The sequence below is a fragment of the Methanosarcina sp. 2.H.A.1B.4 genome, assembly GCF_000979385.1.
Classification (GTDB): domain Archaea; phylum Halobacteriota; class Methanosarcinia; order Methanosarcinales; family Methanosarcinaceae; genus Methanosarcina.
This window is the reverse complement of sequence record NZ_JJOV01000014.1, coordinates 46,376-100,970: the sequence shown is the minus strand read 5'-3', so window position 1 is coordinate 100,970 and position 54,595 is coordinate 46,376. Positions and strand designations below refer to the sequence as shown.

Annotated in this window: 41 protein-coding genes and 1 pseudogene; 14 read left to right on the top strand and 28 right to left on the bottom strand. The window is 44.1% G+C overall.

Annotated features, from left to right (window positions below; genetic code table 11):
* Positions 1–110 precede the first annotated feature (110 nt).
* Together EO92_RS02940 and EO92_RS02935 are read left to right on the top strand one after the other, a co-directional pair.
* Complete coding sequence (locus EO92_RS02940; RefSeq protein WP_048169152.1) at positions 111–2,849, top strand: DEAD/DEAH box helicase; 2,739 nt, start codon at positions 111–113, stop codon at positions 2,847–2,849.
* 1,085 nt (positions 2,850–3,934) lie between these two features.
* Complete coding sequence (locus EO92_RS02935; RefSeq protein WP_048169149.1) at positions 3,935–5,368, top strand: NAD(P)/FAD-dependent oxidoreductase; 1,434 nt, start codon at positions 3,935–3,937, stop codon at positions 5,366–5,368.
* 2,109 nt (positions 5,369–7,477) lie between these two features.
* On the opposite strand, the gene EO92_RS02930 is transcribed toward EO92_RS02935, so the two are convergent.
* The 8 genes from EO92_RS02930 to EO92_RS02895 all read right to left on the bottom strand — a co-directional run bounded on the left by EO92_RS02930 (position 7,478) and on the right by EO92_RS02895 (position 15,581).
* Complete coding sequence (locus EO92_RS02930) at positions 7,478–8,152, bottom strand: phosphoribosyltransferase (protein ID WP_048169147.1); 675 nt, start codon at positions 8,150–8,152, stop codon at positions 7,478–7,480.
* A gap of 57 nt (positions 8,153–8,209) precedes the next feature.
* Positions 8,210–8,923, bottom strand: coding sequence for an SDR family NAD(P)-dependent oxidoreductase (locus tag EO92_RS02925; protein ID WP_048169145.1), 714 nt, complete (start codon positions 8,921–8,923; stop codon positions 8,210–8,212).
* 357 nt (positions 8,924–9,280) lie between these two features.
* Positions 9,281–9,991, bottom strand: a complete 711-nt coding sequence (locus EO92_RS02920) for an SDR family NAD(P)-dependent oxidoreductase (protein WP_048131376.1) — start codon at positions 9,989–9,991, stop codon at positions 9,281–9,283.
* A gap of 331 nt (positions 9,992–10,322) precedes the next feature.
* Positions 10,323–10,583, bottom strand: coding sequence for a UBP-type zinc finger domain-containing protein (locus EO92_RS02915; RefSeq protein WP_048131370.1), 261 nt, complete (start codon positions 10,581–10,583; stop codon positions 10,323–10,325).
* A 34-nt stretch (positions 10,584–10,617) separates the two neighbouring features.
* Positions 10,618–11,454, bottom strand: a complete 837-nt coding sequence (locus tag EO92_RS02910; RefSeq protein ID WP_048131371.1) for an ABC transporter permease — start codon at positions 11,452–11,454, stop codon at positions 10,618–10,620.
* A gap of 2 nt (positions 11,455–11,456) precedes the next feature.
* Positions 11,457–12,428 carry an ATP-binding cassette domain-containing protein gene (locus tag EO92_RS02905; protein ID WP_082107581.1) on the bottom strand — a complete coding sequence of 324 codons (972 nt, stop codon included), beginning with the start codon at positions 12,426–12,428 and terminating at the stop codon, positions 11,457–11,459.
* A gap of 389 nt (positions 12,429–12,817) precedes the next feature.
* Positions 12,818–13,987, bottom strand: coding sequence for an ATP-grasp domain-containing protein (locus tag EO92_RS02900; RefSeq protein ID WP_048169142.1), 1,170 nt, complete (start codon positions 13,985–13,987; stop codon positions 12,818–12,820).
* Between the two features lie 163 nt (positions 13,988–14,150).
* Positions 14,151–15,581, bottom strand: coding sequence for a flippase (locus EO92_RS02895; RefSeq protein WP_048169141.1), 1,431 nt, complete (start codon positions 15,579–15,581; stop codon positions 14,151–14,153).
* A 194-nt stretch (positions 15,582–15,775) separates the two neighbouring features.
* On the opposite strand from EO92_RS02895, the gene EO92_RS02890 reads away from it, so the two are divergent.
* Complete coding sequence (locus EO92_RS02890; RefSeq protein WP_048161547.1) at positions 15,776–16,666, top strand: glycosyltransferase family 2 protein; 891 nt, start codon at positions 15,776–15,778, stop codon at positions 16,664–16,666.
* A 329-nt stretch (positions 16,667–16,995) separates the two neighbouring features.
* Positions 16,996–17,358, top strand: coding sequence for a VOC family protein (locus tag EO92_RS02885; RefSeq protein WP_048169139.1), 363 nt, complete (start codon positions 16,996–16,998; stop codon positions 17,356–17,358).
* A 745-nt stretch (positions 17,359–18,103) separates the two neighbouring features.
* Here the strand turns inward: EO92_RS02885 and hcp are convergent.
* From hcp to EO92_RS02860, 5 genes and pseudogenes are all read right to left on the bottom strand, one after another.
* Positions 18,104–19,720, bottom strand: a pseudogene (hcp, locus tag EO92_RS02880) (hydroxylamine reductase); the annotation flags it as partial.
* A gap of 354 nt (positions 19,721–20,074) precedes the next feature.
* The gene (locus EO92_RS02875; protein WP_048169137.1) at positions 20,075–21,727 is read right to left on the bottom strand and encodes an AMP-binding protein; all 1,653 of its coding nucleotides are present in this window, start codon (positions 21,725–21,727) and stop codon (positions 20,075–20,077) included.
* Positions 21,728–21,822: 95 nt separating this feature from the next.
* Positions 21,823–22,272 (bottom strand): thioesterase family protein, encoded by a 450-nt coding sequence (locus tag EO92_RS02870; protein ID WP_048169135.1) that lies wholly within the window; start codon positions 22,270–22,272, stop codon positions 21,823–21,825.
* A gap of 107 nt (positions 22,273–22,379) precedes the next feature.
* Positions 22,380–22,958, bottom strand: a complete 579-nt coding sequence (locus tag EO92_RS02865) for a helix-turn-helix domain-containing protein (protein WP_048132585.1) — start codon at positions 22,956–22,958, stop codon at positions 22,380–22,382.
* Between the two features lie 291 nt (positions 22,959–23,249).
* Entirely contained in the window at positions 23,250–24,347 is a 1,098-nt protein-coding gene (locus EO92_RS02860; RefSeq protein ID WP_048169132.1) for an NADH:flavin oxidoreductase, read from the bottom strand.
* Between the two features lie 45 nt (positions 24,348–24,392).
* Here EO92_RS02860 and EO92_RS17430 point away from each other — a divergent pair, with 45 nt between their 5' ends.
* Complete coding sequence (locus tag EO92_RS17430; protein ID WP_156165709.1) at positions 24,393–24,545, top strand: hypothetical protein; 153 nt, start codon at positions 24,393–24,395, stop codon at positions 24,543–24,545.
* A gap of 259 nt (positions 24,546–24,804) precedes the next feature.
* On the opposite strand, the gene EO92_RS02855 is transcribed toward EO92_RS17430, so the two are convergent.
* The 10 genes from EO92_RS02855 to EO92_RS02810 all read right to left on the bottom strand — a co-directional run bounded on the left by EO92_RS02855 (position 24,805) and on the right by EO92_RS02810 (position 33,572).
* On the bottom strand, positions 24,805–25,548 hold the full coding sequence (locus EO92_RS02855) for a cytochrome c biogenesis protein (RefSeq protein ID WP_082107921.1): 744 nt from the start codon (positions 25,546–25,548) through the stop codon (positions 24,805–24,807).
* A 167-nt stretch (positions 25,549–25,715) separates the two neighbouring features.
* Complete coding sequence (locus tag EO92_RS02850; protein WP_048169130.1) at positions 25,716–26,396, bottom strand: heme exporter protein CcmB; 681 nt, start codon at positions 26,394–26,396, stop codon at positions 25,716–25,718.
* Between the two features lie 136 nt (positions 26,397–26,532).
* The gene (locus EO92_RS02845) at positions 26,533–27,246 is read right to left on the bottom strand and encodes an ABC transporter ATP-binding protein (RefSeq protein ID WP_048169128.1); all 714 of its coding nucleotides are present in this window, start codon (positions 27,244–27,246) and stop codon (positions 26,533–26,535) included.
* A gap of 390 nt (positions 27,247–27,636) precedes the next feature.
* The gene (gene msrA, locus EO92_RS02840) at positions 27,637–28,197 is read right to left on the bottom strand and encodes a peptide-methionine (S)-S-oxide reductase MsrA (protein ID WP_200896728.1); all 561 of its coding nucleotides are present in this window, start codon (positions 28,195–28,197) and stop codon (positions 27,637–27,639) included.
* 120 nt (positions 28,198–28,317) lie between these two features.
* Positions 28,318–28,911, bottom strand: a complete 594-nt coding sequence (locus EO92_RS02835) for a YbhB/YbcL family Raf kinase inhibitor-like protein (protein WP_235283143.1) — start codon at positions 28,909–28,911, stop codon at positions 28,318–28,320.
* A gap of 346 nt (positions 28,912–29,257) precedes the next feature.
* On the bottom strand, positions 29,258–29,464 hold the full coding sequence (locus tag EO92_RS02830) for a hypothetical protein (protein ID WP_048161484.1): 207 nt from the start codon (positions 29,462–29,464) through the stop codon (positions 29,258–29,260).
* Between the two features lie 254 nt (positions 29,465–29,718).
* Positions 29,719–30,597 carry a DUF362 domain-containing protein gene (locus tag EO92_RS02825; protein ID WP_048169124.1) on the bottom strand — a complete coding sequence of 293 codons (879 nt, stop codon included), beginning with the start codon at positions 30,595–30,597 and terminating at the stop codon, positions 29,719–29,721.
* A gap of 423 nt (positions 30,598–31,020) precedes the next feature.
* The gene (locus tag EO92_RS02820) at positions 31,021–32,220 is read right to left on the bottom strand and encodes a potassium channel family protein (protein ID WP_048169122.1); all 1,200 of its coding nucleotides are present in this window, start codon (positions 32,218–32,220) and stop codon (positions 31,021–31,023) included.
* Between the two features lie 150 nt (positions 32,221–32,370).
* Entirely contained in the window at positions 32,371–32,949 is a 579-nt protein-coding gene (locus tag EO92_RS02815) for a magnesium transporter (RefSeq protein WP_200896727.1), read from the bottom strand.
* The gene (locus EO92_RS02810; RefSeq protein ID WP_048132576.1) at positions 32,946–33,572 is read right to left on the bottom strand and encodes a magnesium transporter; all 627 of its coding nucleotides are present in this window, start codon (positions 33,570–33,572) and stop codon (positions 32,946–32,948) included. The genes EO92_RS02815 and EO92_RS02810 overlap by 4 nt, the downstream gene beginning before the upstream one ends.
* Positions 33,573–34,279: 707 nt before the next feature.
* Here EO92_RS02810 and EO92_RS02805 point away from each other — a divergent pair.
* From EO92_RS02805 to gyrA, 8 genes are all read left to right on the top strand, one after another.
* Entirely contained in the window at positions 34,280–35,386 is a 1,107-nt protein-coding gene (locus tag EO92_RS02805; protein ID WP_048169120.1) for a hypothetical protein, read from the top strand.
* A 141-nt stretch (positions 35,387–35,527) separates the two neighbouring features.
* On the top strand, positions 35,528–36,247 hold the full coding sequence (locus tag EO92_RS02800; protein WP_235283142.1) for a hypothetical protein: 720 nt from the start codon (positions 35,528–35,530) through the stop codon (positions 36,245–36,247).
* A 1,004-nt stretch (positions 36,248–37,251) separates the two neighbouring features.
* Complete coding sequence (locus EO92_RS02795) at positions 37,252–38,190, top strand: DUF2971 domain-containing protein (RefSeq protein WP_156165708.1); 939 nt, start codon at positions 37,252–37,254, stop codon at positions 38,188–38,190.
* A gap of 552 nt (positions 38,191–38,742) precedes the next feature.
* Entirely contained in the window at positions 38,743–38,955 is a 213-nt protein-coding gene (locus EO92_RS02790) for an Lrp/AsnC ligand binding domain-containing protein (RefSeq protein WP_082105926.1), read from the top strand.
* 361 nt (positions 38,956–39,316) lie between these two features.
* Entirely contained in the window at positions 39,317–41,182 is a 1,866-nt protein-coding gene (locus EO92_RS02785; protein ID WP_048169117.1) for a DNA topoisomerase VI subunit B, read from the top strand.
* A 1-nt stretch (position 41,183) separates the two neighbouring features.
* Positions 41,184–42,293, top strand: coding sequence for a DNA topoisomerase IV subunit A (locus tag EO92_RS02780; protein ID WP_048169114.1), 1,110 nt, complete (start codon positions 41,184–41,186; stop codon positions 42,291–42,293).
* 1,009 nt (positions 42,294–43,302) lie between these two features.
* Positions 43,303–45,207: a DNA topoisomerase (ATP-hydrolyzing) subunit B gene (gene gyrB, locus EO92_RS02775; RefSeq protein WP_048169112.1), complete on the top strand. Its 1,905-nt coding sequence runs from the start codon at positions 43,303–43,305 to the stop codon at positions 45,205–45,207.
* Positions 45,208–45,218: 11 nt separating this feature from the next.
* On the top strand, positions 45,219–48,050 hold the full coding sequence (gyrA, locus tag EO92_RS02770; RefSeq protein WP_048169110.1) for a DNA gyrase subunit A: 2,832 nt from the start codon (positions 45,219–45,221) through the stop codon (positions 48,048–48,050).
* Positions 48,051–48,735: 685 nt separating this feature from the next.
* Here the strand turns inward: gyrA and EO92_RS18920 are convergent.
* From EO92_RS18920 to EO92_RS02755, 3 genes are read right to left on the bottom strand one after another with little or no spacing between them, the layout of a single operon-like run.
* Positions 48,736–49,194 carry a YIP1 family protein gene (locus tag EO92_RS18920; RefSeq protein WP_048169109.1) on the bottom strand — a complete coding sequence of 153 codons (459 nt, stop codon included), beginning with the start codon at positions 49,192–49,194 and terminating at the stop codon, positions 48,736–48,738.
* Positions 49,184–49,528 carry a hypothetical protein gene (locus EO92_RS02760; protein WP_048169108.1) on the bottom strand — a complete coding sequence of 115 codons (345 nt, stop codon included), beginning with the start codon at positions 49,526–49,528 and terminating at the stop codon, positions 49,184–49,186. Before EO92_RS02760 ends, EO92_RS18920 begins: the two co-directional genes overlap by 11 nt.
* Positions 49,521–50,573 carry a metal-dependent hydrolase gene (locus EO92_RS02755; protein WP_048169106.1) on the bottom strand — a complete coding sequence of 351 codons (1,053 nt, stop codon included), beginning with the start codon at positions 50,571–50,573 and terminating at the stop codon, positions 49,521–49,523. Before EO92_RS02755 ends, EO92_RS02760 begins: the two co-directional genes overlap by 8 nt.
* A gap of 473 nt (positions 50,574–51,046) precedes the next feature.
* Between EO92_RS02755 and EO92_RS02750 the strand changes: the two genes are divergently transcribed.
* Positions 51,047–51,658: a superoxide dismutase gene (locus EO92_RS02750; RefSeq protein ID WP_048169104.1), complete on the top strand. Its 612-nt coding sequence runs from the start codon at positions 51,047–51,049 to the stop codon at positions 51,656–51,658.
* Between the two features lie 277 nt (positions 51,659–51,935).
* Here EO92_RS02750 and EO92_RS02745 read toward each other — a convergent pair whose 3' ends face one another.
* A complete protein-coding gene (locus tag EO92_RS02745; protein WP_048169103.1) occupies positions 51,936–53,111 on the bottom strand; it encodes a metal-dependent hydrolase in 1,176 nt (391 codons plus the stop codon).
* Between the two features lie 362 nt (positions 53,112–53,473).
* Positions 53,474–54,343 (bottom strand): dienelactone hydrolase family protein, encoded by an 870-nt coding sequence (locus EO92_RS02740; RefSeq protein WP_048169101.1) that lies wholly within the window; start codon positions 54,341–54,343, stop codon positions 53,474–53,476.
* Between the last annotated feature and the right edge of the window lie 252 nt (positions 54,344–54,595).

Here is a 54,595-nt window from a genome sequence, read left to right as displayed (position 1 = left end):
CAATAACGGTTAACAGTTTAGGTTGACGCTTATATCCCCTGAGCTAAAGACTCAGGGGTTTTACGCTTCGTAATATAAAAATTGGAAAAAATAAAAAGTGGAGCCGAAAAATGGAGATTTCCCGCCTGCTGAATGAAATAAAAGCTTCCAGCCGATATGAAAACCAGATAGTTCATATAGAAGAAAAACCTGCAAGGGAAGCCCTTTATTCGCATCTTGAGCTAAAGGAGCAGGTAAAAACTGCCCTTTCAGGAATTGGAATCGAATCTTTATACTCCCATCAGGCTGAAGCGATCGAAAAGATCCGGGAAGGAAAAGACACAGTGCTCTGCACAAGCACGGCAAGCGGAAAGTCCCTTACTTACATGATCCCTATTTTTGAAACTGTCATGAAAGACCCTGAGGCTACTGCCCTTTATATATCTCCTCTCAATGCCCTTGTAAACGACCAGTTAAAAGCCTTCCTTGAATTTGAAGGGGCACTGAATTCCGGAGCAGGCATAGCCCGTTATACTGGCGCCCTGACTGCAGCCCAGAAGAGAGAAATCAGGGAAGGACAGACTAATATTGTTTTCACAAACCCTGAAATGGTACATATGAGCTTCCTTGCCTGGCACCATCTCTGGAGACGCTTTTTTTCAAACCTCAAATTCATTGTTGTTGACGAGAGCCATTACTACAGGGGAGTTATAGGGAGTAATATGGCAAACGTGCTCAGACGGCTTCTCCGGGCTGCTGAACACTATGGGGCTTCCCCGCAGTTTATCTGCTGTTCGGCAACCATAGGCAACCCGAAAGAGCATACTGAAACCCTGCTGGGAAGGGAAGCAGAAGTAGTTGAGAATAACGGCTCTTCACACGGCCCTCAGAAATTTGTGTTCTGGAACCCCCCTCTTTACCTGAACGGGAGGGGGAGTACAGTAAGGAGAACCAGCTTTTCCGAAACCTCAGCCCTTTTTACGCGGGCAGTCCAGGCGGGGCTTCAGACCCTTGCTTTTACGCGGTCCAGGCAGGGAGTGGAGCGCATGTATAAGAGCTGCAGGGAACTTTTGAGGGAACGCGGCCTCGCTTCTGCGGTCTGTTCTTACAGGAGCGGCTATTTTGACAGGGAGAGGGAAGAGATCGAAAAGAAAATGAATTCAGGAGAACTCAGGGGAGTCATTTCCACAAATGCCCTTGAACTCGGGATAGATATAGGAGGGCTTGATGCCTGCATTCTTGACGGCTATCCAGGCACGGTTATGAGCGCAAGGCAGCAGGCAGGAAGGGCAGGTAGGAGCGGGAACGAAAGCCTTGTCCTTATGGTAGCCGGCACAAATGCCCTTGACCAGTATTATATGAGAAACCCGGACGACTTTTTTGCAAGAAGCAGCGAAAATGCAGTGCTTAACCCTAAAAACCCCTATATCCTTGCAGGGCACCTGCTCTGTGCAGCAAAAGAAATCCCTCTCAGGGTATCCGATGAAAAGTACTTTGGGAAAGGGTATTCAAGAGTAGTTGAGCTTCTGGAAGCCGAAGGGCTGCTTGCAGGCAGCGACCTGAAGTATTCCACTGACTCTTTCCCTTACAAACAAGTCTCCCTGAGAGGGATAGATAATAATACATACTCTCTTCTTGCTTTTGAAGGGGAAAAAAGCTTTCCTATAGAAAAGGACATAGAGGAGACCCTGGCTTTTCGGGAATGCCATCCGGGTGCGGTCTACATACACAGGGGAGAATCTTTCTACATAAACAGGGTCGACCATGAGAAAAAGGAGATCCATGCAATAAGGGCTCACGACAGCTACTACACAAAACCCATGATAGATTCGTCAGTCCTGGTGCGGGAGACCTATGCGGTAAAGCCTCTCCGGCACGCTCCCGAAGTGGAGGTCGGGCTTGGGGACGTGGAGGTAACGGACACGATTATAGGGTACAGGAAAATCCGGACCCACAGCGACGAGACCATGAGTGCCCATGACCTTGAGATGCCTCCGATAACCCTTCAGACAGTTGCCCTCTGGCTTAAGCTCCCAAATAGGCTGCAGGAGCTGATCGAAGAGCATAAGCTGGACTTTGCGGGTGGGATCCATGCTGTTGAACACGCGATGATTTCCATGTACCCTCTGCACCTGCTTGTGGACAGGAGTGATGTAGGCGGGGTTTCAACTCCCTCCCATCCCGACCTCGGGGGCAAAAGCGGGATTTTCATCTATGACGGGCACAGGGGAGGAGTGGGATATGCTGAAAAAGGCTATGACCTGATTGAAGAGGTCCTCGACGGCACCTTAAAAGCCATTGAAAGCTGCCCCTGCGAAAGCGGCTGTCCTGGCTGTATCCAGTCCCCCAAGTGCGGGAACAACAACGAACCCCTTGACAAGCACGCTGCAGTCATGCTTCTGCACGAACTCCTGGGAAAAGCCCCCTACATCCCCCCTGAGAAAAAAGAAAGGCACCTCTCTGAAGCCAGAGCCCTGAGGCAGGTCCCGCAAAAACAGGATTCCGGGGATGCCCTTGACAGGGTCAGAAGGCAGCTCAGACGGGAGACCATAAAACAGGAACCGCAGGCAGGGCAGGAGAAAAAGGAAAAGACCTTCATTGCCACGGACGAAAATGGGGAAATGATTGGAGTCATCTCTGCCCCTTCCCCGGAAAAGGCTGCAGCAAAAACCTTTCACCACAAACTCGCAGGGCAAAAGGAAGCTACGAGAGAAAAGCCCATTGACATCCGGATCAGGGACCTTGGGGCAGGCAGCGACTACCACTTCAAGGTCTGGACCGAGCTTTTCAAAAGCACAGAAAAGGGCGCATCTGATACGGAAGAACAGAAAAAGGCTGTGAGGAAACTGGTTATTAGAAGAATGAACTGAGGAAAGGAATAATTTTCAGACTCTTTGACCTTCCTCATTTCAGGCCAAATTTCAAATAAGATTTCATCAACCCTGCCTCTTATCAATATTAATGACCTGAACTAACAGCCCGGACTGTTAGCTGAGAACTTAAAATCCCCATCCGGATTATTTTTAATTGCCTGTTTTATACAGTTCCGGTAGCCCCTGATTAACCGTATATATAATTCAGAATATCCCAAATAGAATATCTGATTTTCTCCCTCGCGGCGCACAGGGCTGTAACCGACTTACCAGCCAATAAATACGTCCTCTGACCCCGAAAACCGGTTTTCAAGTCCCACCAATATTTGTAATTTGGCCCTCTTGAGCAGAGCTCACTACTAAAACCCAAAATAGTCCTCTTGAACGCAGCGAAAAGGACCGCGTACTGTTGCGATTACATCGCAACTCCCAGGAAATCTCTGGTTTCCTGTGATCCCGGGGCGCAATTCGGGCGATAGAATATATTTCAAAGAGACTTCTGGATAATTATTTACTTTTCATACATATATTCCAGTGAGTAGATGAAAGTTTTTTATACTGTGCGGTACATATAGTTAGGTAGTGGGAAAGAATATTAAAATAGTGGGAACAGGAGGAGGATTATTTGCAAAAGTTGTTTTTTCTGATGGTGTTTGCCTGCCTATTTATGGCCTTTATGCTTGCACTTTCGTTCGTCAATTTCCAGTGATTGATCAGTACAACTGGTAACTGAAATATGAACATAAAGCCTGTCAATGGAAGGGTCTCAGCGTAGATACTGTCCTGAATCCTGGGGAATGCTTGAAGAAAGTAACCTGTGGAAACTCACGGGCACGACTTCTGGCACGACTTCTACACCCCGGGTACTGACTGAAGCGGCTTTTTGCCGAAGAAGTTCGAGATCCTATTCATCGGAGGCAGGTGTAGCATGGAGGTGGTGTAAATATAAACAGAAAATATAATAATGTGCTAAAAACGGTGGGGAATTAACAGAACTTCATAACGAAATTTATATTGATAATCTTAAAGAAATTCACAGGTTATTCCGGTGCTTAACGTTCAAAATTCCAGGGGAATTACCCATGGGTGACGAAAACCAGGCTGTTGAGAAGGAAAAGATAGGCTCTGCATATGATGTAGTAATTATAGGGGCAGGGCCGGCGGGGATGTTTGCAGCTTACGAGCTTGCGGCCGGGAAACTGAAAATTCTTGTTATTGATATGGGCAGGGACATTGACAAACGCCTGTGCCCCATGAAAACCCAGAGCTACTGCATGCACTGCACTCCGTGTGAGATCATGTGCGGGGTTGGGGGCTGCGGGACGTTTTCTGACGGGACCCTGAACCTGCGGCCTGATATAGGAGGAGACCTTGCAGCCCTGACCGGAGACCAGACAGAAGCCTGGGAACTGGTGGACAGGGTTGATAAAGTATTCCTTAAATTCGGAGCTCCTCAGGGTGCTCTCCTTACCGAAGGCCCGGAAATAGAGGAGTTAAAACGCAGGGCTGCCTCGGTCGGAGCCCGGTTTATAGAGATCAAGCAGCGGCATATAGGTTCGGACAATGCTCCTGCAGTCATAGGGCGCTTCAAACAGGACCTTGTTGATAAAGGTGTGGAGTTCCTGATTGAAACCGAAGTCCAGGACCTGCTTGTTGAGGGCGGAACGTGCAAAGGAGTTATACTCTCGGGCGGAAGAGTTGTCCGTGCGCGTTACGTGCTCCTGTCGCCGGGAAGAAGGGGCTGTAACTGGGTCTCGGAAATGATTGAAAAACATGATCTTGAAGCCCGTTACGGAGGGATTGACATAGGAGTCAGGGTGGAAGTCCCTGCAATTATTATGGACCCTGTAACGAAAATCAACCGGGACCCCAAGTTCCATATCCAGAGCCACCGCTATGATGACTTTGTCAGGACTTTCTGCACAAACCAGCGCGGCTTTGTCGTAAAGGAAGAATATGAAGACTTTATTGCGACCAACGGCCATTCGATGGCAAACACGGAATCCGAAAACACCAATTTCGCATTCCTCGTCCATATCGAACTGACCGAGCCCATGGAAAACACAACCAAATACGCCCGTTCAATCGCAAAACTCGCAACAACGATCGGTGGCGGAAAGCCTGTCCTCCAGCGCATGGGCGACCTCAGGCGTGGGCGCCGTTCTACAAAAGAGCGCCTTGCCAAAAACCTGGTTATAAACACCTTAAAAGATGTCACACCCGGCGATATCTCAATGGCTCTCCCGCACAGGATAGTCATGGACATAATCGAAGGCCTTGAGACCTTAAACGAGATCATTCCCGGCGTTGCCTCGGACTCAACTCTGCTTTACGCCCCTGAAGTCAAGTTCTACGCCATGCATCTGAAAGTTGACCGCCGGATGGAAACCAGCATCAAAAACCTCTTTGCAGCAGGAGACGGAGCCGGGCTCTCAAGGGACATAGTAAATGCCGCTGCAACCGGAATCATGGCTGCAGAAGGGATTATGAAAAAGGTTAAAGAAGATATTAAATAAAGGTCAAAGAAGCCGAAAAAGTAAATTGCAAAGATTCTAAGGTTGAAAAATGACTAGAAAAATATTTTAGTTTTTTTGTTATTTTATTAATTTTGTTTTAAAAGAGGTTGCGTTCCCATCTCAAAAACCTGGAAATTCCGAAAGGAGTTAAAAGATTTAACTTTGTAACTTTTTGTTTGGGAAGAGGTTTGAGGTATTTGACTTGTGGGGTGAGAGTTTTTCGTTTTTTAATTTTAGTGTGGGGTAAATCTTTTTGGAGTAGGTGTTTGTTTGCTAGTGGGGGTGTTCAATTGATGAGAACGCAATTCATACTATGTACTCGAGGTATATATTATTTTTAACGCATAATCGCAACGCAGGCATATAATCATTAGCGGATCATATAACCTTTGATTTAGTAATTTAATATTATATTAGTTGTATAAATTGATCTAAAATAATAAAATCTAAAAATTAAAAAAAGGCTAAAAAATGCTGAAAGTGGTCATACCTGCAAGAATATCAAAAATACCAGAAATTAATAGTTAAAGTAGTGAACTACACTGAAAATTACTTCCCATCAATGGGATAGGATTTAAAAAGGACTAAAAATAATTTTATTTTATTTTATTTTATTTTATTTTATTTTATTTTTTTTAATAATATATAAAAAGAGGTTGCGTCCCCATCTCAAAAACCTGGAAATTCCGAAAAGAGTTTAAAAGATTTAACTTTCTTATTTTTAGTGTGGGAAGAGGTTTGAGGTATTTGACTTGTGGGTTGTGGGTTGAGAATTTTTCGTTTTTTAATCCTTTTAGTGTGGGGTAGATCTTTTTGGAGTAGGTGTTTGTTTGCTAGTGGGTGTTCAATTGATGAGAACGCAAGTTATACTATGCATCTGGAGTATATATTATTTTTAACGCATAATTACAACGCAGGAATATAATCGTTAGAGAACCCGAATAACTTTTCGTTTGATAGTTTAACTTACTCTCGACAGGTCGACATAAGATTAGGAGGATTATTACTGATGGTGTTTCTCACATATTAGATAAATAGATAATGGACCAAAATAAAAGAACTCTTAACTTCCTCTTCCACCCCTCAATGAACAAAAACGCATCGTTGAAAAAGTCGAGCAGCTCATGGGTTTGTGTGATGAACTAGAATTAAAACTGAGAAAAGAGAGGGAAGATAGCGGGAAACTTATGGAAACGGTTGTCAGGAGTTTGTTAGAAGGAGCCGCCGCCGAAATATAAAAATCAAGTTGTGAATCTTCACCAAAAGTTAGTCCCCCTGAGCGCAGCGAAAAGGATCGCGTAATGTTGCGATTACATCACAATTCCCAGAAAATCTTCGATTTACTGTGATCCCCAAGCGCAATTCGGGTGGCGAAACGCAGGAAGCAAAAAGCAGGAAAAAGAGAATTGAAAAGACATCTGTAATATGGGGATTGGGCATCTGGATATTGGGGAGTTGGGGGGTATGGGGGGTTATTAAAAAGAGTTAAAAACAAGTCTTTAATGACCTTTCCAGATGCCCAATATTCTAGTGGATTTAATGATATATATAGTTAAAGATTAGTCGTTTATTAGTGAAGTACCATCAAGGCAACTGTGTCTGATTTGCAGGCAAACGACTTAAACTAAAAATAGAACCAGAGTTGTTCTAAGTCCTCTTGAACAAAGCTCACTGCGAGAAACTATAAATTAGCCCCCATGAGCAAAGCGAAAAGGGCAGCGTACTGTTGCGATTACATCACAACTCCCAGAAAATCTCCGATTTCCTGAGATCCCGAGGCGCAATTAAGGTGAGGCGCAATTAGAGAAATACAGCCTGTAATTTTGTAGCTTAGTCCTCTTGAGCGCAGCGAAAAGGACCTCGTGCTGTTGCACTTACAGTGCAACTCCCAGAAAATCTCCGATTTCCTGTGATCCCGAAGCGAAACTCGGGTGCCGAAGCGAAACTCGGGAAGGACAACAGGAACATTGAGTGCAAAGGAATTTAATTTTGAAGCTTCATTTTCCGGAACTTGGCTAATAGAGATATTTGATCATGGATTTATTTGATCATGGATTTATTTGATCATGGATTTATTTGATCATGGATTTATTTGATCATGGATTTATTTCAGGTTACCAGTTCAGATTGGTCAAACTCATGATCTTTTATCCCTTTTTCACTTATCCTTTGCCTGAGCAGATCAAGCACTTCTTCATCCGAGACATCATACCAGTTTTCATAAACCTGAGCAACAGCCCTGAAATAGACAGGTATATCGAGTACTACGAGTTCATCGGCTTCTTTTGCTATCGCTTCTGCTGCCTCTCTTCCTGCCACAGGCACAGCAACTACAATTTTTCCTGCCTTCCGGGCTCTGCAGAGTTTAATTGCTGCCCGCATGGTAGAACCCATAGCAATCCCGTCATCGACAAGTATTATTGTTCTTCTTGATAGTTTAGGCAGGGGATTTCCCCCTCTGAAAGCATTTACGCGCCTTTCGACCTCAGCAATCTGTTCCTGTTTGATCTTTTCAATAGTTTCCCTGGTGAGCCAGTAGCCGGCATTTTTTATAATGAAAGTGCTTCCATTCTCGGCTATTGCCCCGAATCCGGCTTCAGGATTGTCAGGAAAAGGCAGTTTCCTTACAATAATAAGGGAGAAATCAGCTCCCAGCTTCCTTGAAACCTGCAGTCCCACTTCCACCCCCCCGCGCGGAATAGCAAGGATCAGAGGGTTTTCAGGCCTGTACATTTCAAGAGCTTGAGCCAGTTTCTCTCCTGCATCTTTACGGTTTTTGAACATACTTCCTCCTCAGCTTCCCCCTTAACTTCCTGAGTTTGTCCCTCTTTCAATACCCCATTAAAAAACAACCCTTACAGGTGGGCTGTAGACCTCAACTGAAGAGCCTGAGGGGAGGGTCGTTTCCGGCAGGCAGAGGGCCAGTACCTGCTTTGCAACATCTTCCGGTTTGAGAGTCGGCACATCGGAGTATATGGAGTGGTACATCCGGGTGTCCACACCTGCAGGGCAGACTGCATATACCTGCAGGCCTCCCCCCACCTCGTAAGCAAGAGCTTCGGTTAGGCCTATTATCGCAAATTTCGAGGCGCAGTAAACCGAAAGCTTAGGGACCCCACGTTTTCCTTCCTCTGAAGCGATGTTGATGATCCGGCCGTTCCCCCGCTTCAGCAGCTGGGGCAGGGCATACTTTGTGCAGTAAAAAATCCCTTTCACGTTTGTGTCCATTATTTCATCATATTCCTCTGTCGAGGTTTCCACAAGGTACTTATTGTATGCTACTCCGGCATTATTCACCAGAATGTCAATCCTCTCAAAGGCATTTACTGCCTTTGAAATAAGATCCTTAACATCTCTTTCTACCCTGAGATCGGTCTTTACTGCAAGAGCCCTTCCTCCTTTTCTCTCAACCATCCGGGCAGTTTCCCTAATCTCTTTCCCGGTTCTTGCAGCAATTACAACGTCGGCTCCTTCTCCTGCCAGCGCCAGGCAGATGACCCTTCCAATTCCCCTTCCCCCACCGGTTACAATAGCTGTCTGACCTTTCAGTTTCATAGAAGTCCCTTTATTAATTCTTTAGCAGGATGAAGGATATATCTTTGGAAGCATAGTTTCTGAGAAAGAGTTCTGAAAAGGAAATCATCAAGCTTAGCCCTGTTCAGGCTAAAAATCCTGAAGGAAAACTGAACCAGATGTAAAACTGGATCAGAAGTAAAACTGAACCAGATATAAAACTGGATCAGAAGTAAAACTGAACCAGATGTAAAACTGGATCAGAAGTAAAGCTTAACCTGAGCAAATATCCGCCAACAAAGTCATAAAGAGGGAGGATAAAGACAATTCAGGCATATTCTCCCTTGCATGCCTTTTCGGTTATCCGTAAAACCAATGTTTCCCATCCTTTATAGCCTATCAGAGCAGCGGGACCGGCGGGGCATAGACCTCGATGACCGAGCCTGAAATTATGTTTGACTCCGGGAGAGCCAGTTCCAGGACCTTTTCAGCAACGTGATCCGGTTTGAGCACAGGCCTGTCCTTGAACATGGAATGGTACATCTCCGAGTCCACTGCCCCCGGGCAGACGGAATAGACCATCACCCTTCCGCTCAACTCGGAAGCCAGGGCTTCTGTCATTCCGTTTACCGCAAACTTCGAGGCACAGTAGACGGAAAGGTCTGAAAGCCCGTGCTTGCCTGCGCCTGAGGAGATATTAATTATCTTGCCGTTTTCGCTCTTTTCAAGATAAGGCACAGCGTATTTCGTGCAGAGGAAAGTCCCCTTAACATTTGTATCCATCATCTCGTCGTATTCTTCAATTGAGGTCTCTTCTATGTGGTTCATGTGTACGACCCCTGCATTGTTGACGAGGATATCAATCCTCCCACACTTCTCGATGGCCTTCAGGATCATACCCTCAACATCCGCTTCAGATCTCACATCTGCCTGGATCTCAAGGGATCTGCTCCCTATGTTTTTGACCATTCTTGCGGTTTCTTCGATTTCTTCCCTGTGCCTTGCCACAATGACAATATTTGCCCCCTCTTTTGCCAGCGACAGGCAGACCGCCCTCCCGATCCCCCTGCCCCCTCCAGTTACGATTGCTGTTTGGCCTTTTAAGCTCATCATCGGTATCACCTGTACTTGAACAGTTTTATCCAGTAATTTTTTATTTAATCTCAAATTTAATAATCGGATCGGAGGACGCATATACTTTTGGAAACATAGTTCCATAATAGGGTTCAGGAATAAATATCTCTTTCAAACTTAATTTCTTGCGACATGTTCTTTCATACCTGGTTTCAGGTTATTTTTCTATTGATTAACTTGCCTTCCTTGAAAAAAAGCACTGATTTCTCCGGAGCCCTGGCTGAGTTCCTGATGGCAGGAAGATGAAAGTTAGAGCTGCCGGTTTATTCCAGATATTATTCAGGTTCACTCAAGATATTATTCAGGTTCACTCAAGATATTCGCCGTCCAGATAGCAATACTTCCAGTCTTCTCCGGGCTGGAAAGACTGAATTATGGGGTGTCCGGTCTCCTGAAAGTGTTTTGTTGCATGCTTGTTTTTTGACATGTCACAGCATCCCACGTGCCCGCAGATAAGACATATCCTCAAATGCACCCACCTGTCTCCGCTTTTCAGGCATTCCCCACAACCCTTTGAGCCCGGTTCTACATCTTCTATTTGTATCAAATCTTTGTGCTCACAAACCATGGTTTTCCTTCTGTTCAATTTCTTAAAACGTGAATCATGTGACAGTCACCTTGCTAAACCTCCACCTTGCAATAAGGAACATTATTCCTGCAAAAGCCAGCAGGGCAAGGAAGGAGACAAGGATATCGCTCTGGGTGTAAGTATAACGGATTCCTATTGCAGAAAAGTCGCTCCCTATTGCAAAATACCTGATCCCGCTGACCAGGTGGGTAAGGGGATTGATTGTGGACAGGGCCCGAAGCAGTGGAGGAAAAGAACTTACAGGATAGAGAGCATTGCTCGTGAAAAAGAAGGGCATGGTAAGCAGGGTTATCACTGCCTGCATTCCTTCCGGGCTTTCCATGCTTATGGCGATTGCAGCCGAGAGAAAGAGGAAGCCCAGGGAAAATATCCCGACAAAGAGCATGATCCCGAGCAGGGAAACTAGAAGCTGCATCGGGCTGTAGCCTTCAAAAAACTGGACCCCGAGCAAAAGCCCGAACCCCATGATAACGGAGGCCTGGATAAAGGACTTGGTCATGCCTGAAAGCCCTATCCCTATAATGATGTGGATTCTCGGAAGCGGGCTTGAAAGAGTTTCCCGCATAAGCCCCCAGTTTTTGTCAAAGAGCAGCACGGTCCCCCCGAAGAGGCTTGTAAAAAGCGTGGTCATGGCAATGACGCCTGCCCCTATGAAGGTAAGGTAGTTAACAGACCTGACCCCGGGAAAGACCGGGAGAGTTGCAGTCACCCGATCAAAGTTGTTGGACATCGCAATTCCGAAAAAGGCAAGCCAGAGAGCCGGCTGGACAAGAGACGCAAACAGGAGGGTCCTGAACCTGACAAACCTGAGCATATCCCGCCAGTAGATGGTAAGAAACCCCGTGTGCATCTTTAACGCCTCCCTGCCCGCACGATTGCCACCGACCCCTTCTCTGCTCCCTCGTCCCTGAACTCCCTGCCGGTGTAGTGGACAAAAACATCATCCATTGAAGGTTTTTTGAGGTTTACGGCCTTAACCCTGATCCCCCCGTTTCGAAGTAGATCCATGATCTCAGGCAGCAGATAGGTGCCGTCCACATTGACCATGACAACTATTCCCTTTGATTTTTCCCTGATCCCTTTTACACTGGAAAGCCCTTTGAGCAAACCTGAAGCAGCAGCATTGTCACTGCTTTCCAGATAGATAAGGTCCTGTCCAAGGGCGTTTTTTAACTCCCAGGGCTTGCCCGTGACAATGATTTCTCCGTGGTCTATGATACTGATCCTGTCGCTGAGCTGGTCGGCTTCGTCCATATAATGGGTTGTCAGGAAAATGGTTGTGCCTTGCTGGTTGATATCCTTTACATATTCCCAGATCCTTATTCGGGTCTGAGGGTCAAGTCCGAGTGTAGGCTCGTCCATGAAAAGCACTTTTGGCCGGGTCATAAGCCCCCTTGCGATCTCAAGCCTGCGTTTCATCCCACCGCTGAGGTGCCTTGTCAGAGTATCCCGCTTTCCTTCAAGTTCGACCAGTTTAATAAGCTCTTCAATCCGTTCCTGCCTTGCAGTTTTCGGCATGGAATAGAGCCTTCCGTGGTACTCCAGGATCTCCCGCACAGTCATGTCCCGATCAAGGGTCAGCTCCTGAAAAACAATCCCTATGGATTCCCTTACCTTTTCAGGCTCTTTTTCCACGTCATAGCCGGCAACCTTTGCTGTCCCCTTCTGGATCATCAGCAGGGTGGTGAGGATATTGATTACAGTACTCTTCCCAGCCCCGTTTGGCCCGAGAAAAGAGAAAATCTCGCCTTCCTGAACAGTAAAACTGATGTTATCGACGGCTTTTACGTCGCCGAAGGAATATTCAAGGTCATTTACCTCGATGATGCTGCGTTCCAGTGTCAGGACCCCTATTCCCTTTTCCTAAGGAGATTCGACCTTAAGCGATAAATAGATACTTTACTTCCGGGCTGGCATTTTCCAGAAGTCCAGTTAAAGTGATCTAAAAAAGTTTTAAAATATATTGAAAGAAAACCTGTTTTGAGCCGAAAGGCCCTGATTATGAACCATAAGTAGCTTGATTCCAATAAAGAGTCAGGGTCTACTTATCTCATACCCAGGGCACTCACCGCCAGCTTTGTGGGCGGCCTTTTGAGAAAAGCAGATTTCTGATAAATGATTGTAAAAAAGTTCCAGGCCGCAAAGCAGCCAGGCTTTTTTTCTGCGAAGGACGTCTCTATTCTTAAGGCCTTCATTTTCCAGAGATAAATAACTTAATTCCCTATAATATACTCCTTCAAATCCGATTTCAGAATCCTTTCGATTTCTTCCCAATTGCTGTCCCTGGTTTCGGTAAACATGTACCCGAAGAAGCCGTACTTCTCATGGTCGGCTTTCCTGAGTTCCAGGGGCTTTTCAATGTCCGAAAGCAATTTTTCATAATCAAAAGCCTTTATTTCATTCAAATTCAAATCTACCGGCTTGTTCAGCATCACAAGGCAGAAGCTCTTTCCCTCCCTGCCTTCGAGAATCCTTTTCCAGTCCGGTTCAAGCTGCCCAAGGAAGTACCTGTAAGTGTTAATCCCATATGCAAAATAGGCGAGATCTGTTGTACACCAGCCGGCAAAACGCATGGGGTTCACCTCAATGGGCTGGATTCTCCTGTCGTTACCTATCCGCAGCTCGATATGGAGGGGAAAATTCTTAAGCCCTGCCAGTTTCCCTATTTCCTTCAAAAGGTCTTCCACAGCTTCCCGATAGGTTTCTATAACCGATTTTGAAGTAAAGTATACCCTGTCGCTAACATCGTTTTCCGAAGAGAAAATGTGCTTGAAGATGTTCAGGACTACCGGCTTTCCTGCGCTGTTGAAGTAAGCATCAACCGCAAACTCTTCTCCTTCGATATTTTCTTCGATAATGAATTTTCCGGTATCAAGCACCTGAATCGGATAGCGTCCCTTAATTTCCTCGACTTCGGCTTTTATGCGCTGAAGGACTGAAAACCATTCCCCATCGGTTGAAACCTTATATACCCCAAGGCTGAAAAAGCCTACAGAGGGCTTTATGATGAAGGGCTTTTTGATCTCCTCAACCCGGATCTCATCCAGCTTTTCAAACTCAACGCCCTGGAAATAGAAGTCAGGGTATATCCTTTCCAGCAGTTCTCTGAATTTGATTTTGTTCTTGAAAAGTTCAATTTTTGCAGGCAGCCCTGTAAAATCCAAATTTTCAGAAATCCAGCCAAGGGAGTTTTCGGAGTTGGAATAAAGGGAACATTCACCCTTTTCTTTTATTAATTCTATAAACTCAGCTTCTTCAAGGAGCCTCAGCTCTTTTTTGGCATTTATTTCGGCTGCCATTTCATTTTTTAAAACCGGAATCTGCATCTCTACAGCAGTATCTTTTAAAAAGTCGGAGACGTAGGGGTGGTCGAGTATTAACATTTTTATAACCTTTTTTATGGTCTTTCGGCCTGGAAACCTGAAGTCAGATAATAAGATAGGTTAGTAATATTTATTGTGGAGCTATTAGAAATCTCTTCGTCTCTTTTTATCAGAACGTCTCTTTGTATCAGAACGTCTCTTTGTATCAGAACGTCTCTTTGTATCAGGATGTTGTGCGGGAAATAAGTTTTAAAAGAATATTTTTGTCATCGGAATCTATCCAGCCGGTGAAATAAAGGACTGCAGCAAAAACCGGGATGGAAGCAGCACTGAGGACGAGAATATCCATATATGGCCTGAACAGGATAATGAGTAGAGATATCACGCCTGCTCCTATAAGGGGAGAAACGGCTCCTTTGAGCGGGTTTTCGTGTAAAAGGTTTTTATGGATCCAGAATATACCAAACATCATTGACCCGAATACTGAAAATACAGTCGCGATAGCTGCACCTACGTAGCCATTTGAAGGGATCAGTATCAGGTTTAAAATTACGTTTAGAAATGCGGCTAATATGGCTGTTTTTGAGATTATTTGCTGGTTCCCGCTCGAAACGCATGTGGAACTGATAAGAACACTTATGAACGTGATAGCTGTTGCCCAGATAAGGATTTGCAGCGCAATTATTGATTTCTGATATTCCGGTCCGTAAAAGGTCAGAATGATTTTCTCCGAAGCAAAGGTTACCAGGACTGCAATCAGCAGACCTGCTGCGAAAAGATACTTAAAAGTCCTGGCATATGCAAAACTGAATGAATCAAAAGAATCCTTAAAATATTTTGACATCAAAGGAAATGTGGAAGTTGTAAACGCTGTTGGAAGGAAAACAAGCGCATCCGTAAGGCGATATGCAGCAGAATAAAACCCGACTTCAGCATCTCCCCGTAAAAAGGAGAGCATAAGGACATCAATCCTGAAATATACAACAGTAAAGACCGAGGCGACTGCAATCGGAATAGCTTCTTTTAATAGCTGTTTTATTAAAGAGAGATCAACATCGAAGGATACTTTAACTAATTTTTTTGAGAAAAGGATCATCAATAAATTATGTATAAGGGTGGCTGAAACCGAGGCAAAGATAAAAACATTAAGTGTCGAATGATTTGCAACAGCCAGAAAAATAAATGTAAGAAGAAAGACCCTGCTGATCAGGTTGAAAAATAAAGAGTATTCCATTCTCAATTTTGCTTCATATATAGTTCCGTAGGCTCCGGTTCCGCTGATAAGCAATCCGAGAGACATTATATACAATGCATTTTTTGTGGAGGGGGGGAAATTTATGATATTTATAAAAATAAAAGCTAAGATTAATGCAACGAACGCAAGGAAGAATTTTATTATCGTCCCGTTGCCGATCAGTTTCCCTGCCTTTTCGGGATATTTTGCAGCCTCCCTTACAAGTATTTGATGGACTCCCATATCAGGGATGAAACTGAAAAAATAGATAAAAGCAAAAGCAAAACAATATATTCCGTAGTCCTCGGGGCCCAGGTAACGGGCAATGTATAACATGGCGAAGAAACTGAGAATATTTGTTGTTATGCCGTTAAGAAACAAAAACCCGCTATTTCTCGCAAGGTATTTAATAGTCTGCATAAAAATATCTCTAAGGACAATGTGACAAAGGAATATAACTTTATTGTTGAACTTATTCTGAAGCCATTATTAAAGTGTGCACAAAATAATACATCTTCCGGAATAAAATTCGTTGGAAACTGGTAAAACTCCTTAATACGGCAACTATTTATCCTCGTAAATTTCTTTGTATAAAGGGGGAGAGTGAATTATTTGTGTATGTTTTGATAACGCCTGTTAAGGATGAAGAAAAGAATCTTCATGAGGTAATCGAGTCCGTAATTTCCCAGACTGTAAAACCTGTTCTCTGGTTGATTATTGATGATGGAAGTACTGACAATTCTCCAAAAATAATACACAGCTTTGTGTCCAAACATGCCTGGATAAAAACTATACGTTTGCCGCCTCATCCGAGAGACATAATTTTTCACGTATCTTATGTATATAAGTCCGGATTTGATTTTATTGTAAAATATTGCGGCAGACATAAAATCCAATATAGTTTTATTGCTTCAATGGATGCGGATACAGTACTGGAAAAAGAATACTTTGAAAAGATATTGCATAAATTTGAATCCAGCAATAAGTTAGGTATTGCAAGTGGAGGACTATACCATGAAATTGATGGAAAATTAAAGCTGTCCGGACAGGCTGAAAACTTCCCATCAGGCACCGGAAGAGTCTGGTCAAAAGAATGCTTTTTTGATACTGACGGCTTTTCATTAGAACCTTCTGCGGATTCAATCTCAAATATAAAAGCCATAATGCGGGGCTGGCAGATTCAAAGATTTAACGAAATACAGATGGTAGAAAAAAGATTAACAGGCAGTGCAGAAGGTTTGTGGAAGGGGTACAAATACAATGGATACATGGCTTACTATCTAAATAAAAATCCAATCTTAATATTACTGAATGTGTTTAATTATACCCTGAAAAAACCACACTATACCGGAATAGCCTTTTTACTGGGGTATATAAGGCCCTTTATTAAACGCGAAGAAAGAATAAAAGACAGGGAAATCCGGGAATATTACTGGACTTCGAGGTTAGTCGAATACAAGAATTTAGTAATTGGCAGACTAAAATCCCTGGTTTCCACAACTTAAATAATATTTTTTTCGGAAGAATTTCCGTTAAAAACGATATTTAAAAATATTTTCTTCAAGCTCCAGCCAGTGAAGTTTTCAGAATTTATAAACTTGTTTTCCTCAAAAAGTCTCAGAGATCTTTTTCTGTATGTATTCCGGCTACTGTTTCGGTTCTCAAAATCGGAATTTGCAGTTCTGCATCAGTGTCTTTTAAAAATTCAGAGACGTAGGTAGAGGATTAACATTTTTCGAACCTTTCCTATGGTTGTCCATATAATAATGAGAATTGTTCAACCAATCAAGAATAAATTTAACTCGATATTAGCTCCATAGTATGGAGTGAAAATATGAAAATCCTCAAAACCCTCTCCCGCCTCTACATTCCCGACCTGAACTCTGCCCTCGAATTCTACGAAGAACTACTCGGCACACCCTCAGCCATGCGTTTTGAAATCCCACAAATCGGCCTGGAACTGGCTCAGGTAAGAAACATTTTACTCATAGCCGGCTCGGACGAAGCCCTGAAACCTTTCAGAAGCACGCAGGCTACATTTCTTGTTGATTCTCTCGATGAGTTCAGGGCTTTTCTGGAAGAAAAAGGAGCAGAAATTATCCGGGGACCGGATAAGGTTCCGACAGGCAGGAATATGACAGTAAGACATCCGGACGGGGCGGTAATAGAGTATGTGGAACACTCAAAATCCCCGTGAAAGAAGTTCGATCAATTCAAGCGGCAAAATCTGTAAAATCACTGTTTAAAGTTTAAAAATTGATTTCTATTGGGGGTGAGAGGAAACTTCCTGCATTTAAAATTGACCTGTTTATATAGGAGCTCATCCCAAAACCAATTTTATTCTCAAATCAGTAAAGTTTCAGAACTATTTTCATGATCAGAAACTCTATTGATTATTCTGAATACGGGATTTGGAGAAGCAATTTTGAGTTTTGGGATCGGCTCTAGAATAACCCATATGATATTATTTTAAGCTCCCAGTAACTTTACTGTAGTTTACTGATGGAGACTCCTTGAAGGGGGTAGTATATGAACAGTAATGTCAAAAATCTACGTTTTTCACCTCTGCCCATTGAAGAATAGGAACGGGGAGACACAGCGGGAAGTCCCCTTCCTTGCCTTTGTCAGAAGGCAGGTGGGGGTAGTTCACTTCCCCCTTACCTTACGAATTTGCGAACAAACGGTATGTAACTAAGCCAGGATTTTCTTGCTTTTGTTTCCGGTTTTTCCACTGGGTTTTCCAGCTTTTTCTCGGTGTTCGGTGAGCTCTTCTGGTTATCCTGTTGCTTCTGGTTATCCTGTTGCTTCTGGTTATCCTGTTGCTTCTGGTTATCCTGTTGCTTCTGGTTATCCTGTGCCTTTTTCGGGGAATTCTGCGGCTTTTTTGGTTTTTCCTCAGGTTTTTTCGGAATTTCTGATTTTTCCGCGGGCTCCGGGAGTTTCAGCAGAACCTTCAGGTCTTCTTCAACGGTTGCGTTCGGCCTGATATTGAAGTTTTCGACCAGCACTTTAAGGACGTTCGGAGAAACAAAGGCCGGAAGCGTAGGGCCGAGAGTGATATCTTTTACGCCGAGGCTCAGGAGGGCGAGCAGCACGAGCACAGCTTTTTGCTCGTACCAGCCGATGTTGTAGGAAATCGGCAGGTCGTTTATGTCCTTCAGGCCAAAAGCTTCTGCAAGCTTCTGGGCTATTACCACAAGCGAGTAAGAGTCATTACACTGCCCGGCATCTATAACTCTTGGGATTCCTCCGATGTCGCCGAGATCCAGCTTGTTGTACCGGTATTTGGCACAGCCCGCGGTCAGGATCACTGTGTCTTTCGGAAGAGCTTTTGCAAACTCGGTATAGTAGACCCTTTCCCTGTGTCTGCCATCACAGCCTGCCATCACGATAAACCTGCTGATCTGTCCGGTTTTTACGGCGTCTATGATTTTATCCGCAACCGAGAGGGCTGCCACATGCGCAAAGCCTCCGATGATTGTCCCGCTTTCCAGCTGCTCGGGGGGTTTGCAGGTCTTTGCCTGTTCGATGAAGGCGGAGAAGTCCTTTGTACCGTCTTCTTTTTCGTAGATGTGGGTTACCCCTTCAAAGCCCACGACCCCTGTGGTGTAGATCCTGCCAATGTAGGAGTCCTTTGGCGGGATTATACAGTTGGTAGTCATCAGGATCGGGCCGTTGAACTTTTCGAACTCTTCGTTCTGTTTCCACCAGGCGTTACCGTAGTTGCCTGCGAAATTATCGTACTTCTTGAAAGCCGGGTATGCGTTTGCAGGCAGCATCTCCCCGTGGGTGTAGACATCGATTCCGCTACCCTTCGTCTGCTCAAGGAGCTGTTCAAGGTCCCACAGGTCGTGTCCACTTATAAGGATTCCTGGCCTGTTTTTCACACCGATGTTGATTGCCGTCGGCTCAGGGTTTCCGTAAGTTTCGGTGTTTGCTTTGTCGAGCAGGGCAAGGGTTGAGACGCCTTTCTGCCCGCATTCCAGAACCAGGCCGATTAGAGCTTCTACTCCCACGCTGTCGTCTGTGGTAGAAACCAGCCCTTTTTCAATGAACTCAAAGATTGATTCGTCTTTATACCCGAGGATATAGGCATGATGAGCATAAGCCGCCAGCCCCTTCATTCCGTAGGTCAGAAGTTCGCGAAGAGACCTGACATCTTCATCCGCAGTTGAGTGGACAGCAACATCCGGACTATCTATGTTTTCAGGAGTTACTGCAGCCACGGCAGGCAGGGCTTTTTCTGAGGATGCCTGCTCAGCGGGCAGTTTTGCCTTAATACCGTCGCGCAGTTCAAACCCTTTCTGAATAAGGGATTCGATCTGTTTCCCGTCAAAATTGGTATTTGTAAGGGTGGAAAAGAAGCTGTCAAGCACGAACCTGTCGGTGGTTTCTTCATTAAGGCCTTCAGCCCTTGCTTTCTGGTTATAATATGCGATACTTTTAAGGACATAGAGTAATCTGTCCTGAAGATCCGCAACTTCCCCCTTCTTTCCGCATACTCCGTTTTTCGTACAGCCTTTTCCGTTAAGTGCTTCCTCACATTGATTACAGAACATATTTTATCCACCTCAAATCTGTTTACACAGTTAATCTGCACAGTTAATCTGCACAGTTAATCTGCACAGTTGATTTGCACAGTTGATTTCCAATTTTCCCTTTGTTTTCAAGGTCTCAAATGCAATACCTTTTTGATACTGCTATCATTATGATACTAGTTTCTATGTGATACCAAATCATATATAGCAGACAGTTTCGAAGTGGGTATCAGTATCGAAGCTGATACCAAAGAAAAAGCTTATCAAGATTGGGAAGCGGAAAAGCACTAATGAAAAAGGAAAAAACCTGAAAACTGCTTTTTGAGTTTTAATTCGAATAAAAAAGAAATCGACCCGAAGGTCGATAGTACTGAATTAGTTACCGTTTGTCTCTCTATTTTTCAGAAGCTCCAAAGCCAGTTCCTTGAGCTTGTATTTCTGGATTTTGCCGCTTGCGGTCAGAGGGTACTCATTTACTATGAAGACATGCTTCGGAACCTTATAGCGTGCGATCTTGCTTATGGCATAGTCCCTGACATCGGCTTCCGTAAGGTCTGCACCTTTTTCGGGGATAACAAAGGCTCCTACGAGTTCCCCATATTTCTTATCGGGTATACCAACCACCTGGGCATCTTTGACACCGGGCATGGCGTGCAGGAACTCTTCAATTTCCCGGGGATAGATGTTTTCCCCGCCCCGGATGATCATGTCCTTTATGCGTCCGGTGATCCTGTAATAACCTTTCTCGTCACAGGTCCCAAGGTCTCCGCTGTGCAGCCAGCCCTCTTCATCAATCACTTTTTTAGTTTCTTCCGGCATCTTGTAGTAACCCTTCATGATATTATATCCACGGCAGCAGAGCTCTCCTACTGTGTTAGGAGGCACTGGCTCATTTGTGGATGGGTCAACCACTCTGACTTCAACGCCAGGGAAGGACTTTCCCACGGTCTCAACTCTGAGTTCTACAGGATCGTCGATAGTTGTCTGGGTCATTCCCGGAGATGCTTCCGTAAGCCCGTAGACACTCGTGATCTGATGGCAGTGCATATCTTTTACGACCTTTTTCATGGCTTCCACGGGGCAGGTAGAACCAGCCATAATCCCGGTCCTCAGGGTAGAGAGGTCGAACATATCAAACATGGGATGGGTGTACTCGGCGATGAACATCGTAGGTACGCCGTAAAGTGCGGTACACTTCTCTTTCTGGATTGCAGCAAGCACAAGCAGGGGATCGAAAACCTCAAGCATAACAAGCGTTGCCCTGTGGGTCAGGACAGCCATAACCCCGAGCACGATTCCAAAGCAGTGGAAAAGAGGTACGGGCAGGCAGAGCCGGTCTTCATGGGTGAATTTCTGGCGGTCGCCAATGGAGAGCCCGTTATTCAGGATATTTTTGCTGGTCAGCATAACGCCTTTCGGAAAACCGGTAGTCCCTGAGGTGTACTGCATGTTGACCACATCATCCCCGCGAACATTTGCCATAATCTCTTTAAGCTCGTCGTCCGGATAATGGCTGCCAAGGAGCATTAGCTCGTTGGTGTTGTACATTCCCCTGTGCTTTTCCTGTCCAACATAAATTATGCTCTTCAGGCATGGGAAATTTTTACTTTTCAGGCGCCCTCTTTCGGAACTTTTTAGCTCAGGGACCAGTTCATTGATAATATTCAGGTAATCAACGTCCCTGAAACTATCGATAAGAGCAAGTGCCTTCATATCTGACTGTTTGAGCACATACTCAACTTCATGGCTCTTGTAGGCGGTATTTACCGTAACGAGCACTGCCCCGATCTTTGAGGTGGCAAACATGAAGGTAAGCCAATCAGGGACGTTCTTTGCCCAGATCCCTACATGGTCTCCCTTTTTTATCCCGATTGCAAGCAGCCCTTTTGCAAGGTTGTTTACCCTTTCATTGAATTGACCGTAAGTAAAACGCAGGTTACGGTCCGGATAAATGATAAACTCGTGTTCAGGGTCTATAGCTACCTGTTTTTCAAAGTATTCTCCTAGAGAATCTTCTATAAGATGCATGGTTTCAGCCTCTTTTTCTGGACTACTTTCAGAAACTTCAAGCTTATGAATGGGGGTTTATATCCAGGCCAGTCAAGGGCGTTCCTGAAGTATATTTAAATCGAGCAGGGAGAATCCGTTTCTGCGTCCACCGGGGAGGCGTCCATTGAAGGGAACATGTGCCTTTTAAGGACCTCGCGGATAGATTCCGGAAGGGGGAACGCTTTCTGGAGTTTGAAGTCATAATAGACCAGTACTGCCTGGCCTTTGACCTTGAGTTCCCCTTCCTGCCAGGCTTCATGCCCGACAGTAAAGGAACTATTACCGATCTTTGCAACAAAGGTCCTGATCTCCACATCGGACCTGAAATACATCTGGTTCACAAAATCAAACTCGGTTCTTACAAGAATCAGGTGCCACACATCAGGGCTAAGGTTAAGGTCCGGTGAGAAAAGCCTGAAAATGGAGTTTCTTCCCGTTTCGAACCAGACTGGAAGGACTGTATTGTTTACATGCCCCAGACCATCAATATCTCCAAAGCGCGGACTAACATTTATACTGAACATTCTGGATTCCCTAGCTTTTAATATCTGTACTCAATTACCAATTTTTTAATCAAAACTTCTGCCATTGAAGTCACAGTCTTACTCTCTTACCTACTCAACTGAGGCTCTCAGAGAGGAGCATAGACTACAGCCATTATTCGGGCATCCTCTGTTCCCGCTGCATGGAGGTCATGAGGAACAATGGAATCGTAATAGATGCTGTCTCCGACACTCAGCCTGTGAACATCCTTGCCGTAGAAGATTTCAATTTCTCCGGAAAGGACATAGATGAACTCCTCCCCTTCATGAGAAGAGAGTTTGTGGCTTTCCTCAGGAGAGGGATGGATGTCAATGATGAAAGGCTCCATATGGCGGTCTGCTTTATCCGAGGCAAGAGCGTAAAACTCAAGAGCACTCTTCTTTGGTCTCTCGGTCTTTCCGGAAAAACGGACCACATTTTCGGATAGCCCTGCTCTTACCACTACAGGCCCGCTCTGGGGCATGTCGTCTAGAAAAGTCCCGAGACGGACGCCTAAAGCCCGAGCAATCTTTAAAAGAGGGGTTAAGGACGGAACGAGGGCTCCGTTTTCTAACTGCTGGATTAACTCCACGCTGCTCTGACTGGCTTCAGCCAGTTCTTCAACAGTCATATCCTGGGCTTCTCTAAGATGACGTATCTTACCGCCGACACGGTTCTCTTCTGACATAATTCTGTTTCCTCAAACACATTTTTTAGGTAACGGATCTGGCAAAAAAATGTAAACCAGAATCCCTATAAACAGCCTGTAAAGCTTATCTCTTTTGTATCTCTCTATTATAAAAAATATACGTTCAGACCCGCTTTTCGAAGTAATAATTAAAAAACAATTGTTAACAAAAACCAAAAACCAGTTAGAAGAAAAAAGGAAAAATTAGAAAAAAAGGAAAATGGAAAAAAGTAAAAAGTAAAAAGTAAAATCGGGAAAAGTAAAAAGTAAAAAACTACCGCTTTCCTGAACTCACTGAAACTCGAAATTGCACCTGATCCCCTTAGGATCAAAACAGAGGTTGCAGGATACACACCTTGCCTTTTTAGCCTCTCCTGATTTAAGCTTTAAAACAAGGTCAGGTTCGCTGATGAACGTCCTGCTCATGGATATAAGGTCTGCAAACCCGTCTGCAAGAAGATCCTCCATAACAGAAAGAGACCTGATACCACCTACAAGGATTACCGGGATATCCACTGCACTTTTGATCATTTTTGAGTAGTTCTTGAAATATGCCTCTTTTGCGGGAGAGTTTATTGCAGTTTTTATGGTTACCCCGCCTGCTTCACCTATCCCTCCGCTGACCTCGATTGCACATATACCTGCCTTTTCCAGAAGCTTTGCAATTTCCACGCATTCAGGAGCATCGAGTCCCAGCCCTGCCTTTGAGGAACCTGGCAAAAAACCATCCGTTGCATTCATTTTTACAAGAACAGGAAAATCGTCCCCAGCTTCCTCTTTTATGCGCTTTACTATCTCCGTAACTATCCTTGCCCGGTTTTCGACGGAGCCTCCCCACCTGTCATTCCGCCTGTTTGTGTAGGGAGAGATGAAATTGCTTAAAAGGAAACCATGGGCACAGTGAAGCTGGACTCCGTCAAACCCTGCAGCCTTTGCCCTCACAGCTCCCATGGTAAAAGCCTCAATCATTTCAAGGATTTCCTTGTCGGTCATCTCCCTGGGGACTACTGACGAATGCCCGTTTTTGACCACTGACGGAGCAATCGGAACCGGATATTCGTCCGAAATGTCTGCCTGCCGTCCTCCATGCACTATCTGGAGCACTATCTTGCTTCTGTACCTGTGTACCCTCTCGGTTATCTTCCGGTATGGCTCGATGAAACGGTCATCGTAGATGCCCTGCTGCAAATTATCGCTCTGCCCGCCAGGGAGGACACAAGAATAACCTGTTATGATCAGCCCGACTTCATTTTTTGCAAGCTCTTCATAGAGGTCACCGAGCCGGGAAGTGAGCGTTCCGTCTTCTTCGGCCATGAATTCATGTGTTGCAGACCTTACAAATCGGTTCTGGAGTTCCATGTTACAGAATGTGACAGGGTCAAAAATCATGGGAAAAAATAGGAGAAGGAAAGGTAAATAATTATCCCGGATTCTTTGAAAAAGAAAACTTCGTGTTCAGGCACAAAGTTTCTCTTAGCTGTTACAGGAAAAGGAAGGGAGAGGAGGAGGAGGGGGAGGGAGGGGAAGGAAGGGAAGGAAAGGGAAAGAAAGGGAAATTTACTCAGGAAACTTCAATTCCAAACGTAAGAGGGTTATCCGGATCATCGATAATGTAAATGTATAGTTTTTCTGAGAAACTCAGATTCGCAGCGTAATCCGCCTGTACTTACTCTTCATAAGTAAATTCATTGTCCAGAATAATTTCATACTTGTATTGCCCCAATTCGGCATCTATTTTCGGCGAGGCTATCTCGTCTTACCTATATCTGGTGTGGTCTATAGATATTATGTAAGCTGGGCTAAAAAAGAAAAGGATGAATAAATTAACTTGGGCAGATCAGGTCTTTTATTCCGCATATCTGCGTGAGTCAAGTTCCTCTTCCATCCGCTCATTCTGCACTTTCACGGAAAAGAGGGTGAGGAAGAGCAGGAAATAAGCTATGAAATTGACAAAGAGAGTCAGTTGAAGTGCTGTCCCTTCAAGTCCTCCTCCGCTTCCGCCTGTGTTTCCTCCGAACATAAGAGGGTGAGCTGAGCGCCAGAGCCGGATTGAAAAGAAACTCAGGGGTACGGACATGAAACCTAAAATTCCGAAGACTGCCGAGAGTCGGGCTCTTTTTTCAGGCTCTTCGAGGGCTTTTCTGAGCATCGTGTAGGCGAGGTAAACAAGGAAGAGAACCAGGGAGGTGGTCAGCCTGAGATCCCAGATCCAGTACCAGCCCCAGGCATCCTTTGCCCAGATCGAACCCGTGACAAGCACCAGGAACGCAAAAAGGGTTCCCACTTCAGCAGCCGAGCGGGCATAGATGTCCCATTTGAGAGATTTATCCCGGAGGTAGAGGATGCTTGCGGCAAATACGACTCCAAACGCCAGATAGGATATAATTGCTATTGGCATATGGAAGAAAAAGATCCTGAAGCTTCCGCTCAGAACCTCGCCTGCTTCGTCCTTTATCGGAGGCAGGTAGAAAAAGAGCATATATATCGCAAGAAGCATTACACTGGCAGTTGCAACTGCCAGTACTCCGGTTTTTCTGGAATTTGATGCCATTTTGTTCACGTGTCTTGAGAGATTAAAGATAAAGCACAAGTTCAATACTGATACTTGTTATTAATTCGATTTACTTCGTTTATTATTGATTCGATTTTGATCGCTGTCTCGAATGACCTTCTGTTTACTATTTTCCTTATCCCCTCTTTTTTCTTTTCGTCCCTTTTTTCCTGCCAGGAAAAACTCATTCAAACCTCAGTCAGACCTCAGTCAGAAACAACATATTCAAAGACCAGATGCGAGATTACAAAGAACGCAAGGTCGTAAACTGCAAGCAGCCTTATTTCAGGAATCAAATTCCCGATGCTGTTTCCTGCAAGAATTCCGGCAGTTGCTTCCACTGCAGGGATCAGGACAGGCAGGAGTAAAGGCAGGAGAAGGACAGGCAGGAGAAGTTCTCTGGTACGGGTACCAAGGGTAAGGGCAGAGAGCAGGGTCCCGACAGCAATAAACCCGAAAGTCCCGAGGAAGAGGATGAGCAGGAGCAGGAGCAGGGTTCCGATTCCCAGGCTGTAATTGAAAAGTATGATAAAGAAGGGCAGGGTCACAGCTTCCATAAGAAATACAATCGCAAGGTTGGAGAGGATTTTTCCGGTATAAATCGCCCCTCTGTCCACAGGGCAGAGCATAAGGGCTTCAAGACAGCCGTTTTCAGTTTCCATTACGAAGGTCCTGGAAAGCCCGAGCATTCCGGCAAAGGTGAAAGCAATCCAGAGAACACCGGGAGCAAGTTTTTCAACTTTTTCAGTATCCCCTAGAAAATCCCCGAAAGAAATGCTGAAGACCACAAGCACGAGAAGCGAGAAAATGAACATTGAGTTGAGCATCTGTTTTGTCCGGAACTCGGCTTTAAGGTCTTTTGCAGCGATATAAAAGCTCCGGATCATTTTTAAAACTCCTGTTTTCACGTTATCTGTTACTTTATCCTGATTTCAATATTTATCTTTTTATATTTGCATTTTTTAATATTTGCATTTTTTAATATTTGCATTTTAATCGTGTTTTCGTTCTTAACTTTTGGGCTCATGCGAGCATAGAGTTGCATTTTTCCCTGAATTCCTGAAAACCTGAGAAATTTACCTTAAATCCATCATATACAAACTTTCCTTTATTCAGGATAAGAACCCTGTCACAGAGGGCAAAGCCCCTTTCAAGGTCGTGGGAAACCATTAATTTTGTGCTCCCCTGGAATTCAGGGCTTTTGAGGAGATTTTCGAAAACCAGGGAGGCTCCGGGGTCAAGCCCTGTATAGGGTTCGTCCAGGAGGAGGAGGGAAGGTCTGTGAAGCAGAGCCCTTGCGATGGAAAGCCTCTGTTTCATGCCTCTTGAAAAAGTGCTGACCCTTTCATCTGCTTTTGTTGCAAGCCCGACTTCATTTAAAAGCTGTAAAATTCTCTTTTCGAGTTCCTGACTGTTTATTCCATACATCTTCCCGAAAAAATGCAGGTTTTCTTTTGCAGTAAGATCTCCGTATAAGTAGGAATCATGGGAAAGCATCCCTATTTCGTTGCGGACCTTTTCCGGCTCTTCAGTTATATTAAACCCGGCCACGAAAACAGAGCCTCCGGTAGGCTCGATCAGAGTTGAGATCAACTTCAAAAGAGTGGTCTTTCCAGCCCCGTTAGGGCCAAAAACAACCGCAAATTCGCCTTTTTTGAGGTCAAGGTCAAGGGCTTTCAGGACAGGAGTTTTCCCGAAAACTTTTGATAGTTCCCTTATAGAGACCGCGTTTTCCATCGGACCTACTTTGAGAATCCCTCTAAATTAATCTTTTTATATGGTCTGTGATTTATCGGCCCGTAACTTTGCACTGGATTATGGCTCGGTATAGTCTAATGCTGTATAGTCTAATGCCTGTATAGTCTGGCTGTCCGAGCATGAAAGTATAGTCTGAGGCATGAAAGTTATAGTCTGAGGCATGAAAGTTATAGTCTGAGGCATGAAAGTTATAGTCTGAGGCATGAAAGTTATAGTCTGAGGCATGAAAGTTATAGTCTGAGGCATGAAAGTTGTAGTCTGAGGCATGAAAGTTGTAGTCTGTGCATGACCCGGTTGTACATGACTTTTTCGCACATTTCCGGATCTATACTGATTCTGCCTGCAGAACTTGTCTCCAGCAGTTATTTCTTAAAACTTCCTGAGTATATTCTTCAAAAACCCCTTCTTTTCGAAGTACTGCTGGTGGTAATCTTCTGCCATATAGAAATCAGAAACCGGTACTATTTCGGTTACGATAGGATTTTTGAAAGCTCCTGCCTTCTCGAGTCCTTCCTTTGAGGCTAGAGCAGCAGCTTTTTGCTCCTCGCTGTGGTAAAAAATCACGGAGCGATACTGTTTTCCGACATCTGGTCCCTGCCTGTCCTTTGTTGTAGGGTCATGGACCTTCCAGAAAACATCCAGCAAGGACTGATACGAAACAACTTTGGGATCGAAAATGACCCTTATGGCCTCTGCATGCCCGGTATTAAGGGTGCAAACCTGCTCGTAAGTAGGCTTTTCAAAATGCCCTCCGCTGTAGCCAACTGCAGTTGCAACCACACCTTTTACCTGCCGAAAAGCCTCTTCAATTCCCCAGAAACAGCCTGCAGCAAAGGTTGCCTTTTCCAGGCCCTCTTCAGGGTTTTCAAATATGTCCGTACTCTCTTCAGGTGTTGCGTTTCTCTGTTCAGCCTTTTTATTTTCTTCCACTATCTTCCCCCCAGTCTTAAAGAAAATCAGGTCTGCCTTATGATCAGGGCATATTTCATAATCGAAGCATGCCGCATAATAAAGGTATAGCTTACTCAGGATAAGATCCTTTTTCTCGGATCAGGTTTTACCGTATTTCCCCATCAGTTCCCCTTCAGCAATAATATGCCCTATCATTTCGCTTTCAAGCTCGTTTCTCCCGGACCCTGCTTTGAGCTCAAGCTGCCTGTCCAATGCATAAACTCTGAAGAAGTACCTGTGCGTGCCTGAGGAAGGGCATGGACCGCCATAGCCGATCTTCCTGAAGTTATTAATTCCCTCAATCCCGGGGATACTATCCTCCTCTATTTTTGCCACCGGCTCGATATTCCAGACGACCCAGTGAGTAAATGGATTCATGGGAGAATCAGGATCGTCCATGATCAATACCAGACTTTCGGCCTCCTCAGGAATGTTAGTAAATTCCAGAGGCGGATTTATGTTTTCCCCATTACAGGTATATTTTCGGGGGATAGTACTGTTAGATTCAAACGCGCTACTAAAAACCTTTATAATCTGGAAGTCCATATTTTCATCCCCTTTCCCGGCATCGGAAGAATCTTCATCTGCAGGTGCTTCAATCTGCTCATTTTTAATACATCCCGAAATCAGGAGCACTCCTGCAAACAGGAACATTAAAACAACTGCTCCGGCTTTTCTGTTCACGTACAGCACCAGTCCCTGCGATCAGAGAAAATTGCTTAACACTAATAATGTTAAGGCTGAAGAGATATAACCTTAAGGATTTTATCTCAGAGCCCAACTTTAAAACTTGAACTGAAAGACCGTAGTCTAAACTAATTTGGAACCTGATCTTAAAGCCCGTACTTCTCAAAAAAACTTAAATTCTCCGAATTGAACTTTCCGTACGGTTAAGTCCGTCTTTCGGAATTCCCGGGCTACACCACCGGTGTCGGTACCTCCGGTAACCTGAAAAAACAGGTTTAAAAATAAACTGCAGCTCAGGAACAATCTTTAAAGCCATCTCTTGATAAAGATGAAGCTCTGAAAGGCAGATAACTCAATCTTCAACATCAAGAGACTGAATTATATCGTTAACTGTAAGCTCCCCTTTACCTACGCGCCGTACAAGCGGATAGATAAATGCGCAGTCATCAATTGCTGCCCAGCGAGCTTCACCTACGCGTCTTATAACTTCGTTCATAACTTTGCCACAATCGTTGCAGTATCTTGCATCGCTCTCTGCTTCACAAATTTCGCATTTCATAGAAAATACCCCACTAATCTATGTGGTTGTCGAAAATAAATAAATTTTGGTGATATGTGAGCATAATTGCACAGTCATTGAAAAACGGGAGCTGAAATGATTAAAGGTACAGGTGTCTTGGTACAGGTGTCTATCCTTTAAAGCCTTCCAGGTTTTCACCCTCAGCCAGCTCTTATTCTCCCTGGAACTATGGCACTTTCGGGAATCTGATACCTCCGGAGATCTTTTTCAGATAACACAAGGTAAAGGGAAGGTCAGGCAAGGTTGGCAATAATCTCGTTTATCTCCTCTACCCCGGAGCCCTTGACCATGACCTCTTCTTTGCTGCGCACCCCCAGTCCCAGCTCCACAGCCCTTTTGATCTGGGGCTGAGCCCAGACTGAGTTCATCTGGATCTCAGGAACCGTGCCCAGGGTTTTCAGAAGGGCAAGTCCTGTAGTGTCGTTTGCAATCACATCCGGGCTTGCCAGGACAATTCCCGGTTCCCTCAGAGTCCCTATATTCGGGCCGTCGGTAACAAAGCACTTTGTAGCATCCGAGATATAGAAATCAGGCTTATAAACGAGGTTAGACTCAGCAATCATGTTTCCGAAAAGCACATCCATCCCCTGCCCGTGAGGAAGCTGCCTCCTATCCCGGTCTGCAGTTATGCTGATCTGGGACTTAAGGCCCATAGTAAACGTTGCAGTCCAGTGAGTCTTTATTACCGGAAGAGCAATCGTGTAATCTATTGACTTCAGAAACTCAGGCACATCAAATCCCCATGGCCAGGAGTAAGCCTTTCCGGGCTCCACATGTTCGCGTTTCATGTGGTCGAATGTCAGGATCTCATCAGCTCCCTCAGCCTCCGCAACCTGCCAGAGCCCCAATCTGTTAAGCACTTCCTCCGTATTCAGGGGGGTCATCGACTTCTCAGCCACGATTATTTTTCCAGGATTGCATCTTTTTACTTCCCTGATAGCGCCCCTCAAAACCTCGGGATTTGTCGAACCCGGTGCAGGGTCTGCAGTATTTGCGTTCGGCCGGATCAAGACAGTTGACCCTTCCTTGATTCCAAGCCCACCTGCCAGCTCCACAGCTGTCTTCACGGACTCCAGAGTATCCCGATTTCTTGAAAGTCCAACAATTACCATACCAAACTCCCATAGAGTAATTGTAACCCGAGGTATAAAAATCAGAAATATAATTGATTTCTGTGTGCTTAAGCAAAGAGCAAACGCTGATTAATCAGTGATATTTTCAAGATATCCAAAACCCGCCAGATCTGTCTCCCCCCGCGCGCCGCACAGGGCTGTAACCGGCCTCCCGGCCAGAGAAATACATTCCCTGGGTATGAAAGCCGAGCTCCACCAATATTTGTAATTTAGTCAGATTAAGCGAAGCTCACTGCTGCTATAAGCCATAAATAAGTCCTTTTGAACACAGCGAAAAGGACCGTGGGCTGTTGCGATTACATCGCAACTCCCAGAAAATATCCGATTTCCTGAGATCCCGAATCACAACTCGGACGAATCGCAATTCGGGCGAGGCGCAATTCGGGCGGCGAAACTCGGATGTTACTGGCGTAACTTGCACTCGCACATCTCTATGAGCGCCACTTCTCCGATTCTTGAACCGCGGGCAATAAGCGTATCTCCTGCCTGAACAACAGTATTGCCTTTGGGAGCATAGACCCAGCGTTCCGCTCTCTTAATTGCCATTACATGCAGCCCGGTTTCGGTTTCGAGTCTCAGTTCCGAGAAGGTCTTGCCAACTATTGGAGAGCATTTTTCGACCTGGAGCCGTGTGATTACCTCTTCGGAGTTCCTGACTGCAAGGGTTATGATCGGGTGGAGCTCAATATCCCTGAGGACAGTATCTGCAATCCCGTAGGCAGCATCCGAAATTGCTTCCGAGGCGCTGGCAAGGTGCAGGATTCCCCTGAGCATGTTTACATCTTCAACGTGTTTTGCAGTTTCAAGCACCCAGTGCTGAAGTTCGTACTTCATGGAATCCATTTCGGACTCAAGGGCGCTGACCTCATATGCGATATCTTCGTTATCGAAGAGGATAGCAGAGTACGCAAGCCCTACCGAGAGTTCAGACATGTTTTTCATGTCCACGATTATGTCCACGGCATGTTCGAGGTCCTTTAAGACCTTATCGTGCTCGATTTCTCTCGGAATAAACTTCCTTGTCGTCACCATTTGAAAGAAAAGAGGGACACCTTCATCATGCCCCCTGGCGATCAGCACATCTCCCTGGCGGAGTCGGGTTTCCTTATCAGGATCGTAAATCCAGTCCTCGCTTCTGCGGATCGCAATTACCCACATCCCGGTCTCGATATCAAGCTCGAGGTCACCAAGAGTGCGCCCGGTCATTACAGATTCTGCAGCAACGGTTGCCCTGACAATGGTTTCTTCTGCTTCCCTGAGGGCTACCTTTAGCTCCATAGGAATGCCCATGTTCATGAGAACGATTTTGGCAATGTCGCCTGCAGCGTTTGCTATATTTTCCGAGGATGCAGCAACCTTCAGAACTCCCAGGAGTTCTTCAGCTTCATCAACCCTGCGCGTGCTTAACATTGCAGCCATCTTCATATTATAGTCGAGGGTATCCATTTTATCTTCAAGGTTAAGCACCTCTTCTGCGATGTCCTCATCATCATAGACCATTGCAGAATACGCAAGGTCTACCATGAGTTCGGAAGTATCCTTCATCTCAGTCAAAAGGTCTATAAGATTCCTTGGACTGTATCTGAATTCTTTAGGGAACATGGTCTATGTATCAACTCTACCTTATTGTTGGTGTGTATGAGTATATACCTCATAGTAATTATTAATTTTCGAATTATTCTGAATTGGAAGGCTTAATAGATTAAATAAAAATATTCTGGATAAAAGTAATAATATTAAGTCGCATCCCATTTATATAATTTCCAGCAAATGCAGGGCTATGAAGATCCCCATAACCCCTACGAGGTCTCCAAGACTTGCTATTAAAGGGATAACAGTATCATCAGGATCTATCCCGAAGCGGTGAGAAGCAAAAGCAATGGCAACCGTTGCAGAGTATACAACTATAAGTTCTATAACAACTGCAATAAGGCTGATTTCCAGCAGGGTAATGAAAGGCATCCCAAACCCCATAAATTTGCTTGCAAAGAAAACCAGCACACTGACAGAAATTGAAGAAACAAAGCCCACAATTGACGCTGCAATAACGCTGTTATGGACCACAGGGTTCCTGTAAATCCGGTCCCCAAGTCCCATGTGGAAAGCCGATGAGAGTCTGGCACCCAGCATACTGCCCGTATCGCCCCCGATCTTGATAAGGGAAGGAATAAGGATCAGGATTGCAGGCATGGAAAGCAGGCTGTTTTCTCTGGTGTTAAGTATCTGCCCGACAATGATTCCTATTACGCAGGTGACCGAAAGAACGGGAAGCCCTCGCTGGATAATGCCTCTTACAGTGTAATAGCTGGTCTGCCTCCCGGTTTTTCTCAAAGCATCACCACCAGTTTTGCTGAGAGAAAAAGCATGAACATGGAAACGATATCCCCGATAGTTGCAATTGAAGGCGTAACAACATTATCGGGATCGAACCCGAACCTGAACATACCTATGGCAAGCAGGACAGCAACAAAAGAGAGGATTACTCCGGAAGTAAGGGCAGAAATCACACAGATAAGGATAAGTTTGAAAGCTCCCGCACTTTCAAAACCCAGGGCAAGGGTGACAAAATGCCCTAAAAATCCGAGCAAGATCGCCATAAAAAAACCAAGAAGAAGAGAACCTGAAATATTATTTGTCAGCTCAGGGTTGTTCCTGTCTATGTCAGTGATCAGCCCCATATGGATCGCACTGCCTAACCTGGAACCAAGGGTTGAGGAAATATTCCCGCGCAGCCCGAGCACGCCAGGATAAATAACAATTAATCCGGGAATCATTTCAAGTTCGCTGGTCATTCCTGAAAAAATGACCCCTGCGATAACCCCTCCTACAGTCGCCATAAGTTCAAAAGGCAGCGCCTCACGTACTATTGAAGAGACACTCGCGTACTCGCTGAGATACTTGTCTCTAAACTGGGATTCGAAGATGTCCTCATCCCTGTGCGACTCGGGAGGCATGCGGTTGTATAATACGCTGATATTATTAAAATAATAGGGAACTTTCGAAAAGTGAGTATGTATATAATTTTTCTATTTCAAGTCTGTACAAAATAATAGAAAAAAATTCAATCTTAGTTATTGAAGGTGGCAATTTACCCGACATTACGAAGAATAAGGTCGGATAAGTCCCAACCTTATATTTTACCAAATTTTGAAGTTGTTGTCGTTTTTGCCGTTACTTTGTAAAATACCGAACGTAGTTCAGGGGAAAATTTCTGAACTGACAAAGAGAAAATGTTTTGATGTAGCGAAGTCCGGACTGTTTTTGAGCCAGCCCTGTGAACTGTATAAAGTGGATTTATTTACAGGCTCATAGGAATGAAGAAAGGATGAACCCATGTCATGCTATTCTCTTTATTATATAATTGCCTGAATGCGAATAGAGGGATGCTCAGATATATAGTTTCTGACCACGGTCTTTAACAATCAACGTTCGGGGGAAAATTGCAGACTCTAAATGAGTATGAAAAACGGATAGTTAGAGAGAATGGTCAGAAAACTTATAAGGAGATAACTAAGAGGAATTCATGGAGTTCAAAAGTATTTTCCAGATAACCCGAACTCCATGAAATACACCCTAAGAAACATAATCATTTTAGCTTTGCGTTTATTTAAAGCTTGCTTGATCCTGTCTCTTGGGTAAAAAATAACCAGGAGTGAAATAAATGATTAAGAAAAAATTTGGAATAGGAATACTTCTTTTAGCAATGCTGGTTGGTATGGCGTTAATACCATCAGCAATGGCTTCCACTGAAGAACAGCAAACCGACCTTACTAAAGATGCTGCTCAGTTAAAGATTGAGGCTCTGGAAGCGGAGCTCGGTGAAGAAGGAATGAAGGAAGTTGCAGATTACTTGGAGCTACAGGCTTCTTTACCGGATGTAGTGAAACGTATGCCGTATAGGGGACTTGCTTTTGCTGCTACAGATCCTGAAAGTCAAGCCATTAAAATGGAATATATTGATAACTTCGATGTTTCTGAAAAGGAAAAAGAGAGGTATAAAGCTGGACTGCAAGACATATGGGATAGGTATCCAGATAATATCACGGAGGATGACTATGCTTTCATGAGTGAGTTGGGTCCAATGATCGAGAAAGAGGGTTTAAAGAATTATAAAGGTGAGGATATTGGCGTAAAGTGGTATGCAAATTCTCATCAAGATTTTGCTTACTATGCTTGTGATGGGTCTACTTATAGAAATGATGCTAAAGATGCAGCTGATGACCCGGATGCTTCTGGCTTTGAGCTTCCGGGATATCGGTACTATAATCATTACTGGGATGCTGATTGGCATGTAGGGGGTGCACCAGGGTGTTGTGATGCTTATGCAGGTGGTGCGCAAATCTGGGCTGATAATGGACGTATGGCGGACGCACATCACGACTTTGGAATTGCCAGTCACTATTTGTCGGATGCTGGCAATCCGTTCCATTCAGCTGGAGCAGTTGATCAGGTTGGGAATTTCGTTGCGAATCTGTTCACCAGTAATAACCATGATTTGTATGAGAATTATATCTACAATAATTGGAATTCAGGGGTTAATTTTCGTAGCTATGTCAGTAGCAATACTCAATCTATTACTGTGACGGATCCAGAACAGGCAGTTAAAGATAACGCTGATTATAGTGCTCAGTATTATGACTTTATTTGGGATAAGGTGAATAATTATCCTAACACGTTCGATTCATATTTCTACGTACAGTACTATACTCTTCTATGTGTCCAAAAAACCGCAAAGTATAACCATGGATTGTATGATTATGTCATGTAAAGATTGACATAATCTGAATTAGAGTTTATATTTATGAAGATGCCTTTGAAAAGGTATCTTTTTCTTTATTTCCGTGGTTCAGTAAGTTGTCAAATTTGTGGTTAATTTAGATCCTTCCCAGGAGTGGATAGGTGACAAAATATGAGGACTCGTTACAAAATAATTGTACTACTAATAATCATTTCTGCAGTGTTGCTGTCTTTCTGGTGGCAAGACCAGAAGCAGAGAATGTATGATAGGAATCACATTAGCAGTTATGATTACTATATCGAGTTAACTACAGACTCGACCCTGAGCAATGTTACTCTTTACCTTCCGCTCCCGGTGATAAACAACACATCATCCGTAGGCACAGATATTGTAGAGCATCACTTCAATGACTATGATCCTTCATGGAAATATTCCCTGGTAGATACGGAGCACGGATTAATGCTTTCTATAAAAAATGAGAAAATAGAGCCAAAATACACTACCCGAAGTAAAGATTCAAAGAAGATTCTGTCTCCAAACATGTTTAGCATGACCTTATTCACTAACCAGACAATAGATACAATGAACCCGCTGGGCAATGAAATGGTTCTTATGCCCAAGTACAACCTTACGCATAATGTCACCAGAAGACCTTATCCACCGGCATCTGATAAATTTGATTATGAAAGCAAGATGTATGCCTACTATGATACATCCTCGGATGCAAACGTCAGCATTTCCATCTACCTGAACGGACGTAATGGATGGTGGATCGGAGGATGGCTGTATAACAGTTATTGGGAAAACATGGAAATTAAGTTGTCCGGACCTCAGGCTGGATGGACAACAGTAAATGGTCAACTTTTTACAGGAGAAGGGACGTACTATTAATATGAAACGTCGCCTGTTTTCAGAGACGGCTTCCTGATTTATTACCTGTTACACCCTAATTAATCCTAATATTTTACTTGCAGAATTTGACTTTTAAAAAAAATGCAGTCAAACTCAATAATTCAAAAAAGAATTCTGAATCTGGTTATGGTAGTAGCTCAGATGAAAACGAATCTAGCAAAAATAACTCTATTCCAGACTTCGAGACTGAGGTTTATTTGAAAGCTTAGTCTGCCTAATTCCTGAAAGAATTATTCCTGCAACAACTCCTTTCACAGTCGCAAGAAGCTCAAAGAGAAGCGCCTCGCGTACAATTGAGGAAATGCTCGCATATTCGCTGAGTTACATATCGATATACTGGGATTCGAATATATCCTCTTCCCTGTGCGACTCGGAGGGCATGCGATTGTATTATACGCTGATATTATTAAAATAATGGGTAACTTTCGAAAAGGGAGCATCCAGCTTCTAAAATCAAGCCAAATTTCAAAACTTTGCACACTTTTGGCTTGCTTCAATATGTTAGGAAAGGATAATTATGCATGAATCTAGAAAAACATACATTGTATTAATCTTTTTATAGTAATCTGTGATATATCATAATATGACTGAGGAAAGTGTAATTGATGGATTGGTAAATACATTTATAGAGTATTTTGGCATACCACTAGCTTATCTATTTTTTATACTTTTACTAATTGGTTTACTTATTTTATATGCTAGATGGCAAGACAAAAAAAGAAATTGGTAAACAATTATATGCCTTTGCCAAAGCATCCAGCATTCCTTCCAATCTCACAATATCTCATCTACTACTTTTAGAGTCTTATAAGGGCAAGCCAGAAAACTCAGCCAGCGGGCTTCAAAGTTACTCAAAATACGCTAACGCAGTCCGATAGGGTTATTGGCAAGATCATTCTGAAGGCTTACGCAGTTTAACAGATAAGAAGCAGGTCAGTACAAAATGGTTAAATCAAAGAATATCTCACTTGTTAGTGATTCAAATGACCGGTAAAAAACTGTTTTATAAGTATCAAAATCTCGAAGAGAAAACGGATAAAGAAGGTAAAAATAGGAATTATAACATAGAGAACTTATCTCAATATCAATTATATTTCAGTAATCCAACTAAATTTAATGATCCTTTTGATTCCAGAATATATTGGTGTTTTCAGGGTATAGAAGAACAATATATTGATTTTTATAGTCGGCAGTATGGGTTAGATTGTAAAGTAGCAAAAAGCTTAATTGACTCTTTCTGTGAAAATGAATATTTTGAAAAAAATGGAGATCTTATTTATTTTGACTTGGAAAATGTAAAATATAGAAAACGTCTGGAACAAAAAGGGTTTGAATTTCATGGACATTTTAATCAGGAAGATTTGCCAATAGTTTGCTGTTTTAGTGGAACGGGTGAAAGTATTCTGATGTGGAGTCATTATGCTGGCAATCACCAAGGTATTTGCCTTCGCTTCAGGTCTATGAGATATGGGAACAACAAAGATAGCGATGATTATGAAAGTCCATTTTTGATGGTAACTTATGAGAAGGAGGTTTCTACTCAAGTGAATTTGTTGGATGAAAATATTAACGCAAGAGTAAACCAATTTCTTCTGAATAAATTTGAAGATTGGACTTATGAAGAAGAATACCGAATAATAATAAGCAGTGATGATGTACTTAAAGGGCTACTTTCTGAAAATGAGTTTAAAAGCGGCTTGGTGAAATACCAAAAAGAAGATTTGGAAGGCATTGTTTTCGGTATGAAGATCAATCACGAAAACGCTAAATTAGTTTATGAAACCGTTAAGATGAATTACTTGGATGAAGGTATTACCGTAAACTTCTATGAAGCCAAAGAAATTCCACGTAAGTATGAAGTAAAAATTAAGCTAATAGATGATGTGATGAAGTATATCAACGACCTTCCAAAAAAAGAATAATTAACAGCATCTTAATACTTTCTTAAGCTTCTGCACTGGAGCATAGCAGCCAATACTGAGTGATTTATGACCCTGCAAGAAGGAAAAAAACTTGAAAACCTGCTTGCTGTCTGTTTATCTTAAGAAGTTTGGGGCAAGTAAGTAATAAGGTAGAAACTGTGAAATGAAAGGCTCACCCCGTTTGCCAAAATATATATTTTGTAAGATTTAGGGAATCAAGGTTTCCTTGACTCCATTTGTGGTTCTTGTGTTAGGCACTTGCAGGAATTACTGGTAATTTTAGCCCAGAACCCTATATGTTAACAATGATATAATTATCTTCTTGGTATTAATAGGCATATGTTTCTTTTTGCTGGCTTGTTATTTTTGTACTCTTTAATCCTTAAAATCGTGTTACTGGGCCAATGGTATATTCGTTTGTTCTTTTTAAAATCTTCTGAGAAAGCAATAGGGTTTTATTTAATCTGACCTATGTTAAATATTATCCTGAAGACTTTAAATTGTAATGAAACTAAAAAGGATAGGTTTTATACTTTGGTTATAGGAGTTACAATGATAAACGTGCTGCCAGGATATGAAAAGGCAGCATACAGGGAATTGAAGAATATAGAGGGAATCAAGGACGTCTACCATGTTTTCGGAGAGTACGACTTTGTCGTGATTATAGACGTTAAAGACCTGAGCATCCTCAATACCGTGGTAGACAGAATAAGGGAAAGCGAAACTGTAACCGCGACCCAGACAATTGTCGGTGCGGAACTTTGAGTAACCCGGCGCCTGAAAGCATGAGACTCCGGCAGAAACGAGCCTGAAGAGTCGTTATCTTTTTTTGCAGGCGCTAATATTTATTACCTTGCACTTTTATTAAGTAAGAACTCCTGCTAAGTAAGAACTCCTGCTTTATGACAGATTCTCTTGCTGTCAACTACCCATCACGGAAGTGACGGGAATCCTGCTTAGTTCATCTTGAAAAATGTATTAAAACCTCTCCGGATAAAAATAACATAATATCCTTTTAGCACCGGATTTGATTTAAACACCGGATTTGATTTAAACACCGGATTTGATTTAAAAACCAGATTTATTTTAAGCATCAGATCAATTTTTCAGCCTGAGGTAAAAGTCCATGGAAACCCCCATTGCAGAAGAACTCGCCAAAAAACAAAAATCCATAAGTGTAGCAGAATTTTTTGAAAAGAACAGGCAGATTCTGGGTTTTGATTCAGCACCTCGAAGCCTTATTACAACCGTAAAAGAAGCCGTGGATAACTCCCTAGATGCCTGTGAGGAAGCCGGGATCCTGCCGGATATCCTTGTTCAGGTTGAGAGGACAGGCCAGGACTACGTAACCGTTATCATTGAAGACAACGGGCCGGGAATTATAAGAGAACAGATCCCCAAAGTTTTTGCAAAGCTTCTCTACGGTTCAAGGTTCCATGCCCTCAAGCAAAGCAGGGGTCAGCAGGGAATAGGAATTTCGGCAGCCGTGCTCTATGCCCAGATGACTGCAGGCAGGCACACAAAAATCCTCTCCAAAACCAGCTCAACGACTCCTGCCCACTATTACGAGCTCATGATCAATACCAGTACCAATGAGCCTGATATCCTGATAGATGAGATAAGGGACTGGTTCCGCCCCCATGGGACCCAGGTTGAACTGGAGATGAAGGCTGCTTACGTAAAAGGAAGAAGGCAGTCCATTTATGAATACCTTAAAGCCACTGCAATTGTAAATCCCCATGCAAGGATAACTCTTATAGATCCGGACGGCAACGAGGAAGTCTTTGAAAGAGCTACGGATAAAATACCTGATCCCGCAGAAGAAATTCTGCCCCACCCCGACGGTATCGAACTGGGCACTCTTATGAAAATGCTTCATTACACGGAGCGTCAGAAACTTGCCCCTTTCCTACGCTACTCTTTTTGCAAGATAGGGCTGCTCACTGCCGAGGAAATCTGCAAGGCTTCGGGACTTGACCCCGAAATCGATCCCCATGCCCTGGGGCGCCATGAAGCAAGAAAACTAATCGAGGCTTTTGAGAAAGTAAAGATCATGGCCCCTCCGACGGACTGTCTTTCCCCAATAGGGGAAGAGCTGATCTATCGGGGGCTTGAGAAAGAAACAAACGTTGACTTCATTGCTACAAGCACGCGGAAACCGGCTGTATATTCGGGAAATCCCTTTGTAGTGGAAGTCGGGCTTGCGTATGGGGGAAATCTCCCGAAAGAAGATAAGATCAGTATCATGCGGTTTGCAAACCGTGTGCCTCTGCTTTACCAGCAGGGAGGCTGTGTGACCACACATGCTGTAGAAGACATCAAGTGGAAGCAGTACGGCTTAAACCAGCCAGGAGGTGGGATTCCCACCGGGCCGGTCCTCCTCCTGATCCATGTCGCTTCCATTAACGTGCCCTTCACCTCCGAATCAAAGGATGCTATTGCAGACATCCCTATAATCAAAGAAGAGGTGGACCTTGCAATCAAAGAGGTTGCGAGAAAACTCAAGCATTACCTGAGCAAGCAGAGCAACCTCAAGAAACGCAGGGAAAAGGAAATTATCATTACAAAGGTGCTTCCAAAAATGGCAGCAAAAGTTGCAAATATCCTGGAAAAGGACGTCCCTGACATAAATCCCGTTGTTGCAAAAATCATGGGAAACCTGCTTGTGCATAGGAAAGTTAAAAACAACGGAGACGGGACTGCAGATGTGGCTATAAAGGTCAAGAATTTCGGGACCTCAGCTTATTCTTTCAGGGTACATGAAATGCTTCCCTGCAGAATTAACGGATCAAAACCGGAGCCAAAGGTTGTGACCATGGGCAATGATTACGATTACATATGGGAGATTTCGGCAGCTGCAGGGTCTTCAAAAGTACTCAGCTACAGGATAGAGTCTACAACCGAAGAAGAACTCCGAAAGCTTCCTCAACTGATTGTAGAAGGGATTGAAGAAGAACTGGTAACCGGGGCAAAAGCCTTTAAGGGTGTTTGAAATGGCAAGAGAAGCAAATGACAAAACAAGACAGGGAGATGCCCTGGCAAAGGAAAGGCTGCTCGGGCTTGCAGAAAAGATCTACAACCAGTTTGAAGATGAGGTTATCCCAAACGTCAGCCTTCCAAGCCGGACAAAGGCAAACATAGAATATTCCGACGAGAGTGAAGTCTGGGTCTACGGAGACAGGGAAAGCGAACGGAGCGCAAAGACCGTAAAAGGGGCATTCCAGCTCCTGAAAACTACTTATGCGACAGATTTTCTCATAAACGAGCACCTTGCCCAGAACCGCGGCTCAACACTTCGAGAACTTTATTACATATCTGAGGGCTGGGACGCTGCCAAGTTCAAGGAACAGGCTGAGAGCGACCGCCTGATCGAAGACCTGGAACTCCTGACCAGTCTCCAGAGGGAGTATTTCCACATGCGCCCTGAAGAAGACGGGGCTACTATGTTCGGGCCGATTGAGATCTCGGAACAGACAAAGCGCGGAGTGCGTAATATCCACTGCCAGAAGGATGTAGGGGAAGGAGGATACCAGATCCCTTTCAATGTGGAAAATATAGAGTTTAAGAATCACGACGCAAGCATGATTATAGCCATAGAGACCGGTGGTATGTATGCACGGCTGATGGAAAACGGGTTTGACGAGGCTTATAATGCGATTCTTGTCCATCTGAAGGGCCAGCCTGCGAGGTCAACCCGCAGGATGATCAAGCGCATGAACGAGGAACTGGGGATCCCTGTAGCAGTTTTTACTGACGGTGACCCCTGGTCTTACAGGATCTACGCATCTGTTGCCTACGGAGCTATAAAAAGCGCTCACCTTTCGGAATTCATGGCAACCCCGGCAGCCAAATTCCTGGGGCTCCAGCCTTCGGATATAGTGGAGTATGAACTCTCAACTGACAAGCTCACCGAGCAGGACATAAGTGCGCTCCGGAGTGAACTTTCCGACCCCCGCTTTGAGTCTGATTACTGGAAAGAGCAGATAAAGCTCCAGCTCGATATAGGCAAGAAGGCTGAACAGCAGGCTTTCGCAGGAAAAGGTCTGGATTTCGTAACCGAGGTATATCTTCCTAACCGGCTGAAAGAACTGGGCATGGTTTGAGAGAAATCGGGTGGAATAGCAGTAAAGAGGACTGAATAACACCGGAGACTGAATAATGCCGGAGATTGGATAACAGAGAACTGAATCATCGCTAAGACTGTGAATGATATCAACTACCCGCCACTGAAGTGACGGGAATCCTGCTTATTTCATCTTGAAAAGACTGCTGGCATGGGATAAAAGCGGAAGTCTGAAAAACACACCTGAAAAACACTCCAGCAGAAATACGGCAGGCCGGCTGTTCAAAAAGCGGTAGTTGATTGTGGTGGTTCGAAGTTAATCGGTTGATATTATTAACGTGGATACCTTAATGACATCTTTCAGTTTGCATTGTCCCGCACTTTGCGCTGGCCGGAACCTGTGGGTTTCTGGAAATAAAAGTACAATCGGAGCGGCGACGGCAAAATAGAGGATCAAAGTATCAACCGCTTATCGGTGGAAGACCCGTGGTTTGCATCATAAAATAATTAATATATACCAATATATGCATTCAAGGGATTGTTTCTGCCGGATCACAGTCCATTTACGTGCCTGATATGTTCAGGAAAAAAGAACCGGACCTCTGTTCCAAAAATACTTTTTGAGACTTTTGAAATGCCGCAAGTTATGCCCTGACTACCCGGGAAAAGTAAATTTTTCCTTATGGAACAGCAAATATTTATTTAAACCAAAGACATATTAAAAAATTAGTCTGAAAAGGGCATATCTGGACGTAAAATTATGCTAAAAATTGTCTCTTCAGAGGGAATCCGGAAAGAAAAATCAGGTGAAATATGCGGCTGATCTAAAGACTTAAAATGTATGAGCGCATATTGAATTTGTTTTATGGTAGAAACATAAAGATTAAATATAAAAATATCACGATAAAAAGCGAAGGCTTAGTGAATTGACATGATTTCTAAGGTTCTATTTTGAACAGATTTTCCCCTGCGAGTTTTAAAAAATGTATAACATGTCATGAGATTTCAAATAAATAATTTTACCAGATTTTTATGGAGAATAAACCAAAATGAGTGATAAACAGGTTTATGACGCTTCGCACATCCAGGTACTCGAAGGCCTGGAAGCTGTCCGAAAACGTCCCAGCATGTACATAGGGAGCACGGATGGCCGTGGGCTCCACCACCTAGTCTATGAAGTTGTAGACAACAGTATTGATGAAGCCCTTGCAGGTTTCTGTACCAGGGTAGATGTCACGATCAATCCCGACGGAAGCGTGACGGTCCTGGACAATGGAAGAGGTATCCCCATCGACCCCCATCCATTTCACAAGAAATCGGCCCTTGAAGTCGTTATGACCGTTCTGCATGCCGGAGGAAAATTTGATAAGAATACCTACAAAGTTTCCGGGGGACTGCATGGAGTAGGAGTTTCTGTTGTAAACGCCCTTTCGGAATTGCTGGAAGTAGAAGTGAGCAGAGATGGAAAGAAGTATTTCCAGCGTTATATACGTGGAAAGCCGGAGGCTGATGTTCAGGAAATAGGGACTTCAGACATTCGGGGGACAAAAACCACTTTTAAGCCAGACTCAAAAATTTTCGAGACCACGGATTTCCAATATGATATTCTCTCAAACAGGTTAAGAGAACTTGCTTTCCTTAATCGGGGTCTAACAATTAGCTTGAGGGATTTAAGAAGCCCGGAAGGGGAGGCAGAGACTTTCGCTTATGAAGGGGGAATCGTGGAATTCGTGAATTACCTGAACAAGAAAAAGCAGTCCCTCCACGAAAAGCCGATCTATTTCGAACGGCAAAGAGATGATATGGTCGTAGAAATTGCGATGCAATATACGAACAGCTACACTGAAAACGTGTACTCTTTTGCAAACAATATCAACACCCATGAAGGCGGAACTCATATAATCGGTTTCAAGACAGCCCTTACAAGGGTAGCAAACGATTATATAAAAGCCAACAAGCTCTCCAAAGAAGACGCAAAGCTCACAGGCGATGATGTAAGGGAAGGACTGACCGCAATCATCAGCGTCAAGCTTATGGAACCCCAGTTCGAGGGGCAGACCAAGACAAGGCTTGGAAACAGTGACGTCAAAGGGATAGTTGACTCCCTTGTAACAGACGGGCTTGCGGAATATTTTGAGGAGAACCCTAAGGTTGCAAACATCATCCTTGAAAAAGCCCTCCTTGCCCAGAGAGCCAGGGAAGCTGCAAAAAAAGCAAGGGAACTCACCCGCAGAAAGAGCGCACTTGAGGTCAGCACCCTGCCCGGAAAGCTTGCGGACTGCTCGGAGAAGAACCCTGCAGCCTGTGAGATTTATATCGTGGAAGGGGAATCTGCAGGTGGTTCGGCTAAACAGGGTAGGGACCGGGGTTTCCAGGCAATTCTACCTCTCAGGGGCAAGATCCTGAACGTAGAGAAATCAAGGCTTGCAAAGATTCTGAAAAACAACGAGATTGTTTCTCTGGTTACAGCTATAGGGACTGGGGTCAGCGAGGATTTCTCCCTGGAAAACGCCCGCTACCACAAGGTCATTATCATGACCGATGCCGATGTAGACGGAGCGCATATCAGAACTCTTCTCCTTACGATGTTATTCCGCTATATGCGGCCCCTGATTGATGCCGGGTATGTGTACATCGCCCAGCCGCCTCTTTACCGTGTAAAGAAAGGAAAGGCGGATTACTACGTGTATTCTGACAAAGAGCTGGACGAAAAGATAAAGGAAATCGGGGAAAAAGGACTCGCCATCAACCGTTACAAAGGTCTTGGAGAAATGAACCCCGAACAGCTCTGGGAAACCACTATGAACCCTGAGAGCCGGACTCTTTTGCAGGTCACGCTGGAAGATGCAATCCGCGCTGACGATATCTTCCGTATCCTTATGGGAGACGAGGTTGAGCCGCGCAGAAACTTCATCGAAACGCATGCAAAAGAAGTTGTGGAGCTGGACATCTGAGGTGGCGAAAAATGGCAGAACGTGAAGACGAAAATAAATCCGAAGCAGAATTGAAAAAATCTTATCAGACAAGCCTTATTCCGGAAGGAACGGATGAAGACCCTGAAGTAGAAGAAGAGGTATCCAGCCTTACATCCGGAGAACCGGATGAAAAACCCGGATTAGAAGAGCAGGAAAACGGAGCCGACCCTGCCCCCGAAGAGCCGGATGAAGAACCCGAACGGACAGGAGTCACATCCATCCTTATCGAAGACGAGATGAAACGCTCCTACATTAACTATGCCATGAGCGTAATCGTCGGAAGGGCTCTCCCCGATGCCCGTGACGGCTTAAAGCCTGTCCACCGCAGGATTCTTTTTTCCATGAAAGAGGCAGGGATTACCCACGACAAGTCTTACAAAAAGTCTGCGCGTATTGTGGGAGACGTACTTGGTAAGTACCACCCGCATGGAGACACTGCCGTTTATGACAGTATCGTGCGGATGGTGCAGACTTTCTCACTCCGTTATCCTTTAATTGACGGGCAGGGAAACTTCGGATCCATTGACGGAGACTCGGCTGCAGCCATGCGATATACCGAAGTCCGTATGGACAGGATTGCAGAGGAGATGCTGGCTGACATTGATAAAGAGACAGTGCCCTTCAGGCCTAACTATGACGGGTCCCTGGAAGAGCCGGAAGTCCTCCCTGCAAAGCTTCCAAACCTCCTTATCAACGGGTCAACCGGAATTGCCGTCGGAATGGCAACGAACATGGCGCCCCACAACTTAAGAGAAGTCATTGATGGGACCCTGATGCTTATTGAAAACCCGGAAACAACAGTTTCGGAACTGATGACCGTGGTAAAGGGTCCGGACTTTCCTACAGGTGCGCATATCCTCGGGACAGCAGGCATAAGGTCTGCATTCACAACAGGAAGAGGCCCGATAAAGATCAGGGCAGTTGCCGAAATTCAGGAACTTAAAAAAGACAGGCAGCAGATTATAGTAACCGAACTCCCGTACCAGGTGAACAAGTCGAGGCTGATTGAAAACATTGCCCAGCTTGCCAGGGATAAGGTAATTGTCGGAATTTCCGACCTGAGGGACGAGTCTGACAGGGACGGAATAAGGGTTGTAGTCGAGCTTTCAAGGGGCGCAAATGCCAATGTGATCTTAAACCAGCTCTACAAGCACACCCAGATGGAGACCAGTTTTGGGGTAATCAACCTTGCCCTTGTGGACGGAAAACCTATAGAACTAAATCTGAAACAACTTCTGGAGATCTACCTGAACTACAGGATGGAAATTATCCAGAAGCGGACGCTTTACGACCTCAGGAAAAGCGAGGAAAGAGCCCATCTCCTTGAAGGGTTAAGGATTGCCCTTGACAACATAGATGAAGTGGTTGCCCTGATTAAGGGCTCTGCAAACGGCGATGAAGCGAAGCAGGGCTTAATAAATAACTTTGCCCTTGATGAGGTCCAGGCAAAGGCTATCCTGGATATGCGCCTGCAGCGCCTGACAGGGCTTGAGACCCAGAAAATCCTTGAGGAACTGGAAAGCCTCGTGAAAGTGATCGCCGAACTCAGGAAGATCCTGGAAAGCGATGAGCTCAAGTACGAGATTATCAGGACTGAACTCCTTGAGATCAGGGGAAAGTACGGGGACACCCGCAGGACAAAGATTGTGCAGTACACAGAAGATGTGACTGATGAAGACCTGATCCCGGAAGAAGATGTTGTGGTCACAATCACAAGCAGTGGCTACATTAAGCGCATTCCTCTTGACACATATACCATGCAGCGCCGTGGAGGCAGAGGGATTATCGGCATGGAAACGAAGGAAGAAGACTTTGTGGAAAACCTCTTCATTTCTTCAACCCACAACTATATCCTCTTCTTTACAAACCGTGGCAGGCTCTACTGGCAGAAGGTCTACGAGATCCCCGAAGGTTCCCGCCAGTCGAGAGGCAAAGCCATAGTAAACCTTCTTGAGCTTCAGGAAGGAGAAATGGTCAATGCAATGATCCCTGCAAAAGAGTTTGCCGAAGACAGATACCTCCTTATGGCAACAAGGGCAGGCACGATCAAGAAGACTCCGCTCTCTGAGTTCAGGAACCCACGGAAAGCCGGTATCATTGCAGTCAGCCTGGACGAAGGTGACGAGCTTGTGAAAGTCCTCCTTACCGAAGGAAAGCAGGAAATTGTGATGGTCTCGAAGAAAGGCAAAGCCATCCGCTTCTCCGAGGAAAACGTCCGCCCGATGGGCAGAACTGCAAGAGGAGTCCGCGGCATGACTCTTGACGGCCCCGACGACGAGGTAGTCAGCATGGACAAGGTCGACGAGACCACAACTCTCCTGACAGTAACCGAAAAAGGCTTTGGCAAAAGGACGGAATACTCCCAGTACCCTGCGCACCGCCGCGGTGGAAAAGGTGTTATTACAATTGTCACAAACCTCAGGAACGGCCCGGTCTCCAACGTCGAATCCGTGGCTGAAGATGATGAACTGATGTTCACGAGCGCAGAAGGCATCATCATCCGCATCCCGGCAAAAGGCATCTCCATTCAGGGCAGAAACACCCAGGGCGTAAGAATAATGAACATAAAGCCAGGGGACAAAGTCGTAGGGATGGCCAGGATCAAAGCCGAAGACGAAGACGAAAGACAGCTGAAACTGACAAACCTCAGAGCCAGAAAAGCAGAACAAGCAGGCGAGGCAGTAGAAGATTCAGAGGACGAAGTCGAAGACGTCGAAGAACTCGAAGACTTTGAAGAACTTGAAGATGTCGAAGAACTCGAAGACGTTGAAGAAAAAGAGGAAGTTGAAGAAGACGAGGTAGAAGAGAAAGAAGAAAACTAAAAATGAAATATGGGTGAAGGAAAATAATCCTTCACTCAAACTGCTGCCGGAATGAAGATTTTTGGGGATTTGTTTCCGGCGGCGGACTTTCGTTCAGGAGGGGAGGGAGGCTTGTTTATCTTTGGAGTCTTTCTTTGTGGTAGTGAGGTAGTTATTGATCAAATTCTGCAAAACAGGCACGTCTGCCGTTGCCTATGATATTCAATCCTACTCCCACGACCTGTATTTCTTCAAGTATTGCTCATTTCATTTTGAGATGCCCGGTGTCAAGATCTCAAAAGTCAATGATTAGAATTATATAATTACTCCTAATTATATAATATATCTAGAATAAATTCTTCTTAATACTAATCCGTTGATACAATTTTCAATTATCTTTACTATAGAATATATTTCTTTTTTTAGCAGGAATTGTTTATGATTACTCTGTGGCTATATAAAGGAGGAGTGTATTTGAAAGCTATTCTTCTGCTTATGATTTTCAGTAACTAACCCTCTAAATCCGCTTTTTTGAATAGATATAGGCTTTCGCTGACATTTTATAGGTCTTTATAGATGAAGGTGAAATGGAAATGGAGGTTTAAAAATGGACATCTGAATTCTGGTCATTTCCCTCTGGCCAGTAATTTATGAGAAAAATCATACAGCTTCCGCAGGAGTGACAAATTGCATGACATTTCCGGTTTTACAGAGCGGATACAATGTAAATTATTATGCAGAGAAGCAGCAGAGGCAGGATGAATGATCCTATCAATACAATAAGGCACGACTTCCAATAGCCTATGTTATGAACAAACTGGCCGCCTCGAGTGCAAATATGTACCCGGTAAATACTGGCTATTGGCCCCATCAGAAAAAAGGGAATAAATTGGAAAGGTAATGCAGCGTATGAGTAAGCAATTATTTTAAAAGTATCCCTATAATTTTCTTTGCCTCCCAGAAGTTTAAAAGAAAAAATAAATCCTATTGAGACAAATATATAAAATAAGAAAATTTGCAAAAATTCGGTGATAAGGACAGGGCCAGGAACTTCAAGATATTTATTTAGATAGATACTATTAAAAAAATGCCCAGTTAACACAGTAAGTAACAGAAACATTACGCTGAAAATCAAAGAATGGAGTAAATTATCCTCACGAGGCATTTTTTTGAAAAACTCTGAAGGTTTCAGCAATACATCCGTAAATACCGTAAAATAATTCACAACAACACCTCAATATTATTTTAAATGTTGGTGCACATAGATTAAGTTTTCCAGAAAACAAACTATTTTTGAAATATCTTCTATAACGTGGTACCTGAGGGTAGAATGTTACAGATTTTTCGTAATTCAGGCCGGTTTGAGTTTCAATGATTCTTAAAAACAGGGCAGCCATACGCCTGCGGAGCAGGCGGTGAAGTGCGAAAAAAGAAAAAAGAAAAGATTCCAAAACTAAATCAAGATCTGGAATAACATCGAATATCATGATCTTATCCAAACCAGTTATCCCCCAATTTCTCCTCCTTTTCCCCCTGCATGCTCGCATATGCCACATACTCCCCGCTCTCCGTATCAAAAACGAACCTGTAAACTGTTTTGAAATAAGCCCAGTATTCGACATACGGATTTCTCGCATCGCTAAGCATGACAGTTACTGATCCGTTTTCTTCCGAAACGTTATAGGCAAGATAATCGATTTCCTGAGGGACACCTGTCAGGTACAGATTTTCGGCTCTTTCGGCGTAGGCGGAGGCGTCGGGGACGTCGCCGGTCACGTTGATTTTTTCGATATAATCGCTTCTTTCGATCCCTGACCAGTAGCTGACTTCCATAATCTTGTAGTGGGTGGAGTTATAGGAATATGCGGTAAGGAACTTTCCGGGCGAGGAAGGGTAAGTTTCCTGATAGCTGATTTTTGTCCCCTCGGCGTCGGAAATATAATTTACAAGGAATATTTTTGCCACCGGCAGCACTGTAAGCCAGATCAGGAGCACGACCAGAAGGGTTCTATAGAATTTGCTCCGGTTTTCGGTGAAAAAGGTACAGAAGCTGTTGAACTTTCCGTGCCATCTGCCCTTTCTTTTCATATACCCGACAAATAAGACAAAGAGGGGCAGCAGAGGAAGGAGGTTTGCCAGAGGGTCGAAGAAGTAAACTGCTCCCATGATGGACGTCTCGGTGCTGAAAGGGTAGAAGGGGCGCATTTTCCAGCTGGTGACATAATCAAGGTAGCTGTGGAGAAAAATGGCTGCAAACCCGGCGGCTGTAAACCTGCGGTCTTTTGTTTTAAGCCAGATGAAAAGCGTGACAAGCAGGATGAAAAGAATGGAATGCATGAACTCCCGGTGGCCAAGCAGGTAAAAGAGCTGATTTCTGGTCTCATGGCTTACGCTGTCGCTAACGAGGGCAAAGAAGATGTATGGGATGATGTCCAGGTCCGGCAGAATTGCCAGAAATGCCAGGATGCCTCGCTTTTTTCCTTTGAAGCCGAGAGCCAGAGCGATCAGAAGGCCGATTCCAAGATGAGAGACTGTGTTTACCATTTGTTTTGTCCCGGAATTGATTTTCATTTTTACTTTTGATAAAGCACAAATATCTTGTTGAATATCCGGAATAAATTTCTACAAAAATATCTCATAGTTTGTATCTTTTATCTTTATAATAGATGCGATGTATAACTATATTCTGCATTTAAATTGCCATATGGTTCTGCATTTAAATTACCATATGGCGATTTAATATGTATTTGAAGACCTAATACAGCAGAGTAGTTTGAGACGGATTTATTTGAAAAACAAATTTCTGTTAACATAGTTAAGGGGAAAATTGGTTAGCAGGCAGGATTTGTAATGGAATATCCTGACTGGAAAGTATAGATTCTGTTCAGATTCTATTCAGATTCTATTCAGATTCTATTCAGATTCTATTCAGATTCTATTCAGATTCTATTCAGATTCTATTCAGATTCCGGAACAAATTTTGCGAAACCAATTGATTGTGAAGAGGGTAGAATAATATGGCTAAAGAGATGTACAAATTACCACCATTGAAATATGGTTATGCAGACCTGGCACCTTATATTTCCGAAGAACAACTGCGAATACACCACGACAAACACCATCAGGGTTATGTAAACAATACTAACGCCCTTCTGGAAATGATGGACAAAGCCAGGAAGGAAGGCACGGATTTTGATTATAAGACAACTGCAAAAGCCCTGTCTTTCAATCTGGGTGGGCACGTCCTTCACGGTTACTTCTGGTGGGAGATGACTCCTGCAAGCAATGCAAGCAAAGAGCCTGTCGGCGAATTAGCTGATGCGATTAAGGAAGATTTCGGAAATTTTGAAAGGTTTAAAAAAGAATTTTCCCAGGTCGCATCGAGTGTCGAAGGTTCCGGCTGGGCAGCCTTAACTTTCTGCAATGACACCAAAAGGCTTGGGATCATGCAGATAGAAAAGCATAATGTAAATCTGGTGCCTGATTTTCCGATCATTATGGACCTGGATGTCTGGGAACATGCCTACTACATTGATTACAAGAATGATAGGGGCAAATTCATAGAAGGATTCTGGAATATAATCGACTGGGAAGAACTCGACAAGTACTTTAAAAAGGTTCAGAAATAAATCGGAAAGATATTTTTCGACATAATAATCGAAAAATTATTTTTCAGCATAATTCAGCATAATTCAGTATAATTCAGCATAATTCAGTATAATTCAGCATAATTATGTTGTTTAAGCATAGTTATGTTTTCCGATTACACTTTTTTGGATGAGAAGTAATCGGAAATGACACCATTTTTCTTGAAACGGTTTTTGCTTCCCCTGGTCTTATTTCGGGAATCTTTTTACCTGAAATTTAATTCCCAGGAATCTCGTCCCTGGAATCTCGTCCCTGGAATCACTCGAAATAGTTATTTTCAAGCTTTTTTTCGGTTCTCCCATAGTGGCTCTCATATACCTCGTATTCTCCGCTTTCCCTGTCAAAAACAAACCTGTAAACCGTATCAAAATAAGGCCATTTTTTAACATAAGGGTTTCTGGCATCGCTCAAAATTACGGTTACAGCCCCATCTTTTTCGGAAATCGAATAAACAGGATAGTCGATCGCCTTAGGCACTGAATTACTGTAGAGCTTCCCGGCTCTTTCGGCATAGGCGGAGGCGTCCGGGACATCCCCCTTCACGTTAACCTTCTCGACGTAAAAGCTTTTTTCGACTCCTGACCAGTAGCTGACTTCAAGAAGTTTATATTGGGTATCATCATACGAATATGCTGCCAGGAATTTGCCAATCGATATCGGGTAGGTGTCGTTGTAACTGATCTCGGTCCCTTCTGCTCTGGAGATGCGGTCTGTCAGGAAGACTTTTGCAACAGGGAACACTGTGGTCCAGACAAGGAGGATTATAATAAAAGAGGCATAGAATTTGCCTTCATTCCTGTTTACAAAACCATGGAACCCTTTTAGCCCATTTAATTTTTTCAGCCCGCTTAATTTTCTATTCAATATGTCTCTGTTTTTAATGCTCCAGCTGTCCTTGCCTTCGAAAGGCCATCTCCCCGTGCTTTTGATTTTCCATCGATCTTTGATTTCAAGACTCCATTTGCCCCTGTTTTTCATATATTCCGCAGCTACGATGAAGACAGGCAGCAGAGGAAGGATATTTATCACGGGGTCGAAGGGATAAATGGCTCTAAGGGCGGACTCGTTTGTGCTGAACGGATAGAAGGGGCGCATTTTTGCGATCGTAGTGTAATCCAGGAGGATGTGCAGGAAAAGCGCCTGAAACCCTCCAAATGTAAAAGCCCGATCTTTAGTTCTGAGCCAGATCAGAAGTGCGACAAGAAAAGCGAAAAAAACCGAATGCGTAAACTCCCTGTGCCCCAGCAGATAGAAAAGCTGGTTTCGCGCCTCGTGACTTACGCTTCCGCTGATGAGCGTAAAGAGCGAATAGCTGAAGTAGTCCAGGTCAGGGATTATAGAAAGGAGAACCAGACCAAGCCTCTTTTTACCTTTCAAGCCCAGGGCGTAGGCAAGAAGCAAACCGATTCCAATGTGAGAAATTGTATTTACCATAAATCTACCATGAATTTCTATTCTGTACCATTAATAGTGTGTTTATTAACGGTGTATTTTTAATGAATGATGTTATGGAAACCATGATCGGAAAGAACTCCAGCCAGAGAAATTCTAGCGATATGGTGCCTTCACCCCGTATATTCCCATTATATTATATAAATGGATGGATAATTAATGTATACACCTGGAAAAAAGACAAAACAGAATTTAGATCGTATTTATGCTGCTTATCCTGATGATTAAGGAATACAAAAAAATTGAATGAATTATTATTATTATTATTATTATTATTAGTATTTTTATAAAAATGAAATGAGTTGATGAGATTGATAATTTCCTCTCAGGTTACTGCTCTCAGGTCACTGAGATGAATTTTCCATTGTCCCGGAATTCAGCGTCCTGTTAAAGAAATCTGTCATCTCCTCATATGCGTCCTGTGCAACGAAGCTTTCAGAAAGTTCTCCGTCTTCGATCATGAAGCCGTGCGGTTCACCCTGGTAAACCTTCAATTCGAAGTATTTGTCAGCCGTGTCCAGCTCGCCGGCGTACCGGTAGATGTCGGAGATATTGCTTGCCTGATCGCGGGTACCGTGTATGATAAGCATAGGTACATCAAGCTGGTCTATCAGGCTGGCCGGCTGGTCTGGCTGGGTTTCAGACCCGCCTGTGTAAGGGAAACCATACCAGGCAACTCCGGACTTGAACTCTTCGATCCGGGGCAGGAAAAGCATGGTATACCTGCCGCCCGCACAAAAACCGGTAAGGCCCAGGTTTTCCGGATCAACATCGTCCCTGCCCTCAAGGTAACTTACGCTGTTTCTGACAAGGGCTTCTACCTCTGAATCAGGAGGAGAGCGGGAATAGGTTTGCCACTGTGGAGCGACCACAACAAACCCATCTGCTGCCATCCTGTCCACAATCTCCTGGTATCCGGGCTCAAAGCCATTAAAGGAATGGATCAGCACCACAGCCGGGTATTTACCCTCTGCCGCCGGAACAGCAGTATAAGCAAGATAGGTCTGCCCCTCACTTGTGATGTTAACGGTTTCATTTCGGGTGTCAGTTGAAGCGCTCCCGGAAGCTTTGGGAACAGTTGGGACATCGGGATCGGGTTCAGGAGAATCCGGTTCAGGGACGTCAGGTCCGGAATCCTCCGAATCCGTGCAGCCTGAAACGCCGAGCAGACATGCTACAAGCAAAAACAAGAATAGTGTTTTCATGAAATTCATTTAACCCCCCCCCTCAAGCTTGCATGCCGGAAATATCATATGCCGGGATATTGAATCTCCGGGATATACCGACTAGGAGAATTATATGTCACGGGATGTGAACTACCACTCAGCTAAAGACTGAGTGGCTTCTTGGTTCATTCCTCCCTCTATTGAGGGCAAGTCCCCAAGCTCTTCCCCGCATTCCACAGGTGAAAATATGTACTTGAGCTTCCTTTCGGATTCCAGTTTTCGCTGGCGCAGTCTCTAGCC

Bases quoted from the DNA above. Each gene is read 5' to 3' on its own strand.
- EO92_RS02850 (WP_048169130.1), bottom strand. From the start codon at position 26,396: ATGATCCGGAGCTTTTATATCGCTGCAAAAGACCTTAAAGCCGAGTTC.
- EO92_RS02885 (WP_048169139.1), top strand. From the start codon at position 16,996: ATGAAAATCCTCAAAACCCTCTCCCGCCTCTACATTCCCGACCTGAAC.
- EO92_RS02915 (WP_048131370.1), bottom strand. From the start codon at position 10,583: ATGGTTTGTGAGCACAAAGATTTGATACAAATAGAAGATGTAGAACCG.
- EO92_RS02940 (WP_048169152.1), top strand. From the start codon at position 111: ATGGAGATTTCCCGCCTGCTGAATGAAATAAAAGCTTCCAGCCGATAT.
- EO92_RS02750 (WP_048169104.1), top strand. From the start codon at position 51,047: ATGGCTAAAGAGATGTACAAATTACCACCATTGAAATATGGTTATGCA.
- EO92_RS02755 (WP_048169106.1), bottom strand. From the start codon at position 50,573: ATGGTAAACACAGTCTCTCATCTTGGAATCGGCCTTCTGATCGCTCTG.
- EO92_RS02860 (WP_048169132.1), bottom strand. From the start codon at position 24,347: ATGATTTTTGACCCTGTCACATTCTGTAACATGGAACTCCAGAACCGA.
- EO92_RS02920 (WP_048131376.1), bottom strand. From the start codon at position 9,991: ATGAGCTTAAAAGGCCAAACAGCAATCGTAACTGGAGGGGGCAGGGGG.
- EO92_RS02745 (WP_048169103.1), bottom strand. From the start codon at position 53,111: ATGGTAAATACAATTTCTCACATTGGAATCGGTTTGCTTCTTGCCTAC.
- EO92_RS02810 (WP_048132576.1), bottom strand. From the start codon at position 33,572: ATGCCTCCCGAGTCGCACAGGGATGAGGACATCTTCGAATCCCAGTTT.
- EO92_RS02825 (WP_048169124.1), bottom strand. From the start codon at position 30,597: ATGGTAATTGTTGGACTTTCAAGAAATCGGGATACTCTGGAGTCCGTG.
- EO92_RS02800 (WP_235283142.1), top strand. From the start codon at position 35,528: ATGAGGACTCGTTACAAAATAATTGTACTACTAATAATCATTTCTGCA.
- EO92_RS02895 (WP_048169141.1), bottom strand. From the start codon at position 15,581: ATGCAGACTATTAAATACCTTGCGAGAAATAGCGGGTTTTTGTTTCTT.
- EO92_RS02790 (WP_082105926.1), top strand. From the start codon at position 38,743: ATGATAAACGTGCTGCCAGGATATGAAAAGGCAGCATACAGGGAATTG.
- EO92_RS02875 (WP_048169137.1), bottom strand. From the start codon at position 21,727: ATGCATCTTATAGAAGATTCTCTAGGAGAATACTTTGAAAAACAGGTA.
- EO92_RS02900 (WP_048169142.1), bottom strand. From the start codon at position 13,987: ATGTTAATACTCGACCACCCCTACGTCTCCGACTTTTTAAAAGATACT.
- gyrA (WP_048169110.1), top strand. From the start codon at position 45,219: ATGGCAGAACGTGAAGACGAAAATAAATCCGAAGCAGAATTGAAAAAA.
- EO92_RS02820 (WP_048169122.1), bottom strand. From the start codon at position 32,220: ATGTTCCCTAAAGAATTCAGATACAGTCCAAGGAATCTTATAGACCTT.
- EO92_RS02845 (WP_048169128.1), bottom strand. From the start codon at position 27,246: ATGGAAAACGCGGTCTCTATAAGGGAACTATCAAAAGTTTTCGGGAAA.
- EO92_RS02910 (WP_048131371.1), bottom strand. From the start codon at position 11,454: ATGCACACGGGGTTTCTTACCATCTACTGGCGGGATATGCTCAGGTTT.
- EO92_RS18920 (WP_048169109.1), bottom strand. From the start codon at position 49,194: ATGCCTCGTGAGGATAATTTACTCCATTCTTTGATTTTCAGCGTAATG.
- EO92_RS02795 (WP_156165708.1), top strand. From the start codon at position 37,252: ATGACCGGTAAAAAACTGTTTTATAAGTATCAAAATCTCGAAGAGAAA.
- EO92_RS02870 (WP_048169135.1), bottom strand. From the start codon at position 22,272: ATGTTCAGTATAAATGTTAGTCCGCGCTTTGGAGATATTGATGGTCTG.
- gyrB (WP_048169112.1), top strand. From the start codon at position 43,303: ATGAGTGATAAACAGGTTTATGACGCTTCGCACATCCAGGTACTCGAA.
- EO92_RS02935 (WP_048169149.1), top strand. From the start codon at position 3,935: ATGGGTGACGAAAACCAGGCTGTTGAGAAGGAAAAGATAGGCTCTGCA.
- EO92_RS02805 (WP_048169120.1), top strand. From the start codon at position 34,280: ATGATTAAGAAAAAATTTGGAATAGGAATACTTCTTTTAGCAATGCTG.
- EO92_RS02865 (WP_048132585.1), bottom strand. From the start codon at position 22,958: ATGTCAGAAGAGAACCGTGTCGGCGGTAAGATACGTCATCTTAGAGAA.
- EO92_RS02925 (WP_048169145.1), bottom strand. From the start codon at position 8,923: ATGAAACTGAAAGGTCAGACAGCTATTGTAACCGGTGGGGGAAGGGGA.
- EO92_RS02740 (WP_048169101.1), bottom strand. From the start codon at position 54,343: ATGAATTTCATGAAAACACTATTCTTGTTTTTGCTTGTAGCATGTCTG.
- EO92_RS02785 (WP_048169117.1), top strand. From the start codon at position 39,317: ATGGAAACCCCCATTGCAGAAGAACTCGCCAAAAAACAAAAATCCATA.
- EO92_RS02780 (WP_048169114.1), top strand. From the start codon at position 41,184: ATGGCAAGAGAAGCAAATGACAAAACAAGACAGGGAGATGCCCTGGCA.
- EO92_RS02830 (WP_048161484.1), bottom strand. From the start codon at position 29,464: ATGAAATGCGAAATTTGTGAAGCAGAGAGCGATGCAAGATACTGCAAC.
- EO92_RS02930 (WP_048169147.1), bottom strand. From the start codon at position 8,152: ATGTTCAAAAACCGTAAAGATGCAGGAGAGAAACTGGCTCAAGCTCTT.